At 39.2% G+C, this 57,671-nt stretch carries 59 protein-coding genes, 1 other RNA gene, 2 pseudogenes and 1 other annotated feature (2 of these 63 cut by a window edge); of the genes and pseudogenes, 10 read left to right on the top strand and 52 right to left on the bottom strand.

The genetic code is table 11. From position 1 onward, the window contains the following. On the bottom strand, nucleotides 1-59 hold the start of the coding sequence (locus H0Z31_09175; GenBank protein ID MBO8177611.1) for a GPR endopeptidase. Its footprint begins 1,066 nt before the window's first position; the window shows 59 of its 1,125 coding nt (coding positions 1-59); it begins with the start codon at nucleotides 57-59; its stop codon lies beyond the left edge, outside the window. Nucleotides 60-260: 201 nt separating this feature from the next. On the opposite strand from H0Z31_09175, the gene H0Z31_09170 reads away from it, so the two are divergent. Then, nucleotides 261-524 carry a 30S ribosomal protein S20 gene (locus tag H0Z31_09170; protein ID MBO8177610.1) on the top strand — a complete coding sequence of 88 codons (264 nt, stop codon included), beginning with the start codon at nucleotides 261-263 and terminating at the stop codon, nucleotides 522-524. A gap of 247 nt (nucleotides 525-771) precedes the next feature. Here the strand turns inward: H0Z31_09170 and holA are convergent, their stop codons facing one another. Then, nucleotides 772-1,827, bottom strand: a complete 1,056-nt coding sequence (gene holA, locus H0Z31_09165) for a DNA polymerase III subunit delta (GenBank protein ID MBO8177609.1) — start codon at nucleotides 1,825-1,827, stop codon at nucleotides 772-774. Nucleotides 1,828-2,080: 253 nt separating this feature from the next. Here holA and H0Z31_09160 point away from each other — a divergent pair, with 253 nt between their 5' ends. Then, the gene (locus H0Z31_09160; protein MBO8177608.1) at nucleotides 2,081-2,215 is read left to right on the top strand and encodes a YqzM family protein; all 135 of its coding nucleotides are present in this window, start codon (nucleotides 2,081-2,083) and stop codon (nucleotides 2,213-2,215) included. 52 nt (nucleotides 2,216-2,267) lie between these two features. Here the strand turns inward: H0Z31_09160 and H0Z31_09155 are convergent, their stop codons facing one another. The 3 genes from H0Z31_09155 to H0Z31_09145 form a co-directional block, all read right to left on the bottom strand. After that, complete coding sequence (locus H0Z31_09155; GenBank protein MBO8177607.1) at nucleotides 2,268-4,541, bottom strand: DNA internalization-related competence protein ComEC/Rec2; 2,274 nt, start codon at nucleotides 4,539-4,541, stop codon at nucleotides 2,268-2,270. Nucleotides 4,542-4,556: 15 nt separating this feature from the next. Beyond that, nucleotides 4,557-5,024: a ComE operon protein 2 gene (locus H0Z31_09150; protein ID MBO8177606.1), complete on the bottom strand. Its 468-nt coding sequence runs from the start codon at nucleotides 5,022-5,024 to the stop codon at nucleotides 4,557-4,559. Nucleotides 5,025-5,092: 68 nt separating this feature from the next. Beyond that, nucleotides 5,093-5,662 carry a ComEA family DNA-binding protein gene (locus H0Z31_09145; GenBank protein ID MBO8177605.1) on the bottom strand — a complete coding sequence of 190 codons (570 nt, stop codon included), beginning with the start codon at nucleotides 5,660-5,662 and terminating at the stop codon, nucleotides 5,093-5,095. A gap of 83 nt (nucleotides 5,663-5,745) precedes the next feature. Here H0Z31_09145 and H0Z31_09140 point away from each other — a divergent pair, with 83 nt between their 5' ends. Continuing rightward, nucleotides 5,746-6,570 (top strand): late competence protein ComER, encoded by an 825-nt coding sequence (locus H0Z31_09140; protein ID MBO8177604.1) that lies wholly within the window; start codon nucleotides 5,746-5,748, stop codon nucleotides 6,568-6,570. 96 nt (nucleotides 6,571-6,666) lie between these two features. On the opposite strand, the gene H0Z31_09135 is transcribed toward H0Z31_09140, so the two are convergent. Genes H0Z31_09135 through H0Z31_09100 form a run of 8 tightly spaced genes read right to left on the bottom strand, consistent with a single transcriptional unit; the run spans nucleotide 6,667 to nucleotide 11,693 of the window. Next, entirely contained in the window at nucleotides 6,667-7,419 is a 753-nt protein-coding gene (locus H0Z31_09135; GenBank protein ID MBO8177603.1) for a class I SAM-dependent methyltransferase, read from the bottom strand. Then, entirely contained in the window at nucleotides 7,416-7,775 is a 360-nt protein-coding gene (gene rsfS, locus H0Z31_09130; protein MBO8177602.1) for a ribosome silencing factor, read from the bottom strand. The genes H0Z31_09135 and rsfS overlap by 4 nt, the downstream gene beginning before the upstream one ends. Continuing rightward, nucleotides 7,772-8,344 carry a bis(5'-nucleosyl)-tetraphosphatase (symmetrical) YqeK gene (yqeK, locus tag H0Z31_09125; GenBank protein ID MBO8177601.1) on the bottom strand — a complete coding sequence of 191 codons (573 nt, stop codon included), beginning with the start codon at nucleotides 8,342-8,344 and terminating at the stop codon, nucleotides 7,772-7,774. Before yqeK ends, rsfS begins: the two co-directional genes overlap by 4 nt. After that, on the bottom strand, nucleotides 8,331-8,909 hold the full coding sequence (locus H0Z31_09120) for a nicotinate-nucleotide adenylyltransferase (GenBank protein ID MBO8177600.1): 579 nt from the start codon (nucleotides 8,907-8,909) through the stop codon (nucleotides 8,331-8,333). Before H0Z31_09120 ends, yqeK begins: the two co-directional genes overlap by 14 nt. Before the next feature lie 14 nt (nucleotides 8,910-8,923). Beyond that, nucleotides 8,924-9,217 carry a ribosome assembly RNA-binding protein YhbY gene (gene yhbY, locus H0Z31_09115; GenBank protein MBO8177599.1) on the bottom strand — a complete coding sequence of 98 codons (294 nt, stop codon included), beginning with the start codon at nucleotides 9,215-9,217 and terminating at the stop codon, nucleotides 8,924-8,926. 2 nt (nucleotides 9,218-9,219) lie between these two features. Further along, complete coding sequence (gene aroE / locus H0Z31_09110; GenBank protein ID MBO8177598.1) at nucleotides 9,220-10,053, bottom strand: shikimate dehydrogenase; 834 nt, start codon at nucleotides 10,051-10,053, stop codon at nucleotides 9,220-9,222. 15 nt (nucleotides 10,054-10,068) lie between these two features. Beyond that, nucleotides 10,069-11,190, bottom strand: coding sequence for a ribosome biogenesis GTPase YqeH (gene yqeH, locus H0Z31_09105; GenBank protein ID MBO8177597.1), 1,122 nt, complete (start codon nucleotides 11,188-11,190; stop codon nucleotides 10,069-10,071). Beyond that, nucleotides 11,172-11,693, bottom strand: coding sequence for a YqeG family HAD IIIA-type phosphatase (locus tag H0Z31_09100; GenBank protein MBO8177596.1), 522 nt, complete (start codon nucleotides 11,691-11,693; stop codon nucleotides 11,172-11,174). Before H0Z31_09100 ends, yqeH begins: the two co-directional genes overlap by 19 nt. 369 nt (nucleotides 11,694-12,062) lie before the next feature. On the opposite strand from H0Z31_09100, the gene sda reads away from it, so the two are divergent. Then, a complete protein-coding gene (gene sda, locus H0Z31_09095) occupies nucleotides 12,063-12,206 on the top strand; it encodes a sporulation histidine kinase inhibitor Sda (protein ID MBO8177595.1) in 144 nt (47 codons plus the stop codon). A gap of 118 nt (nucleotides 12,207-12,324) precedes the next feature. On the opposite strand, the gene H0Z31_09090 is transcribed toward sda, so the two are convergent. After that, nucleotides 12,325-13,107, bottom strand: coding sequence for a phosphatidylserine decarboxylase (locus tag H0Z31_09090; protein MBO8177594.1), 783 nt, complete (start codon nucleotides 13,105-13,107; stop codon nucleotides 12,325-12,327). 116 nt (nucleotides 13,108-13,223) lie between these two features. On the opposite strand from H0Z31_09090, the gene pssA reads away from it, so the two are divergent. After that, the gene (pssA, locus tag H0Z31_09085) at nucleotides 13,224-13,763 is read left to right on the top strand and encodes a CDP-diacylglycerol--serine O-phosphatidyltransferase (protein ID MBO8177593.1); all 540 of its coding nucleotides are present in this window, start codon (nucleotides 13,224-13,226) and stop codon (nucleotides 13,761-13,763) included. Between the two features lie 551 nt (nucleotides 13,764-14,314). Further along, nucleotides 14,315-15,043, top strand: a complete 729-nt coding sequence (gene sigK / locus H0Z31_09080; GenBank protein ID MBO8177592.1) for an RNA polymerase sporulation sigma factor SigK — start codon at nucleotides 14,315-14,317, stop codon at nucleotides 15,041-15,043. 601 nt (nucleotides 15,044-15,644) lie between these two features. On the opposite strand, the gene H0Z31_09075 is transcribed toward sigK, so the two are convergent. The 5 genes from H0Z31_09075 to H0Z31_09055 form a co-directional block, all read right to left on the bottom strand. Beyond that, entirely contained in the window at nucleotides 15,645-15,881 is a 237-nt protein-coding gene (locus H0Z31_09075; protein ID MBO8177591.1) for a hypothetical protein, read from the bottom strand. Between the two features lie 131 nt (nucleotides 15,882-16,012). Continuing rightward, nucleotides 16,013-17,149: a bifunctional cystathionine gamma-lyase/homocysteine desulfhydrase gene (locus tag H0Z31_09070; GenBank protein ID MBO8177590.1), complete on the bottom strand. Its 1,137-nt coding sequence runs from the start codon at nucleotides 17,147-17,149 to the stop codon at nucleotides 16,013-16,015. Between the two features lies 1 nt (nucleotide 17,150). Next, nucleotides 17,151-18,074 carry a cysteine synthase A gene (cysK, locus tag H0Z31_09065; GenBank protein MBO8177589.1) on the bottom strand — a complete coding sequence of 308 codons (924 nt, stop codon included), beginning with the start codon at nucleotides 18,072-18,074 and terminating at the stop codon, nucleotides 17,151-17,153. A 73-nt stretch (nucleotides 18,075-18,147) separates the two neighbouring features. Continuing rightward, nucleotides 18,148-18,849 carry a 5'-methylthioadenosine/S-adenosylhomocysteine nucleosidase gene (gene mtnN / locus H0Z31_09060; protein ID MBO8177588.1) on the bottom strand — a complete coding sequence of 234 codons (702 nt, stop codon included), beginning with the start codon at nucleotides 18,847-18,849 and terminating at the stop codon, nucleotides 18,148-18,150. A 38-nt stretch (nucleotides 18,850-18,887) separates the two neighbouring features. Next, complete coding sequence (locus H0Z31_09055; GenBank protein MBO8177587.1) at nucleotides 18,888-19,526, bottom strand: methyltransferase domain-containing protein; 639 nt, start codon at nucleotides 19,524-19,526, stop codon at nucleotides 18,888-18,890. Between the two features lie 160 nt (nucleotides 19,527-19,686). Here H0Z31_09055 and H0Z31_09050 point away from each other — a divergent pair, with 160 nt between their 5' ends. After that, nucleotides 19,687-19,893 carry a YrzA family protein gene (locus tag H0Z31_09050; GenBank protein ID MBO8177586.1) on the top strand — a complete coding sequence of 69 codons (207 nt, stop codon included), beginning with the start codon at nucleotides 19,687-19,689 and terminating at the stop codon, nucleotides 19,891-19,893. A 9-nt stretch (nucleotides 19,894-19,902) separates the two neighbouring features. On the opposite strand, the gene H0Z31_09045 is transcribed toward H0Z31_09050, so the two are convergent. From H0Z31_09045 to H0Z31_08945, 21 genes are all read right to left on the bottom strand, one after another. Continuing rightward, on the bottom strand, nucleotides 19,903-20,592 hold the full coding sequence (locus tag H0Z31_09045) for a YrrS family protein (protein MBO8177585.1): 690 nt from the start codon (nucleotides 20,590-20,592) through the stop codon (nucleotides 19,903-19,905). A gap of 72 nt (nucleotides 20,593-20,664) precedes the next feature. After that, nucleotides 20,665-22,437, bottom strand: coding sequence for a penicillin-binding protein 2 (locus H0Z31_09040; protein MBO8177584.1), 1,773 nt, complete (start codon nucleotides 22,435-22,437; stop codon nucleotides 20,665-20,667). 124 nt (nucleotides 22,438-22,561) lie between these two features. Continuing rightward, nucleotides 22,562-23,038 (bottom strand): transcription elongation factor GreA, encoded by a 477-nt coding sequence (gene greA / locus H0Z31_09035; GenBank protein MBO8177583.1) that lies wholly within the window; start codon nucleotides 23,036-23,038, stop codon nucleotides 22,562-22,564. A gap of 147 nt (nucleotides 23,039-23,185) precedes the next feature. Then, entirely contained in the window at nucleotides 23,186-23,821 is a 636-nt protein-coding gene (udk, locus tag H0Z31_09030; GenBank protein ID MBO8177582.1) for a uridine kinase, read from the bottom strand. Nucleotides 23,822-23,826: 5 nt separating this feature from the next. Then, the gene (locus tag H0Z31_09025; protein ID MBO8177581.1) at nucleotides 23,827-25,101 is read right to left on the bottom strand and encodes a U32 family peptidase; all 1,275 of its coding nucleotides are present in this window, start codon (nucleotides 25,099-25,101) and stop codon (nucleotides 23,827-23,829) included. 13 nt (nucleotides 25,102-25,114) lie between these two features. Further along, the gene (locus tag H0Z31_09020; GenBank protein ID MBO8177580.1) at nucleotides 25,115-26,044 is read right to left on the bottom strand and encodes a U32 family peptidase; all 930 of its coding nucleotides are present in this window, start codon (nucleotides 26,042-26,044) and stop codon (nucleotides 25,115-25,117) included. Continuing rightward, nucleotides 26,031-26,621, bottom strand: coding sequence for an O-methyltransferase (locus H0Z31_09015; GenBank protein MBO8177579.1), 591 nt, complete (start codon nucleotides 26,619-26,621; stop codon nucleotides 26,031-26,033). Before H0Z31_09015 ends, H0Z31_09020 begins: the two co-directional genes overlap by 14 nt. A gap of 290 nt (nucleotides 26,622-26,911) precedes the next feature. Then, nucleotides 26,912-28,039 carry an endolytic transglycosylase MltG gene (gene mltG, locus H0Z31_09010; GenBank protein MBO8177578.1) on the bottom strand — a complete coding sequence of 376 codons (1,128 nt, stop codon included), beginning with the start codon at nucleotides 28,037-28,039 and terminating at the stop codon, nucleotides 26,912-26,914. A gap of 423 nt (nucleotides 28,040-28,462) precedes the next feature. After that, the gene (locus H0Z31_09005) at nucleotides 28,463-28,750 is read right to left on the bottom strand and encodes a DUF1292 domain-containing protein (protein ID MBO8177577.1); all 288 of its coding nucleotides are present in this window, start codon (nucleotides 28,748-28,750) and stop codon (nucleotides 28,463-28,465) included. A 16-nt stretch (nucleotides 28,751-28,766) separates the two neighbouring features. Next, entirely contained in the window at nucleotides 28,767-29,183 is a 417-nt protein-coding gene (ruvX, locus tag H0Z31_09000) for a Holliday junction resolvase RuvX (GenBank protein MBO8177576.1), read from the bottom strand. A gap of 4 nt (nucleotides 29,184-29,187) precedes the next feature. Continuing rightward, a complete protein-coding gene (locus H0Z31_08995; GenBank protein MBO8177575.1) occupies nucleotides 29,188-29,454 on the bottom strand; it encodes an IreB family regulatory phosphoprotein in 267 nt (88 codons plus the stop codon). A 135-nt stretch (nucleotides 29,455-29,589) separates the two neighbouring features. Further along, nucleotides 29,590-32,223 carry an alanine--tRNA ligase gene (alaS, locus tag H0Z31_08990; GenBank protein ID MBO8177574.1) on the bottom strand — a complete coding sequence of 878 codons (2,634 nt, stop codon included), beginning with the start codon at nucleotides 32,221-32,223 and terminating at the stop codon, nucleotides 29,590-29,592. A 348-nt stretch (nucleotides 32,224-32,571) separates the two neighbouring features. Next, a complete protein-coding gene (locus tag H0Z31_08985; protein MBO8177573.1) occupies nucleotides 32,572-33,633 on the bottom strand; it encodes an AI-2E family transporter in 1,062 nt (353 codons plus the stop codon). Nucleotides 33,634-33,724: 91 nt separating this feature from the next. After that, nucleotides 33,725-33,841, bottom strand: coding sequence for a DUF3918 family protein (locus tag H0Z31_08980; protein ID MBO8177572.1), 117 nt, complete (start codon nucleotides 33,839-33,841; stop codon nucleotides 33,725-33,727). Nucleotides 33,842-33,861: 20 nt separating this feature from the next. Then, a complete protein-coding gene (locus tag H0Z31_08975) occupies nucleotides 33,862-34,053 on the bottom strand; it encodes a hypothetical protein (protein MBO8177571.1) in 192 nt (63 codons plus the stop codon). 24 nt (nucleotides 34,054-34,077) lie between these two features. After that, nucleotides 34,078-34,548 carry a PRC-barrel domain-containing protein gene (locus H0Z31_08970; protein MBO8177570.1) on the bottom strand — a complete coding sequence of 157 codons (471 nt, stop codon included), beginning with the start codon at nucleotides 34,546-34,548 and terminating at the stop codon, nucleotides 34,078-34,080. A gap of 32 nt (nucleotides 34,549-34,580) precedes the next feature. Next, nucleotides 34,581-36,965, bottom strand: a complete 2,385-nt coding sequence (locus tag H0Z31_08965; GenBank protein MBO8177569.1) for an ATP-dependent RecD-like DNA helicase — start codon at nucleotides 36,963-36,965, stop codon at nucleotides 34,581-34,583. Nucleotides 36,966-36,983: 18 nt separating this feature from the next. After that, complete coding sequence (locus tag H0Z31_08960) at nucleotides 36,984-37,655, bottom strand: tetratricopeptide repeat protein (protein MBO8177568.1); 672 nt, start codon at nucleotides 37,653-37,655, stop codon at nucleotides 36,984-36,986. 99 nt (nucleotides 37,656-37,754) lie between these two features. Beyond that, nucleotides 37,755-38,867: a tRNA 2-thiouridine(34) synthase MnmA gene (gene mnmA / locus H0Z31_08955; protein MBO8177567.1), complete on the bottom strand. Its 1,113-nt coding sequence runs from the start codon at nucleotides 38,865-38,867 to the stop codon at nucleotides 37,755-37,757. Nucleotides 38,868-38,884: 17 nt separating this feature from the next. Next, the gene (locus H0Z31_08950; protein ID MBO8177566.1) at nucleotides 38,885-40,027 is read right to left on the bottom strand and encodes a cysteine desulfurase; all 1,143 of its coding nucleotides are present in this window, start codon (nucleotides 40,025-40,027) and stop codon (nucleotides 38,885-38,887) included. Between the two features lie 29 nt (nucleotides 40,028-40,056). Next, entirely contained in the window at nucleotides 40,057-40,476 is a 420-nt protein-coding gene (locus H0Z31_08945) for an Rrf2 family transcriptional regulator (GenBank protein ID MBO8177565.1), read from the bottom strand. 180 nt (nucleotides 40,477-40,656) lie between these two features. Between H0Z31_08945 and H0Z31_08940 the strand changes: the two genes are divergently transcribed. Further along, on the top strand, nucleotides 40,657-41,934 hold the full coding sequence (locus H0Z31_08940; protein MBO8177564.1) for a replication-associated recombination protein A: 1,278 nt from the start codon (nucleotides 40,657-40,659) through the stop codon (nucleotides 41,932-41,934). A 143-nt stretch (nucleotides 41,935-42,077) separates the two neighbouring features. Continuing rightward, nucleotides 42,078-42,203 (top strand): annotated as a pseudogene (locus H0Z31_08935) (IS3 family transposase). A gap of 63 nt (nucleotides 42,204-42,266) precedes the next feature. On the opposite strand, the gene H0Z31_08930 reads toward H0Z31_08935, so the two are convergent. From H0Z31_08930 to H0Z31_08900, 7 genes and pseudogenes are all read right to left on the bottom strand, one after another. Continuing rightward, nucleotides 42,267-43,205: an ABC transporter permease gene (locus H0Z31_08930; protein MBO8177563.1), complete on the bottom strand. Its 939-nt coding sequence runs from the start codon at nucleotides 43,203-43,205 to the stop codon at nucleotides 42,267-42,269. After that, nucleotides 43,198-44,124 (bottom strand): annotated as a pseudogene (locus H0Z31_08925) (ABC transporter ATP-binding protein). Before H0Z31_08925 ends, H0Z31_08930 begins: the two are co-directional and overlap by 8 nt. Before the next feature lie 432 nt (nucleotides 44,125-44,556). Further along, nucleotides 44,557-45,321 (bottom strand): tRNA threonylcarbamoyladenosine dehydratase, encoded by a 765-nt coding sequence (locus H0Z31_08920; GenBank protein ID MBO8177562.1) that lies wholly within the window; start codon nucleotides 45,319-45,321, stop codon nucleotides 44,557-44,559. 111 nt (nucleotides 45,322-45,432) lie between these two features. Beyond that, a non-coding RNA gene (gene ssrS / locus H0Z31_08915) (6S RNA) lies at nucleotides 45,433-45,619 on the bottom strand. A 69-nt stretch (nucleotides 45,620-45,688) separates the two neighbouring features. Further along, nucleotides 45,689-47,464, bottom strand: coding sequence for an aspartate--tRNA ligase (aspS, locus tag H0Z31_08910; protein MBO8177561.1), 1,776 nt, complete (start codon nucleotides 47,462-47,464; stop codon nucleotides 45,689-45,691). A 14-nt stretch (nucleotides 47,465-47,478) separates the two neighbouring features. Beyond that, the gene (locus H0Z31_08905; protein ID MBO8177560.1) at nucleotides 47,479-48,750 is read right to left on the bottom strand and encodes a histidine--tRNA ligase; all 1,272 of its coding nucleotides are present in this window, start codon (nucleotides 48,748-48,750) and stop codon (nucleotides 47,479-47,481) included. 60 nt (nucleotides 48,751-48,810) lie between these two features. Next, nucleotides 48,811-49,043: a binding site (T-box leader), on the bottom strand. A 57-nt stretch (nucleotides 49,044-49,100) separates the two neighbouring features. Further along, a complete protein-coding gene (locus tag H0Z31_08900; GenBank protein ID MBO8177559.1) occupies nucleotides 49,101-49,277 on the bottom strand; it encodes a hypothetical protein in 177 nt (58 codons plus the stop codon). A gap of 156 nt (nucleotides 49,278-49,433) precedes the next feature. On the opposite strand from H0Z31_08900, the gene H0Z31_08895 reads away from it, so the two are divergent. Continuing rightward, on the top strand, nucleotides 49,434-51,188 hold the full coding sequence (locus H0Z31_08895; protein MBO8177558.1) for an SH3 domain-containing protein: 1,755 nt from the start codon (nucleotides 49,434-49,436) through the stop codon (nucleotides 51,186-51,188). A gap of 133 nt (nucleotides 51,189-51,321) precedes the next feature. Here H0Z31_08895 and H0Z31_08890 read toward each other — a convergent pair whose 3' ends face one another. The 5 genes from H0Z31_08890 to H0Z31_08870 form a co-directional block, all read right to left on the bottom strand. Then, nucleotides 51,322-51,762, bottom strand: a complete 441-nt coding sequence (locus tag H0Z31_08890; GenBank protein ID MBO8177557.1) for a D-tyrosyl-tRNA(Tyr) deacylase — start codon at nucleotides 51,760-51,762, stop codon at nucleotides 51,322-51,324. 11 nt (nucleotides 51,763-51,773) lie between these two features. Continuing rightward, on the bottom strand, nucleotides 51,774-53,969 hold the full coding sequence (locus H0Z31_08885) for a bifunctional (p)ppGpp synthetase/guanosine-3',5'-bis(diphosphate) 3'-pyrophosphohydrolase (GenBank protein ID MBO8177556.1): 2,196 nt from the start codon (nucleotides 53,967-53,969) through the stop codon (nucleotides 51,774-51,776). Between the two features lie 163 nt (nucleotides 53,970-54,132). Beyond that, nucleotides 54,133-54,648 (bottom strand): adenine phosphoribosyltransferase, encoded by a 516-nt coding sequence (locus tag H0Z31_08880; protein MBO8177555.1) that lies wholly within the window; start codon nucleotides 54,646-54,648, stop codon nucleotides 54,133-54,135. Next, entirely contained in the window at nucleotides 54,639-57,002 is a 2,364-nt protein-coding gene (recJ, locus tag H0Z31_08875; GenBank protein MBO8177554.1) for a single-stranded-DNA-specific exonuclease RecJ, read from the bottom strand. The genes H0Z31_08880 and recJ overlap by 10 nt, the downstream gene beginning before the upstream one ends. A 194-nt stretch (nucleotides 57,003-57,196) precedes the next feature. Further along, nucleotides 57,197-57,671: the 3' portion of a cation transporter gene (locus H0Z31_08870; GenBank protein MBO8177553.1), read on the bottom strand. It continues 422 nt past the right edge of the window; only the last 475 of its 897 coding nucleotides appear in the window; its start codon lies off the right edge, out of view; its stop codon occupies nucleotides 57,197-57,199.

Raw genomic sequence — 57,671 nt, 5'->3', positions numbered from 1 at the left:
GCTTCCACCGCTAAGTCCGTACGTACCGTATACTGACGAAGATCTTCTTTCTGTGTCATGGTACTTCCCTCCTCATCATGTCATTCACTAGAAATATTGTTACCTTTATCCAATTAAAACATTCACCATACCCTCTTTTTCGTGGAAGAGTATTGCAATCTATTCATTCGTTTGATAGAATAACTTTTGTTCTTAAAATGTTTAGGAATTGTGAAATCGAGTGAAATAGAATCTCGATGGTAGTGTAGGAGGTGAACGGGATGCCAAACATTAAATCTGCAATCAAGCGTGTGAAAACTAGCCAAAAGCGTAACGCTCACAACTCTGCTATGAAATCTGCTATGCGTACTGCTGTGAAAAAATTCGAGGCAGCTGTTGCTAACGGAGACAGCAACGCAAAAGAATTGCTTGCTGCTGCAGTGAAGCACTTAGATAAAGCAGCATCTAGAGGTCTTATCCATAAAAACGCTGCAAACCGTAAAAAAGCTCGCTTAATGAAAAAATTCCATTCTGTAAACGCGTAATGCGAAAAAAAACGATCCATTTTTACGGATCGTTTTTTTATTCATTTCGCTGCAGGCGGACGCTTTCCGCGAGCAAGGTGCAAGCCGCTTCCCTCGCTACGCTCAAGTAAGGGTTTTGCGGCTTCTTGTTCCCGCTGGAATCGCCGCCTTTCGCTTCAATGAACAACTTGCTTAAAATCAACAATAAAATATAACATAGCCTTTTTATAAGTAAAACACACCTGGTAAAACAGGTGTGTTTTACTTTTTAGCCGTTTTGCAATTGAAAGAAAAAGAGCTCAATGGCCAATTCCTTGGCCACATACCCCGATTTGATTCGAAAATCGGCTTCTGCAAGCAAATTCATATACTTCATCAATTCTTCGTCCGAAAAACCTTTTGCTTGTCCTAGTGCTAACTTTACACGAAATGGATGAACCTTTAAATGACTAGCGATCTGTTGTTGGCTATACCCTCTTCGTGCTAACTCTTTCGACTGGTAAATTAACCGAAACTGACTTGCTAATAAGGCGAGTATCTTTAACGGATCTTCATTTTGTTTCAATAAGTCGTAATAGACGGCTAATGCTTGATCGACTTGCCGCTTAATGACTTGGTCAATTAAAGAAAAGACATTTTGTTCTAACGACTTTGAAGCTAACCGTTGCACGACCTCCACCGTAATCGGATGCTGTCCTTTTACGTACAAGCACATTTTGTCAATCTCGCTTGCCAATAAAAGCATATTTGTTCCAGAATAAATAAGGAGCTGTTCGATGGCTTCAGGTTCAATCGTACATTCGTGTTCTTCTGCCCTCAGGCGAATCCAACGTTTCAATTCTTGTTCGTTTAGCTTTTTGGCTTCTAAAACGACGGCATGTTTTTTCAATATTTTCGTAAGTTTTTTCCGTTCATCGAGCTTTTCGTAAGGTGCAGCAATGAATAAAATCGTGTATGGGGCCGGCTGTTGAATATAGGTCTCAAACGGTTTTAATTGGTGCTCTACTTTTCCTTTCCCTTTTTCTCCTGTTAAAAAAAAGGGATGGTTTAATATCACTACTTTTCGTTCGCCGAAAAATGGAAGCGTTTCTGCATCTTCCATAGCAACTTCGACAGGTGTTTCCGAACAATCGTATGTAGAGACGTTCATTTCCACTTCTTCGTCGTTCATTGCATTACGAATTAAACGCTCTTTTGTTTCATTCATAAAAAACATTTCCGTACCGTATACTAAATAAATAGGAGCAAACTGCTTTTTTTTCATGTCATTCCAAACTTCAGTAAACAATGTTCTTCTCCCCACTTTAAAAGAATCTACATCCATCGTAAAAAAACGAACGTTTTTTCGCAAGTATAAAAGGGAATAGCTACGTAAAGAGCCATTCCCTAATCTATATGAACGTTGTTTAATAAGGCCTAGGACACTTATTAAACAACGGTTTCCCTGTATGAAATAGTGTATCTCGGGCGGATAAATATATAGATGTTAACTCTTGTCATCGTAGGAAATTGGGAGAGAGAGTATAGATTTTTTTTAAGGAATCGTCTATACTAAAAAGGAAATAGGAGGGGTAACAGTGAACGAATTTGAAAAAAATGTACAATCTAAACGTAATGACGCTGTCGATTCCGCTGTAGGATTTATCGTATCTTTCGGATTTTTTGCAACGATGTTTATTATCGCCACTGTTGTGAAAGTTTTGGGCTCTTAATGAAAGCAGAAAGGGAGTACGTTAGTTACTCCCTTTTTTCTTTTGGTTTATCTTATGGAATCATAACCGAAAACGTTCCTGGACCTTGCAGGTAAAATCGATACGTTATTGCACCATGTATATCCGTTCTCCAAACGGTGTTGCTATACATTTGTAACCGATGTAGAACCGACATATGCGGATGACCATATCGATTATTTTTTCCAACCAATATGATGGAAACGTTTGGTTTAATATCCCTTAGAAACGCTTCACTTGATGATGTATTGCTTCCATGATGCCCCACTTTTAATACATCAACTTGGAAATTCCATTCTTTTAGCAACGCTTCCTCCCCTTCTTGCTCTAAATCTCCGGTAAACAGCCATGTTTGCCCACCAACTAGGGCGTACAAGACGATCGAATCATTATTCCCACTATACTTCGAATCCATTGGGGATAATACAAAAAAATCTCCATATTTGGTGGACCAGCGAAATCCCTTTTGCACTTCTTGAACAGAAATCCCTTTCGCGATGGCTACGTTCACTGCGTGAGCCATCGCCTCTTTTTTTGCTGCTCCTGGACTGATTAATATTTCTTCAACGTCCAACTCCTGTATCATAACGCGGGCTTCCCCTATATGGTCATAATCGCTATGAGTCAAAATGAGCTTATCTATAGACGTAATCCCTTTGCTTTTTAAAAACGGAAGGACGATATCGGTTCCGATCGAGAAAGGATCCTTTTGTTGACGCCACTCTTCTTTTGGAAAAGAAAAAGATCCACCCGTATCAATGACATACGTCCCCGACTGAAAAGGTAAGCGTATCACGATGCAATCACCTTGACCAACATCTAAAAAGACAATTTCCCCTAACGGATTCCACTTTGGAGCTATGAAAGAATACAGACTGATGATGAACAAAGGAACGACACTTAACCACCATCTTTCGGTTTTCTCCATCCAATAAAACGTAAATATGAGGATGAAGAACAAAAACATGAGGATGACTGATGAAGGACGTCCTGTGACGATTTGGTGCCAGTCCCACTCAACACAAGCATTAACGATTTCATTCATGATTACAAATAACGGTTCCATTTGTTGTAACAGAAAGACTATCAATGTTGGAAAGAGAAATGATAGTAAAAAACTGGTGAGAAAGATAGGTAAAACGATAAACGTGTAGTATGGAACATAGATTAGGTTTAGTAATGGGCTAATAGCAGAAATTTCGTAAAAATGGTAGAGCAAAATGGGGGATGCACCTGTTTGAGCAAGAATGGATGGGAACAAGATGGACATCCAAAATGAAGTAGCAACTTTTTGGATTAAGCGAATTGAGAGGAGCAAAATGAACGTCACTCCATACGATAATTGAAAACCGATGTGAAAGAGAACATGTGGTTCAATTAAAAGGCTGATAATAAAACTTATACTACATCCATCAAGTGGTGATAGTCGCCTATTGAATCGTATGGAAAGCAAAATGGTAATAGTCATAATAACAGCTCGGAGCACAGATGGAGACCCTCCAGCGAGCACAGCATAAATAGGGAGAAAGCCAATGAGGAGATAAGTCGTCCTTTCTTTTGTCCAACCTATTCGGACGAATATATAAAAGAGGCTCACAGTTAAAATACCTACATGCAAACCAGAAATAGCTAATAGATGAATAAGCCCTAGTTCTTGATACGCTTGTTCGAGATAAGGTGAAAGTTGATCTCTTTCACCAAAGATAAGAGCAAGTGCAATGGGGACCAAGTTCTCGGGAAAGGTTGACTGAATATGTTCCATTCCTTTCCAACGCCATTTTTTTAAAAAGTGACCCGATGAATCTTCACAGGTATAAAAAGAAGACACTTGTAACGTCCAATATATATGCCGTTGCTTTAAATATTTAGGAAAATGAAAAGTATTTGGGTTTCTAGGAGGCATAGGTTTTTCTAATGATCCTTCGACCACACAGGTAACAAAAGGGGAAAACTGTTCTTTTTCTTCTTTTGAGGAAAACGTATAAGTAAGCCATAACCGTTCTTCGTTTTCAGTTTTTACTATCCCTGACAATCGATCTCCGTCAATTGTGTATTCGTCTTCTATTTCGATGCGGAAAGTCGATTCCACCCCAGATAATTTGGTGGATTGAGCCGAATCGTGCCATTTACTATAGAGAAAAAAGGTAGTGGTAAAAAGTAAGCAGTAGATCCAAATGGTAGGTGAGCATTTATAAAGGAGGTAAAGGAAAAGGAGTCCTGAATAAAGAAAGGCACCCCAATGAAATGGAAGTGCCAGCACACATCCAGCTAAGCTAGCGAAAGCAAAAAACAACCATAATCCTTTCATCGTTGCTCCCGCTCCTTACCCATTCAATTGGGTAATCATTGAGTGAAAAATATCTTTTTTTAAAGGAACGTGTTGAACAATAACTCCTGCTTGTTCAAATAATTCAATGGCATACGGATTATTTTTATAATCATTTGCATAGTAAACCGCTTTAATACCTGCTTGAATAATCGCTTTACTGCATGGTAAACACGGAAAATGAGTAACGTACATTTCGGCACCTTCCGTCGGTACCCCAAATTTGGCACATTGTAAAATGGCGTTCATTTCAGCGTGAATGGTTCGAACGCAATGGTTGTCAACCACATAACACCCCACGTCGATACAATGTTCTCCACCTGCAATGGAACCATTATATCCCCCAGCAATAATTCGTTTTTCGCGAACAATGGTGGCTCCGACCGCTAACCGAGTACAAGTACTTCTCATGGCTAAAAGATGGCTTTGAGCCATGAAATATTGATCCCAAGAAATCCTCTCCATGTTCAATCTCCTTATCCGTTTTTTTCTTTTTTTAGTGTATCCTTTGTCTTTTCCTCCGTCAAACACACTTAAGGAGCGGTAATTAATTCCTTAATTTGTTCAAAGGTTTGTTCACCAATGCCTGAAATATTTTTAATCTCATCAATGGAACGAAAAGGACCATGCTCTTCGCGATAAGCAATAATCGCTTCAGCTTTTTTTGCACCGATTCCCGGGAGTTGGGTTAATTGGGACGCATCAGCAAAATTCAAATTAATTTTTCTGTTACTGCTCTCTTGACTCTCCATACTGCCCCATATAGTTGGAACGTTGATAACCATTTCATCTGTCACTCTTAACGCCAAATTGACCTTTGACACATCCGCATCTTCTGTCATTCCACCCGCTCGTTCAATGACATGAAAGACTCGCTCTCCCTCATTTGCTTCATATACACCAGGCGAATGGACAGCACCTTTCACATCGACCATGAACACGTTTACTCCGGATGACTCCGGCTTTAGTTTGTTTTCTTCTAGTATCGTCTCCATCTCAGGGGGAACATGATGAAACTGTTTCCATCCAATACTTATCAAGACAAAAAGGACAACGACAACCGAGACGATTTTCACATATTTCTTGTTCCAGTGCCTTTCCATGATTTTCATCACCTCGAAAGCATAATTTGTCAATTTGATACATATGTTGTTATGAGAAGAACCGCATTGAAGGAGGGATGCAGATGAAAATAGGAATCATTGGTACAGGGACTATGGGCAGTATTTTGGTGGAATCATTCGTGGATGGAAAAGTCATTTCTCCTTCGCAACTGCTTCTTTACAATCGAACTGAGGAAAAAGCGCGTGCGCTTCAACACCGTATACCTGAAGTGAACGTTTGCCCTTCCAATAAAGAACTCATTCAACAAAGCGATTTAATTTTTATTTGTGTTAAACCACCTGATATTTGTCCATTATTGGAAAAGTATCAATCCCAATTTCGAAGGGACCAATGCGTCGTATCCATCACTAGTCCTGTTAGTGTCAGTCAACTAGAAGCGAAAATACCTTGTTCGTGTGCCCGGGTCGTTCCGAGTATTACGAATCGGGCTTTAGCCGGTGTATCATTAGTCACATTTGGTGAAAATTGTTCTACCTTTTGGCGGGAAACTTTACTCGAATTGCTCTCGCATATTTCTATCCCATTCTTAATTGACCAACATATCACAAGAGTGTCTTCAGACATTGTTAGTTGTGGGCCGGCTTTCTTTAGTTTTTTACTACAGCAATTTGTGGAAGCTTCGGTAAAAGAAACGGCTATTGATCGAGAAACAGCAGTTCAACTAGCGGAGCATATGGTCGTTGGTCTAGGGGAATTGATAAAAAAAGGGTATTATTCTTTACCTACATTACAGGAAAAGGTATGTGTGAAAGGCGGTGTGACTGGGGAAGGTATAAAAGTTCTTGCAAAAGACAGTGAAGGAATGTTTGAACGTCTTTTTCAAGTCACTCATAAAAAATTTGAGGAAGATCTCGAATTGGTACAAAACCAGTTCGGCTGTTTATAACTATTCGACATGTTATTCTCTATTCCTTCTTCATTAATGATATTTCTTAAAAATCATTAACGATTGAAAAAAACACCGAACCATTGTTGTTCGGTGTTACCTTTCTTTCTTTTGACAGATAAAAAATACTCGTTCGGTCGTGTCAGAAACTGGTTCAAACGATTCGTCAGCAACAATCGCTTCGATATGAAATCCCGCATGCTCCAACCATTTTTCATAGGTTAATGTCGAAAACGTTCGCTGTACGTGCACTTCATCAAACCGTTCGTATAACCCAGTGGCTTCATCTAGCACAAAAAAAGTTAACTCATGTTCAACACTGTTAGGGGCTTCACCAGGGAAACAATTCCAAATATACGATATTTTATCTCCGTTCCATGTAAACGATTCGTTCATAAAAATTTGCATAATTTTATAAATCGAATGAACGTCAAAAATAAACCATCCGTTCAGTTTTAAATGGCGATAGACATGTTGGAACGTTTGTTGCACATCTTGTTCGGTCGCTAAATAATTTATCGAATCGCAAAAAATTGTTATCACATCATACGTTCCTAATCCGTCCAGTTCTCGCATATCTTGCTGAAAAAGCGGTAACGTTATACCGAATTTTGCTGCTTTTTCCTGGGCTACGATGAGCATATCCTCCGATAAATCTACTCCAGTGACGTTCCAACCTTCTTTGACTAGACGAATGGCTAACTCCCCACTGCCACACCCTACATCTAATAAATCCCGTCCGGGTATGTCGTACCGTTGTGTTACTTGTTGGACAAGCTTTACCCATTGATCGTACGGAACGTCTTTCATCAATTCGTCATATATATAGGCAAAACGTCGATAGGTCATAAGTTCAGCTCACTTTTCACATCTTCAATAGGAGCATCTCCCCATAAACGTTCAAGGTTGTAATAACCTCGCTCATCTTTATGGAAGACATGAACAACCACATCTCCTATGTCCACTAATACCCATTTTGCTTCATCGAATCCTTCTAGCCGTTTAACGGTATATCCTTTTTCTTCCACTTTGTCTTTTATTTCTCTTGCAATGGCTTGAACTTGTTTATCTGAATTTCCGTGACAAATGACGAAATAATCCGTTAACAAGGAAATGCCTTTCATATTCAGTACGACGATATCTTCCGCTTTTTTATCATCCGCTGCATTCACTGCTGTTAACAATAATTGTCGGTCGTTTTTCATTTCGTATCCCCTTTCTTCATGATGATATCATTATACGTTTCAAACGTATCGGGAAAAATCGGCTGATTTTGCCGCATTAAAAACGTAATCGTATTTCGAAGAGCGAAAATCATTGCTTCATCTAAATTATGACGAGCGATTTCCCTAGCCTCTTCCACTCCTGGGAAACGTCGCCCCGGCTCAATATAATCTGCTAAATAAACGACTTTTTCAAGTAACGTCATGCCTACCCGACCAGTTGTATGGTAGCGGATAGCCGACAATACTTCTTCATCCGTGATCCCTACTTCCTGTTGAACTAAATAAGCTCCAACGGGAGCATGCCACAATTCATGATGAAACTGAAGTAAGCGAGCATCCATCTGTTGGTTAATAATTATTTGTTTCATTTCCTCTTTATTGCGAAATTTTGCATAGTCGTGAAAAATGGCTGCTAGTTCCGCTTTTTTCACATCCGCACCATACCGTTCAGCTAATTGTATTGCTGTTTCCATCACACCGAGAGTATGTTCGTATCGTTTTTCAGTTAGTTGCTCTTTCACAATGGATAGCGCCTTATTTCGCTCCATACAACCGATGCTCCTTTATATACTGGTTTACTTCGTCAGGCAAAAAATATTTTACCGTTTGACCGTGTCGAAGTCGGTTACGTATTTCTGACGAAGAAATTCCGATTTCAGGTATTTCAATGGTGATAAGGGGATAAGGACACCTTGAAGAGGAATAGTTTGGTCGATTAACACCAACAAATTGAACTAATGAAACTAATTCCTCGATGCGATGCCATTGGGTTAAATGTTCAACCGAATCCCCTCCAATAATGAAATAAAAGTCGTTTTCCGGTTCTCGTTCTTTCAGTTGAACGATTGTATCATAGGTATACGACTTGCCACCCCGTTCTATTTCCAATAATTCTAAAGAAAATTGAGGATGGTGTTTAATGGCAAGCTGTACCATTTGTACTCGTTGTTCATTCGTCACACCATTAGCTTTTTCTTTATGAGGGGGCGTATGGTTAGGCATAAACCGTACTTCGTGCAACTTTAAGTGATTTAGCACTTCATTGGCTACGATTAAATGCCCAATATGAGGGGGGTCAAATGTTCCGCCAAATATGCCAATTCGCTTACTCATTGTATTTCCTTTCATCATGTTGGTAATTCGATTTGTTTATTTTCTTTTGACTCTTTATATAAAACGATCGTATTACCGATAACTTGAACTAATTCAGCTTGTGCCCCTAGAGCTAATTCATGAGCTACATCATGCTTATCTTCTTCGCAGTTTTGTAGGACGCTTACTTTAATTAATTCCCGAGCTTCTAACGCATCGGCGATTTGTTTTATCATATTTTCATTTACTCCACCTTTCCCTACTTGAAAAATGGGATTTAAATGGTGGGCTTTAGAACGTAAAAAACGCTTCTGTTTACCTGTTAACATGTTCATCCTCCTAATTGTTGAATCACGATTGATTTCATACGTTCAATGTTTGGTATTTTTCCTGTCCATAACTGAAAGGCAAGTGCTCCCTGATAAACAAACATCCCGACACCATTTTGAGTGGCCAATCCATTTTTCGCCCCTTCTTGTAAAAACTTCGTTTGCAACGGATTGTAGACAATATCAGATAAAAACGTTTGTTTGGTTACCCGCTCTAAGGATATAGGAAGTGCATCCTGTTGCGGATACATCCCGATGGATGTCGTTTGGACAATCACTGTGTAGTCCGCTAAGTGCTTTTCTGCTTCATGAATCGAATAAGCGGATGATTGCACCGGAAACGGACAGGCCATAATAAGTTTTTCCGCTTTTTCAATCGTCCGGTTCGCCAAATCGATTTGGAGAGGTCGTTCCTTTGCTAAAGTGTAATAAATCGCCCGGGCAGCGCCACCTGCTCCGATAATTAAAATTTTTTCATTCGTTAATTCTGAACGATAATCTTCTTTTAATGCTTGAACAAATCCAACTCCATCCGTGTTGTACCCAACAAAACGTTCTCCATCCCGAACAACGGTATTGACTGCCCCAATCGCTTCTGCTAAAGGATCAATATCGTCCAAAAAATTCATAATTGCAGTTTTGTGCGGAATCGTTACATTGAAGCCTTGAACGCCTAATGCTTTCATGCCCATGACGGCTTCTTTTAAATGTTCTTTTTTCACATGAAAAGGATGATAATACGCATCCAACCCCATCTGTTGAAACTGATCATTGTGCATGAGCGGAGACATGGAATGACGAATGGGATCGCCAATGACTCCGTACAATAATGTCAACTGAACCACCTCTCCCTAAATTAAGGAACGTCTTACCATCACACTAACGCCTTTTGGTACATAAGCAGCCACTTTCGCCCCTGGTTGATTTATAGTAACCCAACCAAGACCGGAAAAGACAATATCTGTTTTTGCTTCTTTAATGGTAAATTCAAACCGTTCGAATGTTGGAACCGAATCCATATATTCTTTTCGCGGTGGTTGTAATAGCTCGCCTTTATGTTTTTCATACAATGCATCGGCATTTTCAAGCTTTGTTCGGTGGATATGTAATTCGTTCGATAAGTAACAAACAAACGGTTGCCGTTCTCCTTGAATGAAGTCAAAACGGGCCAAACCACCGAAAAATAACGTTTGCTTAGGATTTAACTGAAAAATTTTCGGTTTGATTTCTTTTTTCGGCGTAATAACTTTCAAATCTTTTTTATCAACGAAATGAGCCATTTGATGATGATTAATGATTCCTGGTGTATCAATTAACGCTTTTCCATCATCAAGCGGAATTTTAATCATATCCAACGTCGTTCCTGGGAAATGAGAAGTCGTAATCAAATCCTGCTCTCCTGTAATTTCTTTAATAATCCGATTAATGAATGTAGATTTTCCAACATTCGTACACCCAACGATATAAACATCTTGGCCATTTCGATATTGTTCAATAGTATGAATGGCTTCTTTAATCCCATGTCCTTTAGAGGCACTAACGAGTAATACATCCACTGGTTTTAAACCAAGCTGTTTCGCCTGATATTTCATCCAGTTGATCAACTTCGTATGTTTCACCGATTTCGGTAGTAAATCTGCTTTATTTCCAACTAATAAAATCGGATTTTTTCCGACAAAACGATGAAGGCCAGTTAACCAACTTCCATTAAAATCAAAAATGTCAACGATTTTAACAACCAGACCATTGGATTGACCAATTTCATTTAAAATTTTCAAAAAGTCATCATCCGTTAATGACACATCTTGGACTTCATTATAATGCTTCAAGCGAAAACATCGTTGACATAAAATTGGATCTCTTTCTAAAGCAGATGGTGGGGTATACCCTAATTCTTCTTCATGTTCCGTTTGAATTTGAACCCCACATCCGATACACGTCAATAGTTCCTCTTTCACACTTCTTCCTCCCATTGAATCTTTCCTCTTTTTCTAAAAAAGTTCATTATTTGGCGTTCGATTTTTCGATTCACTTTTGTCCACGTTCCATCTGTTTTGGAAACGGGAACGACTAAAATTGTATAAAATCCACTCAAATTACCACCTAAAACGTCCGTTAACAACTGGTCACCGATAACGACCACTTCTTCTTTTTTTAACTTCATAATGGCTAATGCTTTGCGGAATGCTTGTCTCATCGGCTTTCGTGCCTGAAAAATAAATGGAATATGAAGTGGCTCTGCAAAAGCCTTCACACGTTTTTCATTATTGTTTGACACAATGGTGACAGCAATACCTGCTTCTTTCATGGCGTCGAACCATTTGATTAATTCCGGAGTAGCCTCCGGTCGATCCCATTCAACTAGCGTATTATCTAAGTCGGTAATAATTCCTTTAATTCCCCGATCTTTTAAATCCTCTGGTGTTATATGAAAAATACTCTTCACATATTCATTCGGAAGAAATTGTTTAAGCACAACTTGACACCTCAATATTTTACAATGTTTTTGAAAAAATTCACGTCATATTCAGTAATTATTCGGCAGTTTCAACATAACCATAATTGTATTACAACCGTCAACTAAAAGAAAAATAAAAATTTTTCGACAAACCCCACAACGTTCCCAACTTGTGGATAATTTTATTCACAATGCACACAAGGATAAACGGGATTATTTTCTATTTATTAACAACTTAACCACAATTTATCCACGATTCCTTGTGGATAACGGAACGCTTGTTCTCTATTCGATCTTTTGATAGAGTTAAGATACAGTAAGGCAATCATATAGTATATGTACTTAACAAACGTTTGAGAATATTTATTTTGGAGGTGAGCGACAACTATGAAACATTTGTCAGATGAATTACTCATTGAAGCTTATTTTAAAGCAAGAGCCTTAAAGTTAAGTCCAGATTTTATTCAATTAATTGAAAAAGAAATACATCGTCGCTCGTTGTCCCACAAAATTATGGCAACTTCTTCATAATTGACTCAAAAAAGTAGTATCAAATCCACTCTCCCTATTTCCGTCCCATTCTAATTTCTTTCCTAATAAGCAATTTGTAATGGAAATCCCTGCGATCTACGCAGGGATGTTTATTTTTCTAACTTATTATTGTACCAATTTTTTGTCCAACCTTCACATCCATAGGGACGTTAATCTCAGAACTTAGTTGGAACGTTTCTTCGTTAAACAGTAAAATAACTGTTGACCCAAATGAAAAATAGGCGATTTCCTCCCCTTTTTCCCACCGTTTATTTGGGTTGCTAATATGGATGGAGTTAACAAACATCGCTCCTACTTTTACAATGGCGATGCTTCCTTGGGAATGCTTTAATTCGGTAATCCGACGATAATTTTTTGATAATGGCGATTTCCCATATTTTAGACCATATTTATTCACTGGATAGGATAATCCCCCTAGACTCCATTGTTCCATTACATCTCCTGTGAAAGGACTATGTATCCGATGGTAATGACCAGGACTTAGATAAAAAATGATATACGTTCCACCACGATAGCGTTCTGCTATTTCCTCACTGCCGAGCATTTCATTAATGGAATACGTTTTTCCTTTCACAAAGATTTCTTTGGTTGGGGTAACCTTTCCTACATCTACAATCACCGCATCTACGGGACTAACAACACTCATCGGTTCCGATGAAATGGGCCTAGTTCCCTTTTTTAGCTTCCGGACAAAAAACTGATGTAACGTTTTATATTCATCCATACTCTTTTCCATTTCTACCGCATTTATTCGATAATAGCGTGCAAACGAACGGATGAAACCTTTGCTCATTCTGGAACGTGTAAATTTATACAATCCGTATGAAACAAAGCGCTGGTTTGTTAGTTCGATAAAACTACGATATATCCATTTTTTCAATAATGTTCCCTCCAAAGATTCAAGAAAAATGTACCTTAACTAAAAGGAATTTCCGTCATATAATTAAATATTATATAATAAAATTATAAGGCTCTTTTAGAAAAGAGGTGGGGTAATTGTTTTTTTCGGAAGTTGTTGATCATACAATCAAAAAGCTAAAATCCCAAACAGCCAATGTATTGACGCTTTTCAATTTATGTTTGGGTTGTTTTGCAATTATTGTAGGGCTAAACGGTAATTTAAATTTAAGTACCATTCTCATTTTTTTAGCGGCATTAGCTGACCGTTTTGATGGTCGTGTTGCCCGAAAGCTGCAAATTGAATCGGAACTCGGAAAGCAGTTAGATTCGATGTGCGATATAATTTCGTTCGGTGTCGCGCCCGCTCTCTTATTATATCAAGGAGTGCTCGCCGAATTCGGATTTCCTGGCGTATTTTTCACTATTTTTTATATCGGGTGTGGAGCCTTTCGTCTAGCCCGTTTTAACATTACGGAGCAAAATGGCTATTTTACCGGCCTTCCTATTACTGCTGCAGGTTGTCTCCTAACATTAACGTACTTAATCATCCCTTATATTCCGCCTCAAATGATTCTATTCATCTCCATCGTGTTATCATTTTTAATGATTAGTACTTTTAAACTAAAAAAAATGTAGAGGGAACGCTTCTGGGCGTCCCCTCGTACCTTCCTTATATTTTTACCAATTCCAGTTAAATCGACCAAAACCGAAAATAAGCAGCAAAATGAGTAATACAACTACCAAAGCAAAGTACCATCCTCCATAACCATACCTATAACCATACCTATAACCATAACAAGGATACGGATATGGATAAGGATAACAACCAGGGCCGTATGGATAACGCATGAATGTTCCCCCTTTATTAACGTGTTATTTATATCGTATGTATGTACCTTTTTATTCGTTTAGGCTTTTCTCACAGGTTCCGTTCATGAAATTAATATAGAAGGTGATAGATGGTTGAAAGTTGTTATTTTATGTCGGATATGTAACGGTGCAGGAAAGATAAAAAAATACTTCCTTTTTCGAACCGTTTGTCAAAAATGCCATGGAACAGGAAAACGAATAATCAGGTTGAAAGATCATCGCAAGGAGATTCCCCCTTTTTCTTAAGGACTAGCAAAATACTATTTTCTTGTCATACATATGAATTATAGGCAAAAGTCCTCATGGGGGGTGAAGACGTGGCCGGTTTCTTTACAGCCATAGGCTTATTTATGAAAGAGCTTGTATTTTTAGTATCCTACGTCAAAAATAATGCCTTTCCTCAGCCGTTGTCCTCAGAAGAAGAAAGAAGGTATTTAAAGAGAATGGCAAAAGGCGATGAAGAAGCACGAAACATTTTAATCGAGCATAATTTACGCTTAGTCGCTCATATCGTAAAAAAGTTTGAAAATACAGGAGAAGATACGGAAGATTTAATTTCCATTGGTACGATTGGATTGATCAAAGCGATAGAAAGCTTTTCTGAAGGCCGTGGAACAAAACTAGCAACCTATGCAGCTAGGTGTATTGAAAACGAAATTCTCATGCATTTACGTGCCTTGAAGAAAACGAAAAAAGATGTCTCCTTACACGACCCAATCGGTCAAGACAAAGAAGGAAATGAAATATCATTAATTGACGTCCTGAAATCCGATTCCGAAGACGTGATCGATACGATTCAATTAAATATGGAACTGGAAAAAATGAAGGAATATATTGACGTACTTGATGAGCGGGAAAAAGAAGTCATTATCGGCCGGTTTGGCTTGGATTTACAAAAAGAAAAAACACAACGCGAAATTGCAAAAGAGCTCGGAATTTCCCGCAGTTATGTGTCGAGAATTGAAAAGCGAGCATTAATGAAAATGTTTCATGAGTTCTACCGTACTGAAAAAGAGCGCAAAAACCAAAATAACAGTGATTCGTAAAGTCCTTCGACGAAGAAGGGCTTTTTTTAGTAGGATTTTTTTAAACTACTTACCAATTTTAACAATTTTCTTATCACAAAATGTCCTAAACAAAAAAACTACCTTGTACGGCAGCGAAAGAGGGGGTAATGTATAGCTTGGATAATCGATTTAATTTGTTTCGATTTCAGCGCTTACTTCGGCAGTAATGACTAAACCGATGGTGGTACAAAGCACTAAACCGATTACGATGGCAAACATTTTATTCACTCCTTTGATTGGAAATCACCATCTATTTATAAGATAGCATGATTTGCTTGAAGCGACATTGTGAAAAAGTGAACATTCGACAACGATTTTGTGGCAAGGTTGTGAACATTTCATAAATTGGACATAGAGGAATGATTCTGGCACATAAAAGTTCTATTTTGGCACATAAGTGTATCGATTTAGAACTAAAGATTACAAAATGGCAGTACCACCGTATTGGGGCTCATAGAATCGACATTCAACTGGGTATTAACCGGACCTTATAGCATTATGAACATATCAATCTAGCTCAGTTAGAAAAAGTTCCCACCGTCAATAAAAAACATACAACGCCACCTCCTGACGTTGTATGCTACTCCTCTAAATGTTGAAGTTGTTTTTTACATTTTAACGAGTAGTTAAAACAACAACCCGATAAGGAAATTATTAAAAATGTGCCACTCATGAGCCAAATGTCATCGCCAGTCGTTTTTCCTTCCATTGGAATGACGACTCCTAAATAAAGGAACACGCTTAAAGCTAATAAAATGTATCCGAATCGTTGAAAATCAATCATTTTTTCTTTTAATTGTTTAACTTTTGTTTCCATCCGATCACCTATCTTTCTTGTATCCTCTTATTCTACTTTATCATAGTTCCCTCCTATTTTTTGTAAGTAAATAACGGTAATTTTAGCATAAAAAACCCCTCGATGAACAAACATCGAGGGGTTTTTTCGTTTTATACTTCAAGAGCTTGTTTTAAATCTTCGATTAAATCTTCTACATCTTCTAATCCTACGGAGATACGAATTAATCCGTCGGTAATACCAAGTTCTTCGCGGCGTTCTTTCGGAATAGAAGCATGGGTCATTTTTGCAGGAACAGAAATTAAGCTTTCAACAGCTCCAAGACTTTCTGCCAACGTAAAAAATTTCACTTTATTTAATACCTGATCTGCTTTTTCCGCTGAGCCGACATCGAAGGAAACCATGCCGCCAAAGCCGCGCGCTTGCTCTTTCGCAATATGATGGTTTGGATGTGTCGCTAATCCAGGATAATAAATTTTAGTCACGGCTGGATGTTCGCTTAAAAATTCCACAATTTTTTGCGTATTGGCCTCATGTTCTTCCATGCGTACACCTAATGTTTTGATACCACGCATCAGTAACCATGAATCTTGTGGACCAAGAACGCCACCGGTTGAATTTTGAATAAAATGAAGATCCTCTCCTAGTTTTTCATTGTTAACGACAACTAAGCCTGCGACCACATCACTGTGACCACCTAAATATTTCGTCGCACTGTGAAGAACAATATCGGCACCTAATGAAATTGGGTTTTGCCAATATGGTGTGCTAAACGTGTTGTCGACAATCGTCAGTAAGCCATGTTGTTTTGCAAGGCGTGCCGCTGCTTTAATATCCGTAATTTTTAATAATGGGTTGGTTGGTGTTTCCAAATAAATTGCTTTCGTATTTGGACGAATTTCTTTTTCAATATTGGCTAAATCGCTCGTATCTACAAATGTCGATTCAATACCTAAGCGGTTTAATACTTTGGTCATCACACGGAACGTTCCGCCATACACATCGTCTGTTAAAATGACATGGTCTCCGCTATTAAACAACATCATAACAGCTGTAATAGCCGCCATCCCTGAACCGAACGCAAAACCGCGTACGCCACCTTCTAAATCTTTAATTAATTCTTCAAGCGCATGTCTAGTTGGGTTCCCCGTACGAGAATATTCGAATCCTTTATGGCCGCCTACACCTTCTTGTTTATAAGTACTTACTTGATAAATTGGAACAGAAACCGCTCCCGTATGCGGATCTCCAGAAATTCCACCGTGGATTAATTTTGTTTTTGGACGCATGTTACATCCCACCTTCGTATATTTTTTTACTCAAGTAACGTTCACTAGAATCTGGAAAAATAGTGACAATATTCGTACCAGGTTTGGCACGTTCTGCTTCAATTAACGCTGCGTGAAGCGCCGCACCAGAAGAACTACCTACAAGCAGACCTTCTTTTTCTGCTAGTTGTTTGACTCGGTCAAAGGCATCGACGTCTAAAATGGTATGAATCGCATCAAAATAAGATGGATCCATATAGGCTGGTAAAAATTCCATGCCAATTCCTTCTGTTTTGTGTGGACCAGGTTCCCCGCCGTTTAAAATAGATCCTTCAGGTTCCACAATAACCGTTTTTATCTCTGGATTTTTTTCTTTTAAGTACCGAGCCGTTCCCATAAATGTACCACCCGATCCGGCACCTGCGACAAAGACGTCAATTTGTCCGTCGAGCTGTTCCCATAACTCAGGTCCTAGCGTTAAATAATATGTTTCCGGGTTGGCAGGGTTAGCAAATTGTTGAGGAACATAACTGTTTGGAATTTGTTCCGCAAGCTCTTTCGCCTTTTGAATTGCCCCTTTCATCCCTTTATTTGTCGGGGTATGGACAATTTCCGCACCTAGCGCTTTCATTAACTCTTGTTTTTCCATACTAAACTTTTCCGGGACACAAAAAATAACCTTAATTCCAGAATTCACTGCTGCTAGCGCTAAGCCTATCCCTGTGTTGCCAGCAGTCGGCTCGATAATGGTTCCACCTGGTTTTAATTTTCCTGATTCGAGCGCATCTTTAAGCAATTGTTGTCCTAAACGGTCTTTTATGCTCCCACCTGGGTTGAAGTATTCAAGTTTTGCAAATATACGAACCCCTTCTGGCTTTGGAAAATGATGTAGTTCAATAACCGGGGTATGTCCAATTAGTTCATGAACGCTCTGATAGACCTTCATAATCTAGTCCCCCTTCAAAACACCGTTCGCGATACGATGAAAGTAAAAGGCCTTAGAGTAGGCCTTTTACTTGTTAAGCATTTTTTAATGTAGCAATAATTTTCATGACTAGGTTAGCCGAATTAACTGCTGCTTTTTCTAGATATCGTTCAAACGAAACGTTCGATTCTTTTCCTGCAATATCAGATAATGAACGAATAATGACGAATGGGACATTGAATTGGTACGCCACTTGGGCAATCGCCGCCGCTTCCATTTCAACCGCTTGTAAACCGGTGAACTTGTCGCGAATATACTCTACCCGTTTTGGGTCGTTCATAAATGAATCGCCAGTGGCAATTAATCCACTTGTCACTTGAATGTCTGACATTTCTTTTGCACATTCAATCGCAATCGTTTTTAATTTTTCATCTGCCACATAAGCAGCAGGCATTTGTGGTACTTGACCATATTCATAGCCGAATGCTGTCACATCTACATCATGGTGACGTACTTCCGTCGAAATCACGACATCCCCTACGTTTAACGACTGGTCAAAACCACCAGCTGAACCAGTATTAATGACTACATCTGGACGAAAATGGTGTAACAAAATAGCCGTTGACATAGCAGCATTTACTTTTCCGATTCCTGAACGTAATAAAACAACGTCCACTCCGTTCATCTCACCGGAAGTAAATTCACAGCCGGCAATCGTTTCTACTGTCCGGTTTTCAATATGATTCCGAAGTAATTGTACTTCTTCTTCCATTGCACCGATAATGGCTACTTTCATGACTACAACCTCTTTCTGTAAAAATGTTGAAACATGGATTACCGTTTCACCGCTTCCATTAACCAAACAAAATCATTGCAACGTTCAAACGTCACCGAAAAGCCGTTTTGTTCCGCTAACAAACGTAACACTTCGTGAGTTGTATAATATTCACGATGCAAATCCTCTGCTAAGTTATGGAATCCGTTAGCTAACGCTTGTTGAATCGTCTCTTCGTACGCTTCTTTTGACTCGAACATCGTGTCGGCAAAGACTATTTTACCACCTTTCGCTAACATCTTTCCATACAATTCAAAGGCTTTCGCTTTTTCTTCATCCGTTAAATGGTGGAACGCATAGGTGCTCACAATGGAATCAATGTGTTCGTTTACTTCAAACGATAAGAAATCCCCATCTAACAATATCGCTTTTCCTTGAAGCTTTTTTTCCGCTTTTTTGCGCATTGCCAGAGATGGCTCAACGGCTATGACTTTACGTTGACGTTCGATCAGCTTCAAAGTTAAATTTCCTGTACCAGGACCGAATTCAAGTACCGTTCCAAACGAACGATCAGCCGTTTTCGTTAATATATCCTCATAGTGTTCGAACACTTTTTCATATTCCAAATCATGACCTGAAACAGTCTCATCATAAGATTCCGCCCATTGTTGAAAAATATCTAAAAATTCACGTCCCATAGGAATACACTCCTTACCTATATACTAACAATTCCTATAAATTTAGTATGAATTTAAAAGTTAAACTGTTCTAAATTTACCATATTCCAAAACATTGGGCAACAAAAAAATATTGGTGACACAGTGGACAATCGGTAAAATAAAGACTGGAGGGATGAAAATGAATATTCAATTAGATTTGTTTGAGGACAAAGTGGAATTTTTTGAAGCGTATGATTTAAAAACATTAGAAAAAAAGATTAATGAGCAAATTGACCATAATAAAGCCATTATGTTAATGGTTCACTCAGTTCACCACCAAGTTCAATTTGATCCCGATGGACGAAAATATTATACGGCCGTTGTTCATTTTAAAAGGAAGAAGTAAGCCAATGGATTATTCTTCTCCATTGGCTTTATCATTTTCTTTTAACAATTCAATTTTTGTTGGTTTCCAACCTTTTTCGTCAACCCATTCGATATACACACGATACACATCGGAAGATTGGGATGTCGTTATCGTACCGATTGCCGTATGAGGTGAACCCCCGTTTTCGACATACCAAACGGTCATCTCATCTACTGCGACCCCAAGGGCATACGCAATAGCTTGGAGCTTTTCTTCCCAATCGAGCGAATCTTTATCATACGATGATACATGCTCTCCGGTTTGGTTTGTTCCAATCGGTTCCCAGTTTGCCTTGACAACGGTTTGAATGACATTCGGATCGTCGCTTCCCTCCGTGACAATAACGTCTTGATCATCCATTGTTTCAACATCATCTTTTGGTTCATTGTTAACGGTATCTGTCGTTTTATCTTCCTTTGTTGCAGCATTCTCCGTATCGTCATTTGCTAATCGGTTATCGCTATTGGATTTCGTTTGTTCTTCATTCGTTTTTTTCGTTGTTAGTTTTGTGGCCGAATCGGCTCGTTCATCGTCAGTGTTGTTCCAAAATAGCGAACCTCCAATCAACAAAATAAATAAAAGAACAATTCCAATTAAAATATTTAAAACTCTGTTTGTTTTTCTCCGCCGTGCTCGGCGTGAAGAACGTGGTCCTAATTCATCTATATATTTTCCCATGAACTCTCCACCCCCATTTTCCTCGTCTCTATTGTACCATGTCTTTTAGAAACAATGGACAAAGTGTTACAATTATTCAAGTAACTGTGGTTCCGAAAGCGTATTATTGTGGTCCCAATCGTATAAAAATTGAACAACTTCTTGATAAAGAGGAATGACGCTACCTTTATCTTCCGGTACATTCATATTAACAACAACTAACGCATATTTCGGTTCATTAAAAGGAAAGTACCCTGCAAACCATTTATGATAAAGCTGACGCCCCTCCACAAACATCCCTGTCTCGGCCGTTCCCGATTTCCCGGCTACTTCATAAGGCATTGAAGCTAGCCATCGTCCGGTACCTTTTTCACTTGTAACCACTTGTCGTAACAGATGTTGTAGACGGGAGGCGGTTATCGACGATATGGAAGCTTCTTTACGTTGTTGCTGTAATGTCTTCATCGTGGTTCCATTTTTGTATTTAATTCCTTTTACCGACATGACCTCTATTTGTATTCCACCACGAGCGATAGTCGCCATCATATTGGCCACCGCTAATGGCGTTACTCGAACATCGTGTTGGCCAATAGCGGTTTGGGCGATGAAATTCGCATCGTTACGGTCGTCCTCTTTTGAAAAAAGTTGTCCTTTTTCTTCTCTTATGAGCGGTTGAAAGGAAGAAAAATGAAACAAATCGCCTCTCCAACCAACAGGACCTAATAGCCCTAATTTTTCCGCATAAGTGTCAAAAAATTGGGGGTCTTGTTTACTGAATTGTTTCGCTAACAAAGCAAACGTCCGGTTACAACTTTGAGCAAAGCTTTCATCAAAGGTAAGCATGCCAAGTTCACGATCGTCTTTTTTTCCATATATATCAAGATCACAATTAAATGTTGCTCCTTCTGAAAGCTCTCCCCTTTCTACAGCTGCCGCAGCCACCACCGTTTTAAAAATTGAGCCTGGCGGAAGGGACGTTATCATCCGATTTACAATACTGTTGTTCTCGTAAGGATCAGCTAAATTCATTTTCGGACGTGAAACCATGGCTAAAATTTCATTCGTCTGAACATCTAAAAGGACAAGCCCTCCTTCAGTCACGCCGTGAGAATCAACTAATTGTTCTACTTTCGCTTGAATGTCAACATCAATGGTTGTTTGTACATTGACAGGATAAAACGGGTTCGATGGAGTGAGTAGCTTTACATCAATTCCAAACAACGGGTCCCCTTCTCCATCTACATGATACAACAGCTTCGTCTCTTGTTCAGCAATGAGAAACTCATCAAAAGCTAATTGTAACCCCGAAATTCCAATTTGGGCAGCTTGTTTAACATTTTTATCCGGATATTTTTCGTGTAGCGGTTGATTGGTTTGTCGAGTAATTCCAATCAAGTGTTGGGCGATATGTTGTTTTTTCGGATATTTTTTGATCATCGCAAAAACCCCAGGAATTTCTAGAGCATTGATTTGCTGCATTTGCTCCTCCGTAAGCGAAAACGGAGCTTCCGTTTTTGGATGTTTTAATTCAAACGGTACTTTTGCTTCCTTCACTTGCTTTTCTAACGTCTCTACTGGTAGCTGTAAAATTTGAGCTACCTTTTCTTTTTCCCAATTCAATTGACGTAAAAACGGAAACAATATTAAAACGGTAAATTCGTCATACGTTATAGGTTTACCATAGCGATCTAAAAAGCCCCCTCGTCCCTCGTCAATAATTAGTTGTTGAGTTCGTTGGCGGACACTTGCTTCTAATAAGTTAATATGATGCTTGGAAAAGTCTTCTGTTTGAAATAATTGAATTTGAGCTAACCTTCCAAGATATGTAACAATCATCAGTAGACAACAACACCCCAACATGACCATTCGTCGTCTCAAAAGCAACACCTCAAATTCATTGTTGACGAATTGCCTTCGTAATAATCATGAGAGAAAAAGAGACAATAAAAAACGTGCTGAACATCGTAAGTTCAGCACGCAAATGCTTCCTTTATTTTATAGCAATAATTTTGACAGTCATGTCACCGCCTGGTGTTTGAACAACTACCTCTTCCCCTACTTTACGACCAAGTAAACTTTTCGCAATCGGGGAATCGTTCGAAATACGGCCTTCGAACGGATCGGCTTCTGCACTACCTACAATCGTGTATGTTTCCTCTTCACCGTCTGGTAATTCAACAAACGTAACGGACTTACCAAGGGAAACGGTATCTGAATTAAGCTCATCATCTTCAATGATTTTCGCATTTCGAATCATCGTTTCTAAAGTAGAAATACGGCCTTCAACAAACGCTTGTTCTTCTTTCGCTGAATCGTATTCAGAGTTTTCGGAAAGGTCTCCGAAACTGCGCGCAATTTTGATACGCTCGACTACTTCTTTTCTTTTAACCGTTTTTAAGTATTCTAATTCTTGTTCTAATTTCTCTTTACCTTCTTTAGTCATTGGGTATACTTTTTCGTTAGACAAAACTATTCACTCCTCTTCATCCAAATTGTTCGCCTATGTAAAATAAACGGAACGAAATATAAGTTTTTGCGCGTCCCCAATAGGAGGGCGCGCAACGAAATGAACAATCTTTCTCACTTATTTATATTTGATATCTATGATATCGTATTACAAAAATGCTTTTTGTTCAAGAATTGTTTGAATTTTTGTGACCATTAAGTCGATAGCGACATGGTTTTGGCCACCCTCAGGAATGATAATATCGGCATAACGCTTTGTCGGTTCGATAAATTGGTTATGCATCGGACGAACGACGTTAATGTATTGGTCAATGACCGATTCCATTGTTCGTCCGCGTTCTTTAATGTCCCGTTGTAACCTTCGAATGATGCGAATATCTGCATCAGTGTCAACATACACCTTAATATCCATTAAGTTGCGCAATCTTTCGTCCTCTAATACTAAAATGCCTTCTAATATAATCACATCTTTTGGTTCAACATGAATAACTTCGTCAGAACGGGTATGCAGTTTATAGTCATACACAGGTTTTTTAATCGGTTTGTATTGTAATAATTGATGTAAATGTTCAATTAACAAATCGTTATCAAAAGCAAGCGGATGATCATAGTTCGTTTTTAACCGTTCTTCAAATGGTAAATGACTTTGGTCTTTATAATAATAATCTTGTTCCAGCATTAAAATGGAATGACCTTGAAAATGATCATAAATGGCTTTTGTAACACTCGTTTTTCCGGACCCCGATCCGCCCGCTACACCAATGACTACGGGTTTACGATTCATCTTTCTTACCGGTTCTCCTTTCGCATCATGTTGTATTTATAAACTGGTTGGTTCACTTTAAAGCGCACGATTTGTAATGGATGGCGAGCAGCCTCAAGTTCATTTCCATCTTCATCCCAAATCGTATCAATAACTTGCGTAAAGTTTTCGATTTCTGGACCGAAGAACTCGACTTCGTCTCCCGGCTTAAAGTAATTACGTTGTTGCAATGTCACCATTTGTGTTTCAGGGTCATAGTCTAACACAAGTCCGACAAAGTCGTACTTTGTTTTCTTTCCATGAACCCCGAACATTTGCTCTTGATATCCTGGGACGCCTTCAAAGAAAGCCGGAGCCGTATCCCGGTTCGCACATTTATCTAATTCTTCTAACCATTCCTTCTTAATTTTAAAGTTATCTGGGTCAGCACAATAAACGTCGATTACTTTACGATAAACGCTTACCACTGTCGCTACGTAATGAATTGATTTCATACGACCTTCGATTTTTAAACTGTCAATACCGAGCTCAATCATTTTTGGAATAGATTCCACTAATTTTAAGTCTTTGGGACTCATTGCAAATGGGGCGTCGTTTTCAGAGAATAACGGAATTTCATTTCCGTCGTTCCATTCATATAAATCATAATCCCAGCGACAAGACTGACAGCAACCACCACGGTTAGAGTCACGTGCTGTCATGTGGTTACTTAATACACAGCGACCGGAATAAGAAATACACATCGCTCCATGAATGAACGTTTCAATCTCGATATCCACTTTTTCTTTTATTTCACGAATTTCCTTTGCACTGGTCTCACGCGCTAATACAACACGTTCAAGCCCTTCTTCCTTCCAAAATTGAACAGCCTTCCAGTTAGTAAGGGATTGTTGCGTACTTAAATGGACTTCTAATTTTGGAGCGACCCGACGACATGTTTCAATAATGAGGGGATCAGCGACGATGATTCCCGTTACCCCTGTATCTTGAATGCCCTTTAAATATTCTTCTAATCCGTTAATGTTTTCGTTATGGGCATAAATATTAGTTGTTACGTACACTTTTGCTCCGTACTTATTAGCAAACTCCACCCCTTCTTTCATCTCTTCTAGCGTAAAGTTATCAGCGTTGGAGCGTAACCCATATTCTTGTCCACCAATATATACCGCATCAGCACCGTAATGAACGGCAATTTTTAATTTTTCTAAGCTACCGGCTGGTGCGAGTAGCTCTGGTTTTTTGACAATGACCCGTTTTCCATCAACAATGGTTGATATTTTATCATTTTTTACTACCGTCATCTCTGACCCTCCTTTAATACACCGTTTCTTTAAAGAAGAAACCTGTATCTAACGGACGATTTTCCGGTTGAATTTCTTCAATTTTTGCATAAAGCTCATCTTTTATCTCTTCGTAACGATCGACGTCTTCTACGCATGTATCAATCGCTTGTCGATAAAGTTTTGTTACTTCGATAATGTATTCAGGGCTTTTTAAAACCCCGTCAATTTTAAAAGAATCAATGCCGGCTTCGATCATCTCTTGTAATTCATCAATGATACAAATATCATTTGGACTCATAATATGAGTACCGTTTTCATCTTCGAAAATTGGATATTTATTATTACGTTCTTTATCGTGTAAGAACATGTTTTTATTTTGTTTTCGGTTTTCGATTTCCATCACTTTTCCTTGGTATTCAAAATAGTTACCAAGTAACGTCCGCTTCGATTGAAACATGCACGTCATTCCGTGCACTTGCACTTCGATTTCTACTTCCGCGTGTTCTTTAATTTCTAAAATGGCATCCATGTTAATTTCACGTGCAAGAACAGCACGTTTAGCTCCTTTTCTTCCCCAATAATTACATGTATACCAGTTCGTCGCAGTTGTTTCTGTATTCCAGTGCAGCTTCATATTTGGCGCTACTTCTCGAACGGTCATCAACACCGCTGGGTCACCAAAAATAATCGCATCCGCGTTAATCTCTTGTACAAATTTTACATAGTCAGCTAGTTCATCGACTTTATCGTTGTGAAAGATCGCGTTCATTGCAACGTATACTTTTTTTCCACGACTATGAGCAAGTTCAGCCGCTTTTTTTACATCTTCTCTAGAAAATTCACCTGCTAATCGTAACCCGTAGCGCATTTCTCCAACGACAAACGCATCTGCTCCTGCATCGCAAAGCGGCAGAATATCGTCTACTGACGTTGGTGTCACTAACAATTCAGGCTTTTTCATTGCTTCCACCTCTTTTTTTACTTATTGCAATCCCGTCACCTACAGGAAGAATGATCGAATGATACGAAGGATGGTGCATTAACCATTCATTATAGGCTCTAATTTTTTTTACTAATTGCTTGATTCGCTTATTGTCGAATTCCTCGGCGACGACTAGGCCTTTAAATAACACGTTATCGGAATATATACTTCCCTCTGATGTTAAAAGTCGTTCATACAACTCAAAAAACTTTTGATATTGCCCTTTCGCTGCATCGATAAAAATCGCATCAAAAGGGCCCCATTCCTTCACAGTATCGAACACTTCTAAGGCATCCCCAAAAATAGGTTTTACCCGATCGCTAGCATCTGAACGTTGAATATATAAAAGAGCTTCTTCATATCGTTTTTTATCCCGCTCAATGGTTACAACGGTTGTGTTAGGTAAGGCATAGGCCATTCGTAATGCCGAATAACCGATGGCCGTCCCGATTTCTAAAATCGTTTTGGGCTGTTGAAGACGAAGGAACTGTAGCAATGCTTCCATCCCAACCGACTCCATTATTGGGACGTTTTGTTCTATAGCATATTGTTCCATCTCTAAAAATAAGGACGACTTCTCACGAATGAAGGAAGCGATGTACGACTCTATCCTTTGATTCACGACAACATCCTCCTTTTTCCCTAAACTGGGAAAGTTGTCGGTTTTAGTTAAAAGATAATCACATGAAAAAAAGCGCTCACAGGTATAGAAACATGAAAAAGAGAAAGCGGAGTCGCTTTCTACTTACCATACATCTGTGAAATACGCTTTTGGAACATACTTTATCTATTTTAACATAAAAGAATATGGAAAGCGAATATTTCTTTCCATATTCTTATCAATTATTAGTTATTCGTAATATATTTCGCTTTTAATTCGTTATGCTCTTGAAGAGTAGTGGAATAGAACACTTCTCCTTCTGCGTTGGCTAAGAAGTAATAATAATCCGTATCCGCTGGGAACAAAGCAGCTTCAATGGACATTTTCCCCGCGTTCGCAATCGGACCCGGCGGCAAGCCTTTATGAATATACGTATTATACGGGGATTGTACTTCTAAATCTTTGTATAACACTCGATCTTTATGTTTGTTTAAGGCGTATAAAACCGTTGGGTCGGTTTGTAATGGCATTTCGGCATCTAAACGGTTATAAAAAACACTGGCTATTTTTTGACGGTCAGCTTTAGCTGTTGCTTCTTCTTCAATAAGAGAAGCTATCGTTAACAATTCGTGTACGGATAAATTCCGCTCAATTATTGCATCTTCATATTCACTAATAACTTCTACAGTTTTTTCTAACATGATATCGACAATTTCCTCTACTGTAGGGTTGTCTTCATACATTGGATACGTTGCTGGGAATAAATACCCTTCAAGAGGATATTTAATATTTTCATCTAAAATTTCTTCCGTTAATAATGCTGGATATTTGTTCATTAAATTCTTAATAAATTCTGGATCATTCAACTGACTAAAAACGTCTTCACTCTTTTGATTCGTTTTTTCCGCAATAATTGCGGCAATTTCAACAAGCTGCAACCCTTCAGGAATTGTTAGTTTCCATTTTACTTCTTGATATACTTTTCCTGTTTTTAAACTCTTAATAATTTGTTGTAACGTCATTGACGGAGATAATGCATATGTTCCCGCCTGAAATCCTGACTCATTGTTAAATTTCACATAATAGCGAAAGATGGTTGCATTTTTAATGATTCCTTTATCTTCTAAAATGTTCGCAATGGTAGTGACACTCGAACCGATTGGAATTTCTACCTCAATTTGCTTATTACTATCCGCATCAAGTGGTTTTAAAGCCGAATTCACGTACCAAAATCCACTAATGCCAACCACTAACATTATGACAACGATCGTTAATGTAGTAAAGAAAACAATTTTTCGAACGGTTTTTGCTTCTTCTTTTCGTTCAAGCAATTTTTTATACATTTCCTCTCGATAATCTTTCTTTTCTGTCATCTCCGCTCCCCCTTCCAAAAAGTGGGATATTCGTTCTTTACTCATCTTCACTATTATACTATAAAATCGATCACATGCTAGACCAAATTCTTTTTTCATCAAAATTCCATAAAAATGAAAAGAGATATGCCATCTATAGTGTAGTAAAAAGGATAGGTATCAGCGATGTTTAAAGATTTAGCTTGTTTAGATAACTCCATTCATTTTCACATCAATGCCAAAAATAGAATTAAAAATCAGATAAGAATGCTTTATGTACCACTTTTGATTACTTTTGCACCAAAATGAGGATGTTTTGCACCTAATGATTGGAATATGGACTTCATAGCTTTTTTTTGTTATTTACAAATTATATTTTTTTCACCAACCGTTTCATCATTTAACAAACAAAAATGACCACTTTAGAAGTGGCCATTCGGTTTCTTATTCTTCATCTTCTTCAGCTAAAAATGTGTTAAGCATTTCTTCAATCATATCCCATTCTTCTTCAGTTTCAATCGGCTGCAATTCGCCGCCGTCATCGTCCTCACCAGGTGTGAAGGCAGATGCCATAATTTCGATTTCTTCGTTTTCGTCTTCTTCAGCACCTACTGGGTAATAAAGAACGTACGACTTATTAAATTGATCAGATTCAAACGTAAATAACACTTCGCAAAGCTGTTCGTTTCCATTTTCATCAATTACTGTAATGTGTTTTTCACCATGTTCCATATTCTATCACCTCATATTATTTTTGGCTATCTAAGTAGCCTTGTAAAATCATAACAGCTGCCATTTTGTCAATCACTTTTTTTCGCTTTTTTCGACTGACATCAGCTTGAAGTAACACCCGCTCTGCCGCCATGGTGCTCAATCGTTCATCCCATAGTATAACCGGTAAGCCAAACTTTTTTTCTAATAATTTGGCGTAGTGTTGAGCTGCTTCCCCTCGGGGGCCCACGGTGTTGTTCATATTTTTTGGAAAGCCGACAACAATCTTTTCTACGTTATACTCATCAATGATTTCGGCTAGACGCTTAAAACCAAACTCTTGCTCTTCCTCGTTAATCGGAATTGTTTCAAGCCCTTGGGCTGTCCACCCTAATTCATCACTTAATGCCACTCCTACGGTCTTGGAGCCCACATCAAGACCTAAAACTCTCATGTATTTATCCCTCACGATGTTGATTTAAATAGGATTTCACTAATTCCTCAATAATTTCATCACGCTCTAGTTTGCGAATAATGTTACGGGCATCTTTATGTCGTGGAATGTAGGCTGGGTCTCCCGATAATAAATATCCGACAATTTGATTAATAGGGTTATACCCTTTTTCATGAAGCGCCTCGTACACTTGCATGAGCACTTCTTTTACATCATGTTCAAAAGATTCATCGGAAAAATTAAACCGCATCGTTTTATCAAACGAGCTCATCACATGCACCTCTCTACTAAGGATCTCTTACAAAAAGGACCTCTATCATACACAATTGGGAAGATAGAGGTCATCTTCCTACCGGAGTCCCAAATGTCAATTGTTACCTACATTGTACACTACTTTTGCCCGAAATTAAACGGATTTGATCCATTCTTCTACAAATTGAAGGGCCGCATCTAATTGTTCCGGATTTTTACTGCCTGCTTGCGCCATATCTGGACGACCACCACCGCCACCACCACAACGTGACGCTACTTCTTTCACAAGTTTACCGGCATGATAACCTTTATTAACTAAGTCTTTCGTCACACCAGCGATAATGTTGACCTTTCCGTTTTGCGCCGTACCTAAAACGACAATACCGGACTCTAGTTTTTGTTTTAACTCATCGACCATGTTCCGTAAGCTATTCATGTCAGCGACGTTTACTTTGCTGGCTAAAACTTTAATTCCTTCCACTTCTTTTACTTTGTCCGCTAAGTTACCAGCTTCAATGTTGGAAAGTTTCGCTGCTAGAGACTCGTTTTCACGCTGTAGCTCTTTCATTTCTTGGAGCAAGGCATCAACTTTAGTAATTACATCTTTTGGATGGGATTTTAACTTTTGGGCAACATCTTTTAACATTTGAACTTGATCATTCAATAAGCGATACGCCGCTTCTCCTGTAACGGCTTCAATACGACGTGTTCCTGCACCAATTCCACCTTCGGATACAATTTTAAATAGACCAATCACAGATGTGTTTGGAACGTGACAGCCACCACAAAGCTCTAAGCTATAGTCTCCGACAGAAACAACGCGAACGATATCACCGTATTTTTCACCGAATAGAGCCATTGCCCCCATCGCTTTTGCTTCTTCTAATCCTTTATAGTCAATTGTAACAGGTAAGTTCGCCCAAATTTTTTCGTTGACGATGGTCTCAATTTGTTCAAGTTCTTCCGGTTGAACTTGCCCGAAGTGGGAGAAGTCAAAACGTAAACGGTCAGGTTCAACTAAGGAACCAGCTTGGTTGACATGATCGCCTAATACATCTTTTAACGCTTGATGTAGTAAGTGAGTTGCCGTATGGTTCTTCGTAATTTTGCTCCGGGAAGCGAGGTCAATCGAAGCAAGAACCTTCATGTTTTTCTTTAAGGAACCTTTTTTCACGATACCTGTATGAAGGTGTTGACCGTTCGGTGCTTTTTGAACTTCTTGTACCTCTACTTCTACCTCTTCATTTGTTAGTAGCCCTTTGTCCGCTACTTGTCCACCGCTTTCTGCGTAAAACGGTGTTTGATCAAGAATAAACTGGACTTCTTCTCCTTCATGTACTTCATCAACCAATTCGTCATCTTTCACAAGAACTTTCACTGTTCCTTTTACTTCAAATTGATCGTAGCCAACAAAGCGGCTCTCTTCCGTAATAGAGCTAAGCAAGCCTCCTTGAACTTGCATAGATCCTACGTCTTGACGTGCCGAACGGGCCCGCTCGCGTTGACGTTCCATTTCTTTTTCAAATCCTTCTATATCGAGAGAGAGACCTTTCTCAAGAGCGTATTCTTCCGTTAATTCCACCGGAAAACCGTACGTATCATATAGACGGAAAACATCTTTTCCATCAAGCATTTGTTTTCCTTCTTGCTTTGCTTGTTCAAGGAGTGAAGAAAGAATCGCTAGTCCTTCGTTTAACGTTTCATGGAAGCGTTCTTCTTCGTTTTTAATGACCTTTTGAACGAACTCGCTCTTTTCTTTTACATTTGGATAAAAATCAGCCATAATCTCCGCTACAACCGGTACGAGCTCGTACATAAATGGACGTTCAATGTTAATTTGTTTCGCATAACGAACCGCCCGGCGAAGAAGACGACGTAACACATAACCTCGACCTTCGTTGGATGGTAACGCTCCATCAGCAATAGCAAATGTCACCGTACGAATATGATCGGCAATGACTTTAAATGCCACGTCTTTTTCCGCATCCACTCGATATTTTTCACCTGAAATCTTTTCCGTTGCTTCAATAATTGGCATAAATAGATCGGTATCAAAGTTCGTCGGTACATCTTGAACAACGGAAGCCATGCGTTCAAGACCCATTCCCGTATCAATGTTCTTTTTCGGTAATGGGGTATATGTACCATCTGGGTTATGGTTAAATTGGGAAAATACTAAGTTCCAGACTTCTAAGTAACGTTCATTTTCGCCACCTGGATATAATTCTGGATCCGTTGGGTCGTCTCCGTATTCTGGTCCACGATCGTAGAAGATCTCTGTATTTGGACCACTTGGCCCTTCTCCGATATCCCAGAAGTTTCCTTCTAAACGAATAATGCGCTCTTCTGGAATGCCAATTTTGTTTTTCCAAATCTCATACGCTTCCTCATCCTCTGGATGAATGGTAACGGACAATCGTTCTGGATCAAAGCCAATCCATTTTGGATCGGTTAAAAATTCCCATGCCCACTCAATCGCTTCCTCTTTAAAGTAATCACCGATGGAAAAGTTTCCTAACATTTCAAAGAACGTATGGTGGCGCGCCGTTTTTCCGACGTTTTCAATATCGTTCGTACGAATCGATTTCTGTGCGTTCGTAATGCGTGGATTGTCCGGGACAACGCGGCCATCAAAATATTTTTTTAATGTTGCAACACCACTGTTAATCCAAAGTAAGGAAGGATCGTCAACTGGAATAAGCGACGCGCTCGGTTCAATTTTGTGTCCCTTTTGTTCGAAAAATTCAAGAAACATTTGCCGTATTTCAGAACCTGTTAACTTTTTCATTCCCTCTTCCTCCTTTAAATGATGTACTTAAAGTGAAAAATAAAAAAAGCCCTCATCCCTGGACAGGGACGAGAGCGTGCTCGCGGTACCACCCTGATTATGAATACTCCTAAATAAAGACGTATCCATCACTTTCATGCCTTAACGCGGCAACACGTCAGGGATTAACCTGCCCTCTGGATTAGCTTTCTGTTATCCTTCATCTGGAATTTCTTTCAGCCTACGGAAATTCCTCTCTTCGACGCATGATTCATGCGCTACAGATGGCCTATAACATACTCGATCCTTCATTGATTTCCCAATCTTCACTTGTCTAACAGGAATTATAGAAAACTTTCTTCCTCTTTGTCAACGTCTGATTATGAAATGGTTTTTTCCATGAATAATGGCTGTTTTTAGGATAGCTAAAATCGGGACAGCAATAATAAGCCCAATGATTCCACCGATTTCACCACCAACTAGTAAAGCGGCCATAATAAGTAACGGATGCATGTGCAAATTTTTACCCACAATATAAGGAGAGAGAATGTTTCCTTCAATAAATTGAAGAACAGCAATGATAACGATAACGAATAAGACAGTTCGAAAGGATATTGTTGCGCCGATGATGACCGCTGGAATCGCTCCGATAATTGGACCAAAATAAGGAATGATATTAGTAATACCAACGAAAATCCCAAGTAGCAGAGGATATTTTATTTTTATCAACCAAAAAGCAATTGACGCTAGGGTGCCAATTATCGTACCGACGATGAACTGCCCACGTATATACCCTCCCAATGATTCTTCTACATCGCGTATAAATTGAAGACTTTGTTTACGCCAGCTTTTCGGAGTGAGATACCAACACATTTTCTTCACTTTTTCAATATCTTTTAACAAATAAAACGATATAAATGGAATAAGTCCAAGAAGAAATATCAATTTCGTCACGTATCCCATTCCATCTCCCATTTGATCAAGAAGTTGAGCTGATCGCCGTTCTAATTGATGAATTCGTTCATCAAGTTCTTCCTGTAAACGAACCGGCCACCCCTCAGTTTTCTGTTCAATCATTTGAAGCCAGTGAGAATATTGGTCTGCAAACATTGGAATATTTTGCGAAAAATCTTGTACTTGGCGAATAACAAGCGGTATACCTTTATAAATAGCTAATCCAGTGATTGTAAAAAAAGAGACGTAAATAATGAATATAGCCAATACTCGGGAAAGCCCCTTTTCATGAAGATGCTCTACAAAAGGGTGTAGTAAGTACGTAATAAATCCGCCAAGAATAAACGGGAGAGATACTTTTAAGACGATATGAACGATAGGTAACCAAATCGGATGTAATAAATAAATAAAATAAACGACAATTAAGAACAAAAGGATCGTTCCAAGCCAATAAATCCATTGTAGGTTTAGTTTCACCGTTCCATCCCCCTTTCGTTAGTTTTTCTGTTAAAAAAGAGAAATATTCAACAAAAACAAAAAAGGGCTGCTTTTAAGCAACCCTTTATTATTACCAACCTATTCGCTTTCGTATCTTTTTCATTTGTCGACGTAGCCGTTTTGGATTCATTGTTGCTGCTGCCAATCCTACACCAAAACTAATTAAGGAAGTCATCGCTCGATTCAAATCATTTCACCTCTAATTGTTTAGGATGAAAAACGCCGCTCTTCCTCAGAAAACAAATCATCTAATGAACTTAACGTTCCATCCTCTTCTACTTGATGCGTATGAATGAGCCCTTCAGAAACAGAAAGTTCAATAAAACAATCCCAGCAATAATATTGGTTAACACCGATTTTCCCTAAATTTTTACTACGACAGTTTGGGCACTGTAACATCGATTATGAACACCTCGTACTCCATTACGTAATAATAACCGCGTCTTTACCAATTTTTGGAGGATTTGAAGAAGAAATGACTTGTGGCCCTTCCCGTAAATCGGTAAAAAGTCCTTCGGTTATTTCATATGCTACGATTGTGCCCAAATCTTCCAAAAAATATACATCTTGGAGCAATCCTAAGTGTTCACCTTCAGTTGTTAATAACTCTTTCCCATATAGCGATTCATCGTGCTTGATGGTATACAAGTTTTCAGCGTGTTTCCCTTCGAGTAATTCGTTTTCGCTTTTAATAAAAATACAATCATGCCCAAACTGTTGAACGTTTGTTAACGGTAACCAATAACTTTTGGGAAAAATCCGATTCTTTCGTTTGACGATAAGCCCTTTGACACGCCCATTGGAATCAATTCCTATATCACATATTTCCCCAACGACTTCACCTGTTTGGAGGGAGACTACATATAAACGGTTGAGAAGGGTAAATGTTCGCAAAGATTTTCCCACCTTTCCGAACATTTTTAGTATCAACCCTTCTCCATAAAATCATAAGGTGTAACGTTTTCCATCCCAATCATCGGATCTACCTTCATAAGAGCTTCTTCATCGAGCACAATGGGTTCATCTTTTTCATCATCCTTCAACAACGCTTTTAGCTTTTCTTTTAAAGTCGTTTTCCGAATCGAATCTTCTTGTTTACTTACACCTAAGCGAAACGCTTCTTCCTCCCCACATATAATTAAAAAGCGTTTGCTCCGCGTAACTGCCGTATAAAGCAATTTCCTACGTAACATCCGGTAATAGCTTTTGACGACCGGTAAAATGACGATCGGGAATTCACTACCTTGTGACTTATGAATCGAACAACAATACGCTAAAGTAATTTGATTTAACTCTTGTTTCGTGTACGTTACTTCATTGCCATCAAACGAAACGATGACCATATCTTCTTTTTCTGTATTTTCTTTCGCATAACTGATTGAAACAATTTCGCCCATATCTCCGTTAAAGACATGATGGTCTGGCTGGTTCACGAGTTGAAGAACTTTATCACCGATGCGATAAGTGACATCTCCATATTGAATTTCTTTACGATCTTTTCCTTCATTTGGGTTAAACACGCTTTGAAGCAATTCATTCAACTTATCAATTCCGGCAGGCCCCCGATACATCGGGGCTAATACTTGAATATCTCGTTTCGTATATCCTTTTTTTAAGGCATTTTCTACAACTTTTTTCACTACATCGGCGATATGTGTCGCCGAACACTTTATAAAGGAACGGTCTTTTTGTGGAGACGTTAAATTTTCTGGAACAACACCATTTTTCATTTGATGGGCAAGTTCAATAATTGTTGACCCTTCTTTTTGGCGATAAATATCCGTTAATCTGACGGTTGGAATGAGCTTGGAGTCGAGTAAATCTTTTAACACTTGTCCTGGTCCGACCGATGGCAGTTGGTCTTCATCTCCCACAAGGACGACTTGGATTTCATCAGGTAACGCTTTGAACAATTGATTAGCTAACCACGTATCCACCATCGACATTTCATCAACAATTAATAACTTCGCTTGAATTGGCCGTTCTTCATCATGTTCAAACCCATCGAGACCATTCCAACCTAACAATCGGTGGATCGTCAGTGCAGGAATACCTGTCGATTCACTCATCCGTTTCGCGGCACGTCCAGTAGGAGCAGCCAGAACAATCGGGAAGGACTCATCTTTTGCGTACTGTTTTGGGTCCATCGACAGACCGTGCAATTCACAATACAGTTCAACAATACCTTTAATAACCGTCGTTTTTCCTGTTCCTGGTCCCCCGGTTAAAATCATCATTGGAGACATTAGCGCAGTTTGAATTGCTTCTCGCTGCGACGGTGCATATTGGATGCCGATTCGTTCCTCCAGTTCACCTAAGGCCAGCAAAAATTCCGATTGTGGAAACAGTTCTTCGTACTCAGTTTGCGATAAAATGCGCTGAATGTGGCGGACGATGCCTTTTTCTGAAAAATAGAGCGAAGGTAAATAAAGCCGCTGCTCTTCTACAATAAGTTTTCCTTCTTCCGCTAAATGGATGATTTCCCGTGATATTTCTGTAAATTCAATAGAGGTTGGCTGACTTTGTTCAAGTAGTTTTTTTACCGCTTTTAACAAATCTTCTGCTTCTATATACACGTGGCCTTCTTGCAAACAAAGCTGCTCTAGGCTATACAAACAGGCCGCCTTAATCCGAGCTGGGTGATTACCTTCAATGCCCATTTTTCTTCCGAGTTCATCGGCGCGTGTAAATCCGATTCCTTCTATATCTTCGACGAGTTGATACGGATTTTGATTAATTATCGATAACGTTTCGTCTTTATACACTTGGTAAATTTTTAATGAAAGCTGTGAACCAAAGCCTAATTTATTTAATGCCATCATCACTTGCTCTAACCCTTGGTTCATAAGTAATGTTTCTATAATCGTATCGGCTTTATCTTTGGATAATCTTGGAACCTCTTTAAGCACATCCGGATTGTCCACTATTTTCGAAATCGCTTGCTCTCCAAGGGTATCAACAATTAATTGTGCGGTCTTTTTTCCAATCCCTTTAAACAAATCGCTCGATAAATATTGAATGATTCCTTGTTTTGTCGTTGGGATTTCTTTTTGAAATGAATGAGCTTTAAATTGGAGGCCAAATTTCGGGTGGTCATGAAAAACGCCAAAAAAAGTGTATGTTTCTTGCTCGTGTATTTTTGGAAAATTTCCGATAACCGTCACTTCTTTTTCTTCATAGGAAAGGTTCGTATCATCAATTTCCAAACGAAGCACCGTATATAAATTTTCCTCATTATGAAAAATGGTCGCAATGGGGCGCCCTTTTATGTAAAATTGCTCGACCATTATTAACGATTGTTGGCGTTCCATGAAACCACTCCTTAACGGTCAATCTAATTGATTTTCTTGTAATTTTTCCAATAATTTCTTTCCGTAGCCTGCCAACATATGATCAGGTTGAATTTGTAACGCTTTTTCAAACATCGCTATGCCCTTTTCAACATCTTCTAAATGACCTGAATATGCCACGCCTAAATTGTAATACGCATCGGCATGTTGATCATCTTGGCGAATGACTTCCTCCAACTGGTGAATCGCTTCATCATAGTATTCTAATTTTGCTAAGCAAAGTCCGTATTGAAAGCGTGCTTCCACATCATTGGAATTTAGTTCGACACTTCGCTGTAAATACGGTAAAGCTAATTTTGTTTGATCTACCTGCACAAAACACATGCCAAGCATAAAATACACGTCGCTTTCGTTAAGCCCATGCTTTAGCGCTTGCTGGAACATATGGAGCGCTTCCTCGAATTGATGATTTTCGTAATACAGGTTACCTAAACTGTAATATGCACTAGCAGCTTCCTTGTTTAAATCCAGCGCTTTTTCAAAAAAAGCTTTCGCACGATCTTTTTCTCCAACTGCTAATAGTACATTTCCAAAATTGATATAAGCCACTTCGTCTTGTGGATTTTCTTCGATCGCCTTTGTAAAAGCTTGAATCGCCTCTTCATATTTGCCTTCTTGTAAAAAGGAAATACCTTGCTGGTTGTAATTCATGCTTGCCACCTCGTTTCATTTTCTATAGGCAGTATATCATATGTTTCACCATCATCAGCTAGAAAATAGGAAAACCCCAACTCAATACAGAGTTGAGGCTTATCCAACGTAATGGAGACGTTCATTGTTTTTATACACTTCATCAATCGTACCGCCGCCTAAGCATTCTTCTCCATTGTAAAAGACGACAGCTTGTCCTGGAGTCACGGCACGAATAGGCTTGTCGAAAATGACTTTTACTTTGTCTCCTTCCAAGCGTTGTACCGTCACACCGTTATCTGGCTGACGGTAACGGAATTTTGCTGTACATTTAAATTCCGATGGTTTTTCTTTATCCGAAATCCAGTTGACGTTTGTCGCAATGATGGAATCGGAATATAAGTATTCATTATCAAAGCCTTGAGCAACGTAAAGAATATTTTCTTTTAAGTTTTTCCCAACAACAAACCATGGTTCACCAGCTCCACCAATGCCCAGACCTTGACGTTGTCCAATTGTATAATACATCAATCCGTCATGGGTTCCTTTCACTTCCCCGTCCAACGTCATCATTTTTCCTGGTTGAGCCGGTAAATAATTACTTAAAAATTCTTTAAAATTACGTTCACCGATAAAACAAATCCCCGTTGAATCTTTTTTTGTTGCGGTCGCCAAACCGGCTTCCTTGGCAATTTCACGAACCCGTTTTTTCTCCAGTTCCCCAATTGGGAAGAGAACATTAGACAGTTGTTTTTGTGTCAATTGATTTAAAAAGTACGTTTGGTCTTTATTTTGGTCGAGACCGCGTAACATTTTGACTTCGCCGTCCCGATAGTCAACCCGAGCATAATGACCAGTTGCGACATAATCTGCCCCTAAGTTCATCGCATGGTCAAGAAATGCTTTAAACTTAATTTCTTTATTACACATCACATCTGGATTCGGTGTTCTTCCAGCACGATATTCATCTAAAAAGTATGTGAATACTTTATCCCAATATTGTCTTTCAAAGTTCACCGCATAGTAAGGAATGCCAAGTTGATTACAAACCCGAATGACGTCATTGTAATCTTCTGTTGCCGTACAGACACCATTTTCGTCCGTGTCGTCCCAGTTTTTCATAAACACACCAATGACATCATACCCTTGTTCTTTTAACAACAGGGCGGCAACGGAAGAATCGACACCGCCAGACATTCCTACAACAACGCGGGTGTTTTTCGGATCTTTCATCCTCTCACACCTCCGTTTTATTTACGAAGTCTTTTCACAATATTCGCTGTTTCTTTTGCCGCTTTTTCCACTTGTTCTAATGTATTACCTAAGCCAAAACTAAAGCGAATTGAGCTGCGTAACCGATCAGAATCTTTTCCGAACATCGCCACTAAGACATGAGACGGATCAATAGAACCCGCAGTGCACGCCGAACCGCTGGATGCCGCAATCCCAGCTAAATCTAAATTCACGAGCATCGCTTCCACGTCTACCCCAGGAAAATAAACATTTATAACGTGAGGAAGCGACCCTTCAAGCGTGCCATTTATGTCAAACTCAATACCTTCTTGGCGGAACGTTTCAATCATTTTTTGTTTAAATGCTTGATACTGTTTCCGTTTTTCAGCCATCGTTTGTTGTGCAATGGTAACCGCCTCACCAAATCCAGCGATGGAAGCTACGTTTTCAGTACCAGCGCGACGCTTTCGTTCTTGTTCTCCTCCATGGATGTGGGGAATCAATTTCGTTCCTTCTCGTACGTACAGAAAGCCGATCCCTTTTGGCCCGTTCACTTTATGGGCGGAGACCGATAACATATCTACATGTAACTCATTTACATCGAGCTCTTCCATTCCAAATGCTTGCACCGCATCCGTATGAAACACCGCTTGATGACCTTTTAATCGTTGGCCAATTTCTCGAATCGGTTGAATCGTGCCGACTTCATTGTTCCCAAACATGATCGTGACAACAATCGTGTCATCCCGTAACGCTTGTTCAAACTGTTCAAGCGAAATTTTCCCTTGCTCATCCACTGGCAAGTACGTGACTTCAAAACCTTCTTTCTCTAAGTATTGACATGTATGAAGAACCGCATGGTGTTCAATGGAAGTGGTAATAATATGATTTCCTTTATCTTTAAGAGCTCGAACCGCCCCGATGATGGCCATATTATCCGCTTCCGTTCCACCACTTGTAAAAATAATTTCATTAAAATGAGCCCCAATCGCTTCAGCCATAATGGTTCGGGCCTCATCTAAATATTGTCGTGCTTCCCGTCCGAACGCGTGAATGCTAGACGGATTCCCAAACGTCTCCTTTAACACCGTTGTCATTTTATCAACGACCTTCGGGTGAATGGGAGAAGTGGCTGCGTGATCTAAATATATTTTTTCCAATCGTTACACCTACCTTCTGCTGTAAAGAATTAAATATAAAACATATACGCATCGGACTCCCCATCATCCGTATGGTTAGCTAAATCCTCAATCGTTGTACTATCCAGTACTTCTTTCACTGCATCACGAATACGAATCCAAAGTTCGCGTTTGGCCGGTTCTTCGTTTTCGATTCCTTCCACCGGACTAATAGGCCCTTCCAATACCCGAATAATATCTCCTGCCGTTATTTTGGAAGGATGGTTCCCTAACATATATCCACCATACGCACCACGAATACTTTTTACCAACCCTGCATTTCTTAATGGAGCAATTAATTGCTCTAAATAATGTTCGGATAAATCATGCGCCTGAGCAATTTGTTTTAACGGAGTTGGTCCTTCCCCATGGCGTTTGGCTAATTCAATCATAATGGTTAAACCGTAACGACCTTTCGTAGAAATTTTCATAAATACCGCTCCTCAAATCTTATCCTGCTATTTTTCTCTTTTCAATTATTATGCTCGTTCGAATGCTATTTAACTTACGACATTATAGCATAGAACGACGAGCAAATGCATTTGAACTTCCCAATAAATATGATAGATTAAAATACAATGGAACGCTATAAAGATAAGGAGTTAGAACCTATGTCAATCAAACCGCTAGCTTTTCGAATGCGACCGCGCAACCTTTCGGAAATCGTCGGGCAACAACATTTAGTCGGAAAAGGAAAAATTATTGAACGAATGGTACGGGCGAAACAGTTATCGTCGATGATTTTATATGGTCCACCTGGAGTTGGTAAAACATCGATTGCTAGCGCTATTGCCGGAAGTACAAACTTTGCCTTTCGGACGTTAAACGCCGTTACGAATAATAAAAAAGATTTAGAAATTGTCGCCGAAGAAGGAAAAATGTCAGGAAAAGTGATTTTGTTTCTGGATGAGGTCCATCGCTTAGATAAAGCGAAGCAAGATTTTCTATTACCTCATCTCGAAAGTGGCCTCATTACACTCATTGGGGCTACAACAAGTAATCCTTATCATGCGATTAATCCAGCCATTCGAAGTCGCTGTCATATTTTTGAATTAAAACCACTCTCACCATGTGAGATTAAACAAGCGATTAAGCGAGCGTTAACCGATGAACGAGGATTAGCCAATTATCATGTCACCTTAACAGAAGATGCCTTAGAAACATTCGCTATTGGTTCCAACGGAGATGTCCGGAGCGCATTAAATGCACTAGAGCTTGCCGTTCTTTCTACCGAACCGACCGAAGAGAAAGCCATCGTTATTACGAAAGAGATTGCCGAGGAGTGCTTGCAACGAAAAGGATTTTATCACGATAAAGATGGCGATGCCCATTACGATGTGTTAAGCGCTTTTCAAAAGTCGATTCGCGGTAGCGATGTAAATGCTGCGTTGCATTATTTGGCTCGCCTTATTGAAGCCGGGGACTTACCGAGCATTAGTCGTCGTCTGCTCGTCATCGCTTACGAAGACATTGGACTAGCGAATCCAAATGCCGGTGTACGGACGCTAGCAGCTGTTCAAACAGCGGAAAAAATCGGTTTTCCCGAAGCGCGCATTCCGTTAGCGCAAGCGGTTATTGACTTATGCCTTTCCCCAAAATCGAACTCGAGCATTACTGCTATTGATCGTGCGTTAGAAGATATTCGCCAAGGAAATTATGGTGAGGTACCTGATCATTTAAAAGATTCGCATTATAAAGGGGCTGCTGCCCTCGGTCGAGGAATTGGCTATAAGTACCCTCACGATTATGAACACGGCTGGGTGAAACAACAATATTTACCTAACGCCTTAAAACATAAACGATACTACGAACCGAGAAAAAACGGTAAATACGAACAAGCCTTGGCGATCACCTACGAAAAAATTATGAAACAACAAGAAAAAGAGTAAGCCAGTTGGTATTATCCCCTACAGGTAGACATTAAAAAAAGAGAGCATGATATGATGTTCTTAATAGTCTTCCTGGGTGGGGATTTTTCTATGACAAAAAAAGGACAAACTTTTACATCATATACTGTTGAATTAAAGTGCGTCCTAAAACAATCGATCAAGCATATAGGGCGATTAAGAAGTATATAGATTTTTACAATAAAGATCGATTCCAAGAAAAATTCAACGGCCTTTCCCCGATTGAATACCGAGAAAAGGCCGCAGCTTAATATACTCTTTTTTTCATTGTCTACTTGACAGGGTTATGTGCAACTGGCTTACTCTTTTTCAATTTAAGCAGCTACATCCCGTTTGGCAAAAACGAGAAAAGCAACTAATTGAAAGACGACAAAGTAAATGATAAGCACCGTAATCGAAAACGGTAACGTCATACCTTCAACTAACGGAGTTCCCCGTTCATACATCGTTAAATCCATATTAGCGAACAGCAAAAATTTTGTCCATGAATACTTTTGAGCCAAAAAGACGGTGGCTGTTGAACCTGTAAACAATAAAAACATTGCGATTCCGATCGCTAACGAACCACTTCTGAACACAGTTGAAATCATAAAAGCCATAGTCGACAACATAAATAGGTCAATGGATTCTAACAAATACGTTTTTACAATATGGACAATAAGATTCGATGAAACAACTTCTCCGTCGACATAGCTTAAATGAACGTGTGGCCCGCTACCAAAACCAAATAATATGGCTCCAACTACATACGTACTGGCCAGTAAAATCACTAACATAAATAAACCGAAGCACACAACCGTAATAAATTTAGATACTAAAATCTTCCATCGACGAATCGGACGAATTAACAATAGCTTAATCGTTCCCCAATTAAATTCGTTCGCTACGCTTCCTGCCGCGACAACGATCATAAACAGGCCGATGATCTCCGTTAAAACGGTCATCTCCTTCACAAATTGTAAGGAAGAGAAATCGTTAGGAGACAGATCATGCTCAAGCCGGTAGGTGTTGATGGCAATCTGTTCTTTTAAGTATTGCTGCTCTCCTTCAAATTCGGATTCATTCAGTCGAACCGTTAGCTGTGCATTTTCTTGTTCTAAACTCGTTCTCCAATCGTTGTGACTCATATCTGGTTCATTGATTTTAAAAATGATCCCCACACCAATGACGGCTAATAACAAAAGGCCCATCATCACATACGTTGCCTTCCGGTACATAATTTTCATCCATTCGTTCCGAATTAAATTAAGCATGTTGTACTTCACCTTCCTTTTCGGTTACTTCGAGGAAGCGTTCTTCTAACGATTTCTTTACTTGTTGAACAGAATAAATATGTACACCTTGCTCGACAAGCGTACGGATGATCGTTGGGACTTGTTCTCGTTCCAACTTTATTTCCAGATACGAATCTTTGATGATAAAAGAGTAGTCTGGGAAGTTCGTTTGCATGATTGTTTCCAAGGATGGGGCGAGATTAAGTTCAAATCGATACGTTTTTTGATGGTCACTTACAAATTCTTCTACCGTTTGCACGCCTACAAGTTTACCTTTTTATATAATGGCGATGCGATCGCACATCATCTCCATTTCTGATAGAAGATGACTAGAGACAATGATAGCCATTCGTTTTTCTTTCGCGAGCTTACGTACATAGTCCCGAATTTCGCGAATACCAGCAGGATCAAGTCCGTTAGTCGGTTCATCTAAAATTAACACTTTCGGATCGTGCAATAAGCATTGGGCTAGTCCTAAGCGCTGTCTCATGCCTAATGAATAATTTTTTACTTTGTCATGAATTCTATCGGACAAGCCAACGAGTTGAACGACTTCGTTAATTTTTTCTTTTGAAACATTTTTACTCATCCGGGCAAAATGAACGAGATTTTTGTACCCCGATAAAAACGGATATAGCTCTGGATTTTCAACTATCGCACCAACGTGTTGAAGCGCTTGTTCAAAATTGGTTTTTACACTTTTTCCGCATATGATTATATCCCCTTCTGTTATGTTCATTAAACCGACCATCATTCGGATCGTAGTCGTTTTTCCCGCTCCATTTGGTCCTAAAAAGCCAAATACTTCCCCCTCATACACATCAAAGCTGAGTCCATAGATAATTTTCTTTTTGCCGATTTGTTTCGATACGTTTTGCAATTGGATTAACTTTGGCAATGTTCACCCTCCCTTTTGAGTTCATCGTCTATTCATACGAAAAATATTCAAAAAAGTTCCATTTTTGGTTTAAATATACTTAGATTTTATCAGAATACTAAAAAATTATTTGTAGACGGAAAGAAAGAGTGTAGAACATCTAACCTTAGTCCGAAATATAAAGGGAACTGTTCACATCAAGAGGAAATGGTCTTAATTAATCCCGGATGGGCTAGTAAAAGAGGAATCTGTCTGTAGGATGAAGAGAAAAGTTTTCAAAAAGGTAAAATGAAAAAATTTTGTCCCCAAACCAGAAAAGTATATATGCACTACTAGACAATATGTCCGCTTCCTGTTTTCGATTCATCTAACAAAGGGCTCAACAACCTTACACATTTGCTTCCTATTCTCAAAAACTACCATAAAGTAAAAAACGCCTTTTACAGGCGTTTTTTACTCATCTTTGACTCGACGAATAGGTACATCTTTTAATAATTGGTTAACAACATAACTTGCCATAATTAAACCAGCTACGGACGGAACAAAGGCGTTTGAGGATGGTGGCATTTTAGCTTTACGGATTTTCGCCTCGTCGTTACCTACAGTTTTTCGAACATCTTCCCGAATGACAATCGGGCTTTCATCAGAGAATACTACTGGAATCCCTTTATGAATTCCTTCTTTCCGCAACCGGGTACGAATGACTTTCGCAATCGGATCTGTATGCGTTTTAGAAATGTCAGCAATTCGGAAACGAGTTGGGTCCATTTTATTGGCAGCACCCATACTCGAAATGATTGGAATGTTTCGCTTTAAACATTCTTTCATTAAATGAATTTTATAAGAAATCGTGTCCGAAGCATCTATGACAAAATCTAAGTCATAACTAAAAAATTGCTCATACGTTTCTTCTGTATAGAACATTTTTAACGCAATGACTTCACATTCCGGATTAATATCTTTAATTCGCTCTTTCATTAAATCGACTTTTGGCTTACCGACAGTCGATAATAAGGCGTGAATTTGGCGGTTAATATTTGTGATATCCACATCGTCTTTATCGACTAATACTAATCGACCGACCCCTGAGCGGGCTAGCGCTTCAACTGCAAACGAGCCAACCCCGCCAATTCCGAGGATGGCAACGGTGCTGTTTTTTAACACATCCAATCCTTCTTTACCTATGGCAAGCTCATTGCGTGAAAACTGATGAAGCATGAAACTCAACTCCAACTAATAAGATTTACTTTACCTTGAATAAGAATATAATAAATCGGTATGTAAAAGCAATATAACAATAGGAATCATCGAAATTTGCGCATAAAAAAGATGAGCCCCAATCGTGCCGTTGGTGATCCTACGTTTTGAACCCGCTCTCAGCAGGTGGGTGCTCTGTTTTAAGTTTAATACGTCCTCGCGCATAGAGGCATGTACGCTACTTAAAAACTCCGAGCTCCCGTAGTTCTATTTGTTCGGTCAAAACGTTCAGGCTTCCTAACGTACACATCAGGACTCATCTAGGTTGATTACATCATATCATAGAATAGTTCATCATTCAAGAGAAGCAAGCGGAAATTCCAGTACCTTATTCCTCTTCTTTTACTTGAATCGACAAGTGTAATTCATCAAGTTGTTCTTTGCTTACTTTGCCTGGTGCATCAGTCATTAAGCAGCTAGCACTTGCTGTTTTTGGAAAGGCAATCGTATCCCGTAAGTTACTACGACCGGCTAAAAGCATGACTAAACGGTCTAAACCTAACGCGATTCCTCCGTGTGGCGGTGTTCCGTACTCGAACGCTTCCAATAAGAAACCAAATTGCTCTTTTGCTTCTTCTTCGCTAAAGCCTAGTACTTGGAACATTTTTTCTTGAACATCGCGCTCAAATATACGTAGTGAGCCGCCACCTAATTCATATCCATTTAATACAAGGTCATACGCTTGAGCTCGAACGCGGCCAGGATCGCTGTCTAACAGTTCAATATCTTCACGAACAGGCATCGTAAACGGATGGTGAGCCGCGTAATACCTCTTGTCCTCTTCATCGTATTCAAGAAGCGGCCAGTCAGTAATCCATAAGAAATTGAAGCGGCTTTCATCAATAAGCCCTAAGTCTTTTCCAAGCTTCAAACGAAGCGCACCTAACGCATCAGCCACGACAGCTTTTTTATCAGCAACAAAAAGTAATAGGTCTCCTACTTCCGCTTCAAACGATTGCAATAGCCCTTGTTGTTCTTCTTCGCTAAAGAATTTTGCAATCGGACCTTTTAGCCCTTCTTCTTCTACTTTTAACCACGCTAAACCTTTTGCTCCGTAACGAGCCACAAATTCCGTTAAAGCGTCAATATCTTTACGTGAGTACTGGTTCGCTGCCCCTTTTACGTTCAATCCTTTTACTTGTCCACCGTTTGCAACCGTACTCGTAAACACTTTAAATGAAGAATGTTGAACGACTTCGGACACATCGACTAATTCCATATCAAAACGAGTATCCGGCTTATCAGAACCGTAACGGTTCATTGCTTCATTATAGGACATACGTTTAAATGGTATAGACACATCCATTCCTTTAACTTCTTTCATGACTTTTTGCATCATTCGTTCGATTAACGAAATGATATCATCTTGGCTCATAAAGCTCATTTCAATATCTACTTGGGTAAACTCTGGTTGTCTGTCAGCCCGTAAGTCTTCGTCACGAAAACAGCGGGCAATTTGATAATATCGATCAACACCTGCGACCATCAACAATTGCTTAAAAATTTGCGGAGATTGTGGCAGTGCATAAAACTCTCCCGGATGCACACGAGATGGTACTAAATAGTCACGAGCCCCTTCTGGCGTACTACGATTTAAGTAAGGGGTTTCCACATCAATAAACCCTTCATTGTCAAGGAAATGACGAATTGATTTTGTTACGTCATGGCGAAGTTTTAATGTCTCAAACATAACCGGACGACGTAAATCTAAATAACGATATTTTAAACGAATTTCTTCAGCCACATCCGTTTGGTCACCAATGACAAACGGCGGGTTTTTCGCTTCATTAATAATTGTCACACTTTCAACTTGAACTTCGATTCTACCAGTTTTTAAGTTCTTGTTCACAGCACCTTCTTCACGCGCAACAACCGTTCCGTGAACGTCTAACACATACTCATTCCGTACTTTTTCTGCAATGGCTAACGCCTCTTTGGACACTTCGGGATTAAAGACGATTTGAACAATACCAGTACGGTCGCGAAGATCGATAAAAATAAGTCCACCTAAGTCGCGGCGCTTTTGTACCCAACCTTTTAACGTCACTTTTTCACCAATATGCAGTTCAGTTACCTCTCCACAATAATACGATCTGCCAAACATATTTTTTCCCTCCATTATGACGTTCGTTGTTTGATATATGGGATTAATTGTGATAATGACACTTCTTCTTGTTCACCTGTAGCCATCTGTTTCACGTTAATCACTTCTTTTTCTAGTTCATCTTCTCCTAGAATAGCAACAAATTGGGCTTTCATCCGGTCAGCGGCTTTAAATTGCGCTTTCATTTTACGATCCATGTAATCCTTTTCAGCACTTATTCCTTCTGCGCGTAAATCAGATAACAGTTTTACGGCATAATCTTTTGCTTTATCACCTAACGTAACGATATAGCAATCGATGGTTTCCTCTACAGGTAGCTCAATCCCTTCGGCCTCTAAAGCTGCGAGAAGACGTTCAATACTGAGTGCAAAACCGATGCCTGGAGTTTCCGGTCCTCCAATTTCTTCGACTAGCCCATTATAGCGACCGCCACCACATAAAGTGGTAATCGCACCGAATCCTTCGGCGTTACTCATAATTTCAAACGCAGTATGATTGTAATAATCTAATCCACGTACGAGTGTTGAGTCGACCGTAAACGGAATATTCAGCAAAGTTAAGTACTCTTGCACTTTATCAAAGTATCGTTTCGATTCTTCGTTTAAGTAGTCTAAAATCGATGGAGCCGTTGCCATGAGTTCGTGATCACGGTCCTTTTTACAGTCCAAAATTCGCAAAGGATTTTTTTCTAAACGCTTTTGGCAATCGGAACAAAATTCACCGATTCGAGGCTGAAAATGATTAATTAACGCTTCTCTATGAGCTAAACGGCTTTCTTTGTCTCCCAAGCTATTAATTACTAATTGAATATTTTTTAATCCAAGTGACTCATATAGCTTCATCGCTAAAGAAATGACTTCCGCATCAATGGCTGGATCTTGACTTCCTAATGCTTCAACCCCAAATTGAACGAATTGGCGATATCGCCCAGCTTGTGGCCGCTCATAGCGAAACATTGGGCCCATATAAAAAAGTTTGATAGGCTGGTTCGGATCGCCATACATTTTATTTTCTATGTACGAACGAACAACAGCTGCTGTTCCTTCTGGTCGTAACGTTAATGAACGTCCTCCTCGATCTTCAAACGTATACATTTCCTTTTGGACGATATCAGTCGTATCACCCACTCCACGAAGAAATAACTCCGTTTGTTCAAAAATCGGTGTTCGAATTTCTTTGTATTGATAGTTGTTACATAATGCACGTGCTTTTTGTTCGATATACTGCCATTTTTCGACTTGTCCTGGCAAAATATCTTGCGTTCCACGTGGAATTTGAATGGACATCGTTCATCCTCCTTTGATACAAAATTCGCTAAAATAAAAAAACTCCCACCCCTTGTGTAAACAAGGGACGAGAGAGAATTTCCCGTGGTGCCACCCTAGTTGAAGTATAAGTTACTTCCACTCGAACAGTTAACGCCTGTTTACGTTCTCTCCTAATAATGTATAAAACACGTTCAGAGAGAAACCTACGGAGTGTTCTTTCGTTAAGACCGTTTGTAGAAATGCTTTCAGCCTATGGCATTTCCTCTCTGCACAACTGCATCTTAACTACTTTTCTCCATCATTGGTTTTAGCCGTTTTTGTTTATTTTATGATACGGACGCTACTTCAGATTGTCAAGTTATTTTTCGTTACGACCGACCGATTTTTCGTTTTAACGACTTAACTTCGCGAAATGATAATCCAAACTCAGAGGCTAGTTCCCAGATGGTAGACTGTTTTTCTTTTTCAATAAAATGGTGGAAATCAAGACCAAACAATTGATTTTGCCCATTTAAAGTGTTTTGACTTTTACCGCTTGTCCGCATTGGCTGTCCTCTCCTTCTTAAATAAACTCTTTTTATTACTCTTTCCAAAAAAGGAGTTTTTTATTTTTTCAAGAAGTATTACAAAGAAAAAAATGGATTTACATTATATATTTTCCTATTACAATAAAGAGGGAAACTTAGAAAGGCGGTGTATTGATGCAACAATTTGTAAAACTAATTATCATCCTTGTACTCATTTTTCCCACGTTTTCATTCAGGCACGTTGAAGCAAACCAACAAATCACCATTAACGTAGACCTGCTCAACGTCCGGCAAGGCCCCGGTCTTGCTTACCCTGTTATTTCCCAAGTGAGCAAAAATGAAACCTACTCTGTTCTTCAAAAGCAAGGAGATTGGTACGAAATTGAATGGGCAAAAAATAAAAGAGGATGGGTAGCAGGCTGGCTTGTGAAATTAAACCAGACGTCATCCAATCCATCATCGTCTAAAGGGTCAGTTACTGTTAATGGATTGCGTATTCGTAGTGGACCTAGTACGAACCATGCCATTGTCGGTCATTTATATAAAGGGAATGTTGTTACCATTTTATCCCAGTCCCATGACTGGTACCAAGTTCGCTATCAATCGATGGAAGGCTGGATTCATAGTGATTACTTAAAACTAGCAACAACTACAAAAAATGAAGATCAATCAAACACACAAACAAAAAGAGAAGGAATCATCACAGTTAATCGGTTAAATATTCGATCTGGTCCAGCACCAACCTATTCCGTCATCGGTCAAGCCAATAAAGGGGATAAAGTAACCATTGTCAATGAACAGAGCGGTTGGTATGAAATTTTATTCGGCAAGAAAACCGCATGGGTAAGTGGTACATATGTGGAATTAAGTAAAGGTGCTCAAAAAAATTCTAACGAAAATGAGCAGAACTCAACGTCATCTGCTCCACCTTCTACTCACTCAAAATTAAAAGGGACGATTACCGCTACGTCTTTAAATGTCCGAACCGAAGGATCTTTAAATGGAAAAATTATCGGTTCAGTAAAAAAAGGACAAACGTTTTCAATCCTAGATGAGAAAAATCAGTGGTATAAAATTGAGTTTCAACCAAACCAATTTGGATGGGTTGCTGGTTGGTTTGTCCAAACATCTATGGAAAAAGATAAAGCGGGGATTTCAACGGAAGGAACGGTTAAAATATTGTATAACGGCACGAACATTCGAAAAGAGGCAACGGTCCAATCTCCTGTCGTAGCTAGGGCCAATGCTGGTGAAACGTTCCCAATTATTCAACAAGTAGGGGATTGGTTTCACATTCTACTACCTGACGGAAAAAAAGCATATGTCGCAGGTTGGATTGTAAGTACTGAAGGGAAAGAAAACACCACTTCAAATCCAGCGACTAAGAGAAATCCTCTTCAGAATCAGACGATTGTCATCGATCCTGGTCATGGAGGGCGAGATAGTGGAGCAGTTGGATTTAATGGAACGCTTGAAAAAACATTAACCCTTCAAACGGCGGAACTACTGTACGAAAAATTAAAACTATCCGGAGCAACTGTTATCTTAACACGTAAAAATGATTCGTACATCTCATTAAACTCTCGGGTAGCAACGTCCCATCTGAATGATGCAGACGCATTTATAAGCATTCATTATGATAGTATTAATAACTTAAGTGTTAGTGGCTTTACAACGTATTATTATCATTCCTATCAGAAACGATTAGCTCAATCGATTCATTCGAAAATTGCATCCTATGTCCACTTAAAGGACCGTGGTGTAAAAAAAGGAAACTATCACGTTATACGTGAAAATAAAAAGCCGGGTGCTTTGTTAGAATTAGGCTATATAAGTAATCCAACAGAGGAATTAACAGTAAGAGCTTCTTGGTATCAAGATCAAGTTACCTCTGCGATTTATGAGGGATTAGTGAACTATTTTCAATAAAGAAAAGGGACAGATCCTTTGCTTTTTGAAAGCAAGAAGGTCTGTCCCTTTCTCATTTACGATAACTTCGGCTATCATCGATATCGCCTATTAATAAGTAAATTCTATATCATGCAGATTTTGCTCAATCTCTTTAGCGACTTTCTAAAATAAGTGTCACCGGACCATCATTGGTTAATTGAACTTCCATCATCGCCCCGAACACGCCTGTTTCTACATGAACCCCTAACTCTTTTAGCATGTCGTTAAACCGTTCATATAAAGGTTTCGCTACATCCGGCTTAGCGGCTTCCATAAAATTCGGTCGTCGCCCTTTTCGGCAATCCCCATACAACGTAAATTGAGAAACAGACAAGATTTGTCCACCAACATCAAGTAGCGACTTATTTAATTTCCCATTTTCATCTTCAAATACGCGAAGATGAACGATTTTTTCGGCTAAATATTTCGCATCTTCTTCCGTATCGTCATGTGTGATGCCAACAAGGAGCACAAAACCACATTTGATTTGTCCAACAATTTCTCCGTCTACTTTTACATGTGCTTCTTTACTCCGTTGCAAAACTACTCTCATTGTTCGACTCCTTAATTCATAATTCTTCTTACCGCATAAATATCAGGAATTTGTTTAATTCGCTCTACAACTTTATGCAAATGGCTCACGTTATGAATGGCAATAGTCATAATAATTGTTGCCATTTTATTGCGATCCGAGCGACCTGTAACAGCAGAAATATTCGTTTTTGTTTCGTTGACGGCTTGCAATACTTCGTTTAGCAATCCGCGTCGATCGAAACCAGAAATTTCAATATCCACATTGTATTCTTTCCGGTTTGCGGCACCGGTTTCCCATTCGACTGGTATTAACCGTTGTTGAGCGACTTCCGTTAACATGTTTGGACAATCGGTCCTGTGAACCGATACTCCCCGACCTTTTGTAATGAATCCGACGATTTCATCTCCTGGTACTGGATTACAACATCTCGATAATCGGATTAATAAATTATCGATCCCTTTTACTCGAACCCCTGTATCTCTCTTTTTTGAGGAAGAAGGGAACGTTTTTAATTCAGTCACTTTATCTGTTAGAGAAACTTCTTCTTGTTCTTTTTTCTTCCGTAATTTCTCCGTCAAACGATTAGCAATTTGGGCAGCAGTAATCCCGTTATAACCGACTGCTGCGTACATATCCTCTTCATTTGAGAAATTAAATTTTTCAGCCACTCGTTTGACATTCTCTTGAGTGAGGACATCTTTCACATCAAAATCCATATTTCGGATTTCTTTTTCCACTAACTCGCGACCTTTTTCAATGTTTTCTTCTTTTCGTTGTTTCTTGAAAAACTGCTTAATTTTATTTTTCGCCTGGGATGTTTGCGCAAGCTTCAACCAGTCTTGACTAGGCCCATACGAGTGTTTGGAAGTTAAAATTTCGACGATATCCCCTGTTTTTAATCGATAATCAAGAGGAACCATCTTTCCATTTACTTTCGCACCAATTGTTTTATTCCCGATTTCTGAATGAATCCGATAAGCAAAATCAATGGGAACCGACCCTGAAGGAAGTTCAATCACATCTCCTTTTGGCGTAAACACAAACACCATGTCGGAGAACAAGTCAATTTTTAATGACTCCATAAATTCTTCTGCATTAGCAGTTTCATTTTGGAACTCTAAAATTTCGCGGAACCACGTCAATTTTTTCTCAAACGAAGCTCGGTCATCGACTCGTTTTCCTTCTTTATACGCCCAGTGGGCAGCCACCCCGTACTCAGCTACACGGTGCATGTCAAAAGTTCGAATTTGAACTTCTAATGGTTCCCCTTTTGGTCCGATAACCGTCGTATGAAGCGATTGATACATATTAGGCTTCGGCATAGCAATATAATCTTTAAAGCGACCTGGCATCGGTTTCCAACACGTGTGAATTATGCCGAGGACAGCATAGCAGTCTTTTATACTATCCACGATAATACGTACCGCTAATAAATCATAAATTTCGTTAAATTGTTTATTTTGAAGAGCCATTTTCCGATAAATGCTATAAATGTGCTTCGGTCGACCTGAAATTTCTGCTTTGATGGACACTTCGTTTAGTCGTTGACGCATTTCGGCTATGACTTCTTCTAAATATTGCTCTCGTTCCGCACGTTTTTTCTTCATTAAATTAACAATACGATAATATTGTTGCGGATTTAAATAACGAAGCGATGTATCTTCTAATTCCCACTTTATTTTTGAGATTCCTAGACGATGAGCGAGCGGAGCAAAAATTTCTAACGTTTCGTTCGAAATTCTCCGCTGTTTTTCGTTCGGTAAATGTTTTAACGTTCGCATATTATGAAGGCGATCGGCTAGCTTAATTAAAATGACTCGAATATCTTGAGCCATGGCGACAAACATTTTCCGATGGTTTTCTGCCTGTTGTTCTTCATGGGATTTATATTTTATTTTTCCAAGCTTCGTTACCCCATCAACAAGCATCGCTACTTCTTCGTTAAATTCTTCCTTCAGCTGTTCTAATGTGACGTCTGTATCTTCGACTACATCGTGTAAGAAACCAGCTGCGACAGTCGCTGGATCCATTTGTAAATCAGCCAATATTCCTGCTACTTGAACGGGATGAATAATGTAAGGTTCTCCAGATTTTCGGTATTGATCTTTATGAGCCTCATATGCAAATTGATATGCTTTTTTTACCATTTGCACATGTTCATCATTCAAATATTCCTTTGTTCGATTTATGACCTGTTCGGCGGTTAAAACTTGATCGTTCGCCATGTAATCACCTTTTTTGAATGGTATCCAACCTAATCTCTCGAAAATATTATGATTGTTACTATTATCGAAAAAAAATAGGAAGATGTAAAGTGGTTAAGCCTTTTGTCTTATAAATTTCTAGTGAAATTAAAGAAATATCGGGGGACTCACCCCCGATATTTCTTTAATCGTATTGCATTAAAGTAAGAATATCGTATCCTTCTAATTTTTTGCGTCCTTCTAAATATTTTAATTCAATTAAAAAGGCGATTCCAGCAACAATTCCACCTAGCTGTTCGACTAGTTTAATCGTTGCTTCAATCGTTCCCCCAGTTGCTAATAAGTCGTCAGTAATTAATACACGTTGGCCAGGTTTAATCGCATCTTTATGAATTGTAAGTACGTCTTTTCCGTATTCAAGACCATAATCAACTTTAATGGTTTCACGCGGTAATTTCCCTTCTTTGCGGACAGGGGCAAAGCCGACTCCTAATGCATACGCTACTGGGCAGCCAATAATAAACCCACGTGCTTCTGGTCCTACAACAATATCAACTTGTTTTTCACGGGCGTATTCTACGATTTGATCTGTTGCATATTTAAAGGCATCGCCTTTATCCATTAATGTAGTAATATCTTTAAATTTTATTCCTGGCTTTGGCCAATCAGGTACAATGGTTACATATTGCTTTAAATCCATGCTTCGATTTCCTCCTCATTTTTCACCGACGATTCAATACGTTTGTCAAACCATCGCTTCAAATCTCGGTAAGATGAATAAAGTAAATCTTGTTCTAATTGAAACATTGTTAGCAATTGTTGATACGTTTTAGATTCTGATAAATCCCTTTTTACTTTAATAGGATTTAATGAAATAAATCCATCCTTTATTGTAACAAAATCGAGTTCAAAAAACACCTGTGACATGAAATCAATTGTTTCTTTTGACCAACCACGATATTTGGCTAATTCATCTCCATACCTTTTTAAGTCGAACCCACCTTTTTTCGCTAAAAACGCATAATACCACTTAAAATGCTCTCGTGTAGGTATAGTTCGAAAATATTGGGAATCTTTTTGGAAAAAATGGGCGTATATCCGATGAGGGGATTTCCCCTGAAGTAAAGCCTCTAACACGGTAGGAGACGTCGGTAAGTCGAATAAAACTACAGCTTTTCCTGTAATGTTCATCCTCTTCGCATCTTCTTCTGTTAAGATTACCTTTATATTGAGGTCTGAGTATTTGGAAGTAAAAGTCGACGATTCTTCACGAAATAGGATAACTACATGTTCATCGGCTGGTATTTTTGGTTTCCATTGATCCATGTTGATTCCACGGACATCAAACAATTGCCACTCGTTGACGCATAAATCATGCAACATCATTTGTGGTTTCCGAATTTGATTCCATTCGTTAATGGACAATTCCCCGATGACAGAAACTTTTGCTAACGGTGATATATGATCCGCCAATTCTCCAAAACCAAAACCAACACCATCTAATGTATGTTGATTATAAGAAAGAACGACTTTTAAATGGGATTGATCGGCCCCAATTTTTCGGATCGTATCAAGTGAAACATCTTTAATTAAAACTTTCGGCTTCGGGTTTTCGATACCAAATGGGGCTAGTAATAAGAGCTCTTCAATCGTTTGGAGGGAAACGGAATCTAAACGAATTTCAGCGTCAACCTCCGTTAATGGGATAAAGTCTTTTTCTGTCAACTGTTCTTTCGCCAACTCATTTAAACGCATTCGAAGCTTGTCCACATCTTCAATCGCCAAAGTCATTCCAGCTGCCATCGGGTGTCCCCCGAAATGAGGGAGAAGATCTCGACAGGCAGACAAGTTTTGAAACAAATCAAAACCGATAATACTTCGGGCCGATCCCTTCGCTAAGTTTGTTTCCCGATCGTAGCTGAGGACAATGACTGGGCGATAAAATTTTTCTACTAATCGAGAAGCAACAATACCAATAACTCCCGCATTCCAATTTTCTTTTCCGATCACTAACACATCGTTTTCTTCTGGTGGAAACATTTCTTCCACCATTTGAACTGCTTCCTTTGTTATTTCATTGACAATACCTTGACGTTCTTTATTTAATTCATCGATTACTTTAGCCTGTTCATATGCGATATTATCATCAGTACATAATAAAAGTTCGACAGCAATATTGGCATGATCGAGACGACCTGCCGCATTAATGCGAGGACCAATGACGAAACCGATCGTTTCTTCATCCAAAGACGATTGATTGACTTTAGCCACTTTCAATAATGCTTGTATACCAGGGCGAGTCGATAGCTTCAGACGCTTAATTCCTTCTTTGGCAATGGAACGATTTTCTCCATGTAAGGGAACTAAATCAGCAATCGTCCCGATGACAGCAATGTCAAGTAAGTGTGTAGGAACTTCTCCATACAACGCATGCGCTAATTTAAAAGCAACTCCTACACCAGCCAAATCGGAAAAGGGGTACGGGCAGTTAGGAATTTTCGGGTGGATGATAGCCAAAGCATCTGGAAGAACAGGCCCCGGTTCGTGATGATCCGTTAAGATCACATCCATTCCAAGCTCATTAGCTAGCCGAATTTCGTTAACAGCTGCAATGCCGGTGTCTACGGTAATAATTAATTTAACACCTTGTTCAGCGGCCAGACGAAAAGCTTGTTCATTTGGACCGTATCCCTCAGTGAATCGGTCGGGAATATAATATTCCACATTGGCACCTAAATCCCGTAAAACCGTCATCATTATGACCGTACTACTGACACCATCCGCATCATAGTCCCCATAAACGAGTATTTTTTCTTGCAGATGTATAGCTTGTTGAATACGTTCAACAGCTTTTTTCATATCGGGGAACAAAAAAGGGTCGTGAAAGGACTCCCCTTCGTCAAATAAAAAGCGCCGTGCTTCGTCACGGTCGGTAATTCCTCTATTCAAAAGTAAGGATGCTAATATTTCCGATATATTTAATTCGTTCGCCAATTTTTTGGCAGTACTTTCGTTAGAATGCCGAACAATCCAACGGGTTTTTGACTTTAACATACGTTCACCCCTCAGCCTATCTTATTATACAGGAGTGATTACGTTGTTTCAATGAAATGTCGTACGTTCAACTATTAAGCCATCGTTTGTTTATCATGCTAGGAACTATCTTCTTTCTGAAAGTACGAAAAAAAGCGTAGTGTTCATCGACTACGCTTTCTCAATAATGAACGATTTACCTATTAGCATCCCTCTTAGTCATCAGGATTAAACGGGTTAATATGTACTAAGACATCATGGACATGAGGGACTTTTAGCAATTCCTTTTTAACTTTCTTCCCAACGCGATGCCCTTCTTCTACGGTCATATTTGGATCAACCGATATTTTCAAATCAATAATGACATAGTGACCATGTTCACGAGCATGCAGTTCATCCACTTTTTTTACTTCAGGAACGGATGCAGCAATTCTTCGCAACTCCATTGCTTCTTCTTCATGAAGGACGTGATCCATCGTGTTATGAATGGAATCGTATCCAAGCTTCCACGCCATTTTCATAATAAAAATAGCTACAACAACTCCTGCTACCGGATCCGCATATACAAGCCATTCGATATGAAAGTATCCCCCTAGCATGGATAAGGAAATACCAATCAAGGCAGCTAACGAAGATAGCACGTCAGAACGATGTTCGTATGCGTTCACAATTAACGCATCACTATTAAGC

It is taken from the genome of Bacillus sp. (in: firmicutes) (genome assembly GCA_017656295.1).
Lineage (GTDB): Bacteria > Bacillota > Bacilli > Bacillales > JACDOC01 > JACDOC01.
The sequence above is the reverse complement of the archived record's forward strand: the minus strand, read 5'-3'. Positions and strand labels throughout refer to the sequence as shown.

Bases quoted from the DNA above. Each gene is read 5' to 3' on its own strand.
- H0Z31_09170 (MBO8177610.1), top strand. From the start codon at position 261: ATGCCAAACATTAAATCTGCAATCAAGCGTGTGAAAACTAGCCAAAAG.
- holA (MBO8177609.1), bottom strand. From the start codon at position 1,827: ATGGATGTAGATTCTTTTAAAGTGGGGAGAAGAACATTGTTTACTGAA.
- H0Z31_09155 (MBO8177607.1), bottom strand. From the start codon at position 4,541: ATGAAAGGATTATGGTTGTTTTTTGCTTTCGCTAGCTTAGCTGGATGT.
- H0Z31_09150 (MBO8177606.1), bottom strand. From the start codon at position 5,024: ATGGAGAGGATTTCTTGGGATCAATATTTCATGGCTCAAAGCCATCTT.
- H0Z31_09145 (MBO8177605.1), bottom strand. From the start codon at position 5,662: ATGGAAAGGCACTGGAACAAGAAATATGTGAAAATCGTCTCGGTTGTC.
- H0Z31_09140 (MBO8177604.1), top strand. From the start codon at position 5,746: ATGAAAATAGGAATCATTGGTACAGGGACTATGGGCAGTATTTTGGTG.
- H0Z31_09135 (MBO8177603.1), bottom strand. From the start codon at position 7,419: ATGACCTATCGACGTTTTGCCTATATATATGACGAATTGATGAAAGAC.
- rsfS (MBO8177602.1), bottom strand. From the start codon at position 7,775: ATGAAAAACGACCGACAATTATTGTTAACAGCAGTGAATGCAGCGGAT.
- yqeK (MBO8177601.1), bottom strand. From the start codon at position 8,344: ATGGAGCGAAATAAGGCGCTATCCATTGTGAAAGAGCAACTAACTGAA.
- H0Z31_09120 (MBO8177600.1), bottom strand. From the start codon at position 8,909: ATGAGTAAGCGAATTGGCATATTTGGCGGAACATTTGACCCCCCTCAT.
- yhbY (MBO8177599.1), bottom strand. From the start codon at position 9,217: ATGTTAACAGGTAAACAGAAGCGTTTTTTACGTTCTAAAGCCCACCAT.
- yqeH (MBO8177597.1), bottom strand. From the start codon at position 11,190: ATGGGAGGAAGAAGTGTGAAAGAGGAACTATTGACGTGTATCGGATGT.
- sda (MBO8177595.1), top strand. From the start codon at position 12,063: ATGAAACATTTGTCAGATGAATTACTCATTGAAGCTTATTTTAAAGCA.
- H0Z31_09075 (MBO8177591.1), bottom strand. From the start codon at position 15,881: ATGGAAACAAAAGTTAAACAATTAAAAGAAAAAATGATTGATTTTCAA.
- H0Z31_09070 (MBO8177590.1), bottom strand. From the start codon at position 17,149: ATGCGTCCAAAAACAAAATTAATCCACGGTGGAATTTCTGGAGATCCG.
- cysK (MBO8177589.1), bottom strand. From the start codon at position 18,074: ATGAAGGTCTATCAGAGCGTTCATGAACTAATTGGACATACCCCGGTT.
- mtnN (MBO8177588.1), bottom strand. From the start codon at position 18,849: ATGAAAGTAGCCATTATCGGTGCAATGGAAGAAGAAGTACAATTACTT.
- H0Z31_09055 (MBO8177587.1), bottom strand. From the start codon at position 19,526: ATGGGACGTGAATTTTTAGATATTTTTCAACAATGGGCGGAATCTTAT.
- H0Z31_09050 (MBO8177586.1), top strand. From the start codon at position 19,687: ATGAATATTCAATTAGATTTGTTTGAGGACAAAGTGGAATTTTTTGAA.
- H0Z31_09045 (MBO8177585.1), bottom strand. From the start codon at position 20,592: ATGGGAAAATATATAGATGAATTAGGACCACGTTCTTCACGCCGAGCA.
- H0Z31_09040 (MBO8177584.1), bottom strand. From the start codon at position 22,437: ATGGTCATGTTGGGGTGTTGTTGTCTACTGATGATTGTTACATATCTT.
- udk (MBO8177582.1), bottom strand. From the start codon at position 23,821: ATGAATCGTAAACCCGTAGTCATTGGTGTAGCGGGCGGATCGGGGTCC.
- H0Z31_09025 (MBO8177581.1), bottom strand. From the start codon at position 25,101: ATGACGGTAGTAAAAAATGATAAAATATCAACCATTGTTGATGGAAAA.
- H0Z31_09020 (MBO8177580.1), bottom strand. From the start codon at position 26,044: ATGAAAAAGCCTGAATTGTTAGTGACACCAACGTCAGTAGACGATATT.
- H0Z31_09015 (MBO8177579.1), bottom strand. From the start codon at position 26,621: ATGGAACAATATGCTATAGAACAAAACGTCCCAATAATGGAGTCGGTT.
- mltG (MBO8177578.1), bottom strand. From the start codon at position 28,039: ATGACAGAAAAGAAAGATTATCGAGAGGAAATGTATAAAAAATTGCTT.
- H0Z31_09005 (MBO8177577.1), bottom strand. From the start codon at position 28,750: ATGGAACATGGTGAAAAACACATTACAGTAATTGATGAAAATGGAAAC.
- ruvX (MBO8177576.1), bottom strand. From the start codon at position 29,183: ATGAGAGTTTTAGGTCTTGATGTGGGCTCCAAGACCGTAGGAGTGGCA.
- H0Z31_08995 (MBO8177575.1), bottom strand. From the start codon at position 29,454: ATGAGCTCGTTTGATAAAACGATGCGGTTTAATTTTTCCGATGAATCT.
- alaS (MBO8177574.1), bottom strand. From the start codon at position 32,223: ATGAAAAAGTTAACAGGTTCTGAAATACGGCAAATGTTTCTTGAATTT.
- H0Z31_08975 (MBO8177571.1), bottom strand. From the start codon at position 34,053: ATGTTACAGTGCCCAAACTGTCGTAGTAAAAATTTAGGGAAAATCGGT.
- H0Z31_08965 (MBO8177569.1), bottom strand. From the start codon at position 36,965: ATGGAACGCCAACAATCGTTAATAATGGTCGAGCAATTTTACATAAAA.
- H0Z31_08960 (MBO8177568.1), bottom strand. From the start codon at position 37,655: ATGAATTACAACCAGCAAGGTATTTCCTTTTTACAAGAAGGCAAATAT.
- mnmA (MBO8177567.1), bottom strand. From the start codon at position 38,867: ATGAAAGATCCGAAAAACACCCGCGTTGTTGTAGGAATGTCTGGCGGT.
- H0Z31_08945 (MBO8177565.1), bottom strand. From the start codon at position 40,476: ATGAAAATTTCTACGAAAGGTCGTTACGGTTTAACCATTATGATTGAA.
- H0Z31_08940 (MBO8177564.1), top strand. From the start codon at position 40,657: ATGTCAATCAAACCGCTAGCTTTTCGAATGCGACCGCGCAACCTTTCG.
- H0Z31_08930 (MBO8177563.1), bottom strand. From the start codon at position 43,205: ATGCTTAATTTAATTCGGAACGAATGGATGAAAATTATGTACCGGAAG.
- H0Z31_08920 (MBO8177562.1), bottom strand. From the start codon at position 45,321: ATGCTTCATCAGTTTTCACGCAATGAGCTTGCCATAGGTAAAGAAGGA.
- aspS (MBO8177561.1), bottom strand. From the start codon at position 47,464: ATGTTTGGCAGATCGTATTATTGTGGAGAGGTAACTGAACTGCATATT.
- H0Z31_08905 (MBO8177560.1), bottom strand. From the start codon at position 48,750: ATGTCCATTCAAATTCCACGTGGAACGCAAGATATTTTGCCAGGACAA.
- H0Z31_08900 (MBO8177559.1), bottom strand. From the start codon at position 49,277: ATGCGGACAAGCGGTAAAAGTCAAAACACTTTAAATGGGCAAAATCAA.
- H0Z31_08895 (MBO8177558.1), top strand. From the start codon at position 49,434: ATGCAACAATTTGTAAAACTAATTATCATCCTTGTACTCATTTTTCCC.
- H0Z31_08890 (MBO8177557.1), bottom strand. From the start codon at position 51,762: ATGAGAGTAGTTTTGCAACGGAGTAAAGAAGCACATGTAAAAGTAGAC.
- H0Z31_08885 (MBO8177556.1), bottom strand. From the start codon at position 53,969: ATGGCGAACGATCAAGTTTTAACCGCCGAACAGGTCATAAATCGAACA.
- H0Z31_08880 (MBO8177555.1), bottom strand. From the start codon at position 54,648: ATGGATTTAAAGCAATATGTAACCATTGTACCTGATTGGCCAAAGCCA.
- recJ (MBO8177554.1), bottom strand. From the start codon at position 57,002: ATGTTAAAGTCAAAAACCCGTTGGATTGTTCGGCATTCTAACGAAAGT.